This is a genomic window from Bacillus cereus group sp. BfR-BA-01441 (assembly GCF_022663075.1).
GTDB classification, from domain to species: Bacteria; Bacillota; Bacilli; order Bacillales; family Bacillaceae_G; genus Bacillus_A; species Bacillus_A cereus.
In genome coordinates this window covers 1-56520 of the sequence record NZ_JAKUEU010000011.1, presented here as the reverse complement: position 1 = coordinate 56520, position 56520 = coordinate 1, and the positions used below count along the sequence as shown (strand labels likewise).

The following is a 56520-nucleotide window of genomic DNA, read 5'->3' as shown; positions in this document are numbered from 1 at the left end:
TTCCTTATAAAAAAGATTATATTGTTCAAATGATTCATATGTTACTAATTATTTTAGGAGCGATTGGTTTCCCTGTGCTAATGGAAGTGAAACAATTCCTTAGTAAAAGGAGACAACAATTATTCCGTTTTTCATTATTTACAAAACTGACGACAACAACATTTTTTGCACTCGTTGTTGTTGGTACAATTATGATTTTTTTACTGGAGAGAAATCATTTTTTAGTAGGAAAGTCATGGCATGAAACTGTATTTTATACATTATTCCAATCTGTGACGACGAGAAGTGGTGGACTTGCTACGATGGATATACGTGAATTGTCACAACCGACGCTTTTATTTATGAGTATATTAATGTTTATAGGGGCATCTCCAAGTTCGGTTGGGGGCGGAATACGTACAACAACATTTGCTGTTAGTATATTGTCACTATATACCTTTGCAAGGGGTGGTAGAACAGTTAGAGTCTTCAAACGTCAGCTACATGAAGAGGATGTACTGAAAGCATCTGTCGTTATGACGATGGGGATTTTGTTATGTGCTACTGCGCTATTCATTTTATCTATTACGGAAAATGTACCGCTTATGAGCTTAATTGTTGAAGTTTGTTCTGCTTTCGGAACGACGGGACTATCAACAGGTGTTACGCCTGATTTAACAACTGTTGGGAAACTTGTACTTATTGTGCTTATGTTTATCGGACGCGTTGGTATTTTAACATTTATTTTAGCTAGTGGTGGAAGGGAACAACCACCTCGCTATAAATACCCGAAAGAGCGGATTATTATTGGATAGTATGAAACCATTCTACCTACGTTAGGTAGAATGGTTTTTTAGTCGTTAATTCCAAATTGTGGATGCATAAAAGCTTCATTTTTATTATCCGCTTCGTTTTTTAGCAACTCTTGATTTTCTTCTGAAATCCACCCAATATCATTTGTAGGATGGATCCACTCATCGCCAGCCATAATGGCAGGATCTATTTTATCACTCCAATTGTTAAGTGGACTGTTCTCGGAATTATATTTACTGTCTCCAATTACAACATCATATTGATTCACAAAAGGTTGTTGCATCGTTTTTCCTGTTCCTTTAAAAGATGGGAAATTCATTTGATGCGGGAGCGTTTCGTCTAAAATTGGTGATTGAATCTTTTCTTTTTTCTTCAAAATTATCGCTCCTTTTTATAATGATTTCTTCATACGTAGTATTTCCATCTAACGCCTCTTATGTACTTGTTAACACTTGCCAGTAATAATTATTTTAAGTTGTTTCAAACTAGAGTAGAAAGTGATTTCTTGAGAGCAGGTGAATGTATTGGTAAAAAGAAAAGTGAAACAAAATGCGGCAATCAATAATAATAAAACTCCGAAAGAAAGCTTACCAGATGCAGAATTTGCATTAGAGTATGAAGGAGAAAATAGCGCAAAGTATGCTAATCGTAATTCAAAAAAAGGGAAATAAAAATGAGGCGTTTTTTACAAACGCCTCATTTTTTTGTGGGATTATAAAGGTTTTTTTAATTATTTGTAAATTTAGTGTTTTCTATTAGCAGAAAAATGCGAAAAAACATAGAAGTAGCAACGTATTACACAAAAACAAACAACAAACAAAAGATTAATGTTGGTTTAATACTGCTTTTACACTAGTTGTTTATATTTGAGTTGTACATAAGATTTGTAAAAGGAGAGAGAAACAGTGAAAAAAACAATCTTTAAAGCTGTAGCGACTGGAATGGTATTTTCGTTATTAATGGGGTGTGGTGCAAAGAAGGAAGAAAGTGCTGGAGCGAAAGTGAAAGATGACAAATTATCTGGATCATTAACTGTTTACACAGCAATTGAAGAAGAGCTTGTACCAATTTATCTTGATTCCTTTAAAAAGAAATATCCTGATGTGAAATTGAACATTGTACGTGATTCAACAGGAGTTATTACTGCGAAATTGCTAGCTGAAGGGAAAAATACACAAGCAGATGTTGTATGGGGAACTGCGGCATCAAGTCTATTAGCTTTAGATAAAAAAGATATGTTAAAAGGATACTCTCCAAAAGGAGCAGATCGTGTTCTTCCACAATTTAAAGATGATAAGCAACCTGAAAAATGGGTAGGAAATACTGCATTTATGACGGGGATTGCTGTAAATAAAGAAGAGTTAAAGAAGAAAAATTTACCGATGCCAGAATCATATGAAGATTTAACGAAACCAGAGTATAAAGGAACACTTGTTATGCCACATCCAGCATCATCTGGAACAGGATTTTTAACAGTTTCTGCATGGCTACAAATCATGGGTGAAGATAAAGGCTGGGATTACATGAAGAAACTTCATGATAATATGGCAAGTTATACGCATTCAGGATCAAAACCAGCGAAATTAGCAGGAGCAGGTGAATATCCAGTCGGTGTATCAATGGTTTATAGTGCTTTAAAAGAGAAACAAAAAGGTGCACCAGTTGAAGTTGTACTGCCGAAAGAAGGATTAGGGTGGGAAGTAGAAGCGAACGCACTTATTAAGAAAGATAATGCGAAAAATGATAAATTAGCACAAGCATTTTTAGATTGGGCAATTACTGATGATGTAATGAAGTTATACTTTGAGAAAAATGGATTTGCGACAATTAAAAATGATTATAAACTTCCAGAGGGATTCCCGAAAGATGTTACTGAAAAATTATATAAAAAGAATGACTTTAAATGGGCAGCAGAAAATCGTGACAAAATTTTAGAAAAATGGGAAAAAGAGTTTGGCCAAAAAGCAGAACCGAAAAAGTAAGTGAGTGGGAGAGAGAAAAATGAGCGAATATTTATCAATTCAACACATTCAAAAACAGTTTGATGCATTTACAGCATTAAAAGATATTTCTTTTACTGTGAACAAAAATGAGTTTGTTTGTTTATTAGGCCCGAGTGGCTGTGGGAAAACGACGTTGCTTCGCATTTTAGCGGGACTAGAGGAACCAACGACTGGCAGTATAGCTGTGAATGGAAAAGATATTACAGCATTGCCTCCTGGAAAGAGAAACTTCGGAATGGTTTTCCAATCGTATGCTTTATTTCCGAATTTAACAGCACTTGAAAATATTGAATACGGCTTAAAGACAAAAAAATATGGGAAAGCAGAAGTGAAAGAGAAAGCGCTAGATGCGTTAAAACTTGTAGATTTGCTGAATGTAAAAGATAAATATCCTGCTCAAATGTCTGGTGGACAACAGCAGCGAGTAGCACTTGCACGTGCGCTCGCTCTGTCTCCAGATATTTTGTTACTCGATGAGCCGTTATCAGCTTTAGATGCAAAAGTGCGTGAAAAATTACGTAGGGAAATGCGTGATTTGCAAGAGAAAATAGGAGTAACGACGATTATGGTAACGCATGATCAAGAAGAGGCATTAACGATGGCTGATAAAATTGTTGTAATGAATCATGCGGAAATTATGCAGATTGGAACACCAGAGGAGATTTATCAAAGACCAGCCAATCCGTTTGTGGCAGATTTTATTGGTTCTATTAATTTCTTTTCGAAAAATAACGAAGAACATGCAATTCGTCCTGAACATGTAACAATTGTACAAAAGGACGGTATTAAAACAGTTGTGGAAAGTATGGAATTTCGCGGATCTGTATATCGGACGGAAGTGCGAGTCTTAGAAGAAAACACACACCTTTATAATGAGAAAATTGTAGTGGATATATTAGCATCAGAAGTAGAAGCAACGGCTATTAGAAAAGGAAAGCCGATTCAAATCTCTTTCTCAGAAAATCATATGTTGTCATATGGAAAGAAGGTCATTGTATAGATGGAGATGTTAGAAAACTATAAGGTAGAAAGTACGAAAAAAAAGATTAAGAGAAGTATAGGGAAAGAGGAATGGATCCAAAGGCTCGTAATTATCGTTATGATTTTTTCTTTCCTTATCATACTTGTATTACCGCTATTACAACTATTTACACAAGCTTTTTATAATAAAGATGGAGTTTTCGTTGGTTTAGCGAATTTCAGTAAATATTTCACAACACCAACTTTAGTTCAGTCTTTACAAAATACAGTATGGATTTCTGGCGCAACAACAATTATTTCAGTTGCAATCGCATTCGTTTACGCATATGCAATTGCCCGTACGAATGTTTTTGGAAAGCGTGTATTTCAGTATGTAGCGTTATTACCATTGTTCGCACCAACGATGATGCACGGTATAGCACTTACATATTTATTTGGTAATCAAGGGCTAGTAACGAAAGGAATGTTTGGTTTATTTGAAGGTATACAAATCCCTTTATATGGACCAGTAGGAATTGTAATAGCTGAAGTTATGTATACATTTCCACAAGCCTTTCTTATATTGCTAATTGCCTTCCAAGGATCTGATTATCGTTTATATGAAGCTTCTAATATGTTAGGGGCGAGTAAAACAAAGCAATTTTTCACGGTTACTTTACCTAGTGTAAAGTACGGATTAATTAGTGCAATGTTTGTTGTGTTTACACTTAGTTTTACTGATTTTGGGGCACCGAAAATTGTTGGTGGTCAATATAATGTGCTTGCTACTGACGTATACAAACAAGTAATTGGACAGCAAAATATGCCGATGGGTGCAACTGTCGGAATGATTTTATTAATCCCAGCTATATTCGCATTTGTAGTTGATCGTATTACGCAAAGAAAGCAGGCGAATTTCTTATCTTCAAAAGCAGTACCATACAGAATAATAGCTAATAAGAAAAGAGATGTAATCTCATTCATATATTGTAGTGTGATTACACTTATGATCATTCTATTATTTGTTGCAGTTGGTATTGCTGCAAGTGTGAAAGTATGGCCATATAATATGAGTTTTACATTTGAGCATTTTAATTTTTCAAGTTTAACAGGAGATGGACTTGAAGCATTTAAAAATAGCGTAATTGTTTCAGCAGTTACAGCAGTTATTGGGGCGATTTTAACATTTGTATTCGCATATGCAATTGAGAAAATAGACCAGCTACAATTTTTCAGAAAAACAGGTTACTTTTTCTCTATAGTGCCGTTAGCGATACCAGGTTTAGTACTCGGATTAGGATATGTCTTTTTCTTTAGTCAACCAACGATTCAAATTCTTGGACTATCAGTAACGAATCCGTTTCATTCTTTATACGGAACAATCGCTGTATTAGTACTAGTAAATATCATTCATTTTTATTCTGTAACATTTGTCACGGCAACGACTGCCTTAAAGAAATTAGACCGAGAGTTTGAGCTTGTTTCGCAGTCGATGGGTATTCCGTTTTATAAAACATTCTTCCGAGTAACAGTACCAATGTGTTTACCAGCAATTTTAGAAATGGTAATGTACTACTTCGTAAATTCAATGGTAACTGTATCGGCAGTTGTATTCCTATATGCAGCTGATTTTAAACTAGCTGCCGTATCAATCGTAAATATGGATGATGCAGGAAATGTAGCACCAGCAGCTGCAATGAGTGTACTTATTGTTGTTACAAATATTGTAGTGAGAGTTGTATATGAATGGGGAACGAAAGCACTTCGTAACCGAACTTCACAATGGCAAAAAAGATAAGTAAGAAGGGTGATGGACAGAATGAAAATTGAAGCAGTTATTTTTGATTGGGCAGGTACGACGGTTGATTACGGATGTTTTGCACCGCTAGAAGTATTCATGAAGATTTTTCAAAAACGTGGCGTTGAAATTACAGCAGAAGAAGCACGTAAGCCAATGGGATTATTAAAAATAGATCATGTAAGGGCACTAACAGAAATGCCTCGTATTGCGGATGAGTGGAAGCGTGTCTTCGGTCAATTACCAACAGAAGCAGACATTCATGAGATGTATGAAGAGTTTGAAGAAATTCTCTTTTCTATTTTACCAAGTTATGCTACGCCGATTGATGAGGTAAAAGAAGTAATCGCTTCTTTACGTGAGAGAGGCATTAAAATCGGTTCAACAACGGGCTATACGAGAGAAATGATGGAAATTGTAGCAAAGGAAGCAGCGTTACAAGGATATAAACCTGATTTTCTTGTTACGCCAGATGATGTTCCAGCAGGCCGCCCATACCCATGGATGTGCTATAAAAATGCAATGGAACTTGGTGTGTATCCGATGAACCATATGATAAAAGTAGGGGACACAGTATCAGATATGAAAGAAGGTAGAAATGCTGGAATGTGGACAGTTGGTGTAATTCTTGGAAGTAGTGAGCTCGGTTTAACGGAAGAGGAAGTGGAGAGTATGGATTCGGTAGAGCTTCGTGAAAAAATAGAAATAGTTCGTAATCGGTTTGTTGAAAATGGGGCTCATTTTACGATTGAAACGATGCAGGAGCTTGAAAACGTAATGGAACATATCGAGAAACAAGAACTTATTATTTCATAAAAGGGGTACGGGATCATGAATGAAAATCACTACTTATTATTAACACCAGGACCATTAACGACAACAAAATCAGTAAAAGAAGTTATGCTATACGATTGGTGTACGTGGGATGTTGAATATAATACGATGGTGCAAGAAGTAAGAGCTAAACTTGTATCGTTAGCGACGAAGGAAGAAGAGAAATATACAACAGTGTTAATGCAAGGAAGCGGTACGTTTTCAGTTGAAGCAGTAATTGGCTCTGTTATTCCGGGAAATGGGAAGCTTCTCGTTTGTACAAATGGTGCGTACGGTAAGCGCATTGTACAAATGGCAGAGATGTTACAGATTGATGTAGTGGTCAGCCAAACAGAAGAGTGGGAACCTACTAATATTGTAGAAGTAGAAAAGTTATTGGAAGAAGATAAAGAGATTACGCATATTGCAGTTGTTCATTGTGAAACAACGACAGGCATTATAAATCCAATTGTAGATGTATGTAAATTAGGAAAGCAGTATGGAAAGGTTACAATTGTTGATGCGATGAGTAGTTTCGGCGGGATTGAAATAGACATTGCTGATTTACAAATTGATTTTTTAATTAGTAGTGCAAATAAGTGTATTCAAGGGGTTCCTGGATTCGGATTTGTAATCGCAAAACGTGATGAATTATTGAAGTGTAAAGGGCAAGGACGCTCTTTATCTCTTGATTTATATGATCAGTGGGAAACGATGGAAAAACAAAATGGGAAATGGCGTTTTACTTCACCTACACATGTTGTACATGCTTTTTATCAAGCGCTACTTGAGCTAGAAAAAGAAGGTGGAGTAAGAGCACGTTACAATCGATATTACAACAATCAAAAACTACTAGTGAATAGAATGGGAGAAATCGGATTTAAGCCACTAGTAGATAAGAAATATCAATCTCCTATTATTACATCTTTCATTTATCCAAAAGAGGGGTTTGAGTTTCAACAGTTATATAACGAATTAAAGCGTTATGGATTTGTTATTTACCCTGGGAAAATTTCGAAAGTAGATACGTTCCGCATTGGAAATATCGGTGATGTACATGAAGAAGATATTAATCGCTTAGTTGATAGTATTGCTAAAGGAGTTGTTATTGGGTGAAAGTATTTTGCTTAGGTGGAGCAGGTAAAATTTGTCGTGAAGCTATTTTGGATTTAGTTCAATTTTCATCTTTTGAGACGATTACTGTAGCCGATTTTAACGAGGAAGAGGGCCGTAAAGTAGTAGAATGGCTCAACGATCCTCGTGTTGATTTTGTAAAAGTAGATGTAACAAATCACGAGGATACGGTTGCAAAAATGAAAGGTTATGACATTGTAATGGACGGTACGACGATAAAGCTAAATGGATTGTCGACTCGCTGTATTGCAGAAGCAGGCTGTCATGGTGTGAACTTAAATGGATTTGGTGAAGAAAATGAATCGCATGCTATATTTGTTCAAAATGAAAAAACATGTTTGCCTGGGTTTGGTATGACGCCAGGTGTAACGCAAATGATGGCAATGCATGCAGCAAATCAACTGGATACTGTAGAGTCTGTCCGCGTAAGTCACGGTTCGTATCGTCCGATTGCTTTTTCTGCTTCAATTACAGAGACAACGACATATGAATATGATCCACATTTACCATCGCGTACAGTGTATGAAGATGGTGAATTTAAACAAGTACTTCCGTTTGCGCGTCCGAGAGAAATAGAATTGCCAGCGCCTTATGGTAAGGAAACGCAGTATATCATTCCGCATTCTGAAACGATTACGTTAGCAAAGGCACTAGAAAATAAAGGTGTCAAACTGATAGAGACGAGAGGAACTTGGCCGAAGCAAAATATGCAACTTGTACGTGCTTTATATGATTACGGCATATTGCGTAATGATCAGATTGAAATAAACGGGAAAGAAATAGGCATTATGGATTGTATTTCGCAGTATTTATTGCAATCGAAAGAAGGACAAGAAACAGAGCTTTATGGTTATGCACTTCATGTAGAAGTAATAGGTATGAAAAATAATGAGAAGCAAAGACATGTGTTATATCATACACATCCGTTATCTGATGGTTCTGTTGTAGGATGGGAAAAATTAAGGGCGTATACGAGAAACGTCGGTATTCCATTTGGGATTGCTGCAGAGTTAATTGCAACTGGAAATGTAAGTAGGGTGGGTGTTGTTACGCCTGAAGAAGCTTTTGAAAATCCACAATTAATTTTTGATGAACTAGCAAAGCGCGGTATTCATATTCATGAAGAAGTTTCTACTTACAAAGAAAATTATAACTTTGTATAAGTAAGGAAGCTTATGAGGGAGATATAAATGAGGTGAATCTATGTCTGTAGTAGGAGAAGAAAGAAAGCGAACCATTCTTGAAAAGGTAGAATTTAAAGGAAAAGTAAAGGTTTCAGAATTAGCGAGAGAATTTGCTGTATCAACAGAAACGATTCGTCGATATTTAGAAGAATTAGATCGTGAAAAGAAGCTGAAAAAAGTGTATGGTGGAGCTGTTCAACTTCCAGGCGCTGGGGTAGAGGCGCCAATGTTAGAAAGAGAAATGCTACATATAGAAGAGAAGAAAAGAATTGGTTATAAAGCAGCGACATTTGTAGAAGATGGTGATGTCATTGCAATTGATGATGGAAGTACACCGCTTCAAATGGTTCCATACCTTGTTCATCGTAAAAACTTAACGATTGTAACAAGTTCATTTCCAGTCGCAACACAATTAATTTCTTCTATTAATAAAAAGATGTTTCACGGTGAAGTTTTATTTATAGGTGGAAAAGTATCTCCAAAGCATTCGCGTGTATCAGGGTCTATTTCTCAGCAAGTAATACAGCAATTCCATTTTCATAAAGCGTTCGTTTCGATTGATGGGTTATTACCTAGTTTTGGAGTTTCCAGCTTTGAATTAGAGAAAGCGAAATTGTCAGAGGCGATGATGAAATTAGCTGAGAAGACATATATTTTATGTGATCATACGAAGGTAGGCGTGAAAGGGAATTATCGTATAGCAGCATTTTCACGTATTCAACATGTAATTTGTGATAAAAAAATGCCATATAGTTTTGAAGAAGAACTTATGAAGCATAATATTCAGTGGACAGTTTGTTAAATAAAGTGAAAGTACCTAAACTCCCGCCTAATTTTTAGGAGGGAGTTTTATTGTCTGCAAATCGTAAAATAAAAGATTTGCATTTATGCAAAAAGTGGACACATTTTCTCATCTCTTTCATATAATTTACCAATACAAAAAAAGTTGGTCGAAGGAAAGAAGGGAGAACATGTCAGAACGAATATATAATAAACTTGTATTGTACGCGAATATTTTGCAAAAAATTGGTGTCATCAATGAGAAGGAAAAAAGTGAAATTCTTCATACGATAGGTAAAAAAGCCCTTTGAATAAAGGGCTTTTTATTTTTTATCTTTAAAAATATAAATTTAATGTAATATTCTCATTGACAATGATAATGATATTCATTATCATTTATTTGTGGGTAATTGATAATGGTTATCAATTATAAAAATTGTATATGATAGGGGATATTATTTTGAAAAAAAATTATATGAAGGCGCTAGTAGTAGCGACAACATTAGCAATTCCATTTGCTACGTATTCTACTCCAGCATTAGCGGCATTAAAAGTTGAAGCAAATCAATCGGTAGCAGCAGCGAGTGATCGCACGTATGATACTGAGATTAAAATATATAAGGACCAAAAAGATGAGCCATCTATGGTTTCTCAATATATAAAAGATCCTAAAGTAACGATTGCAGCTGGCAAAAAAATTGTCACTGTAACAATGCAAGATAGCGATTATTTTCAATATCTTAGAATAGAAGATAAAAACCAGCCTGGTGTATTTCATGATGTGAAGGTTTTGTCAGAAGATAAGAGGAAGAATGGAACGAAGGTAGTTCAATTTGAAATTGGCGAGTTTGAGAAGAAGCACAATATGCAAATGCATATACTTATTCCAGCTATTGGATATGATCACAAATATCAAGTTCAATTTGAAATTAAAGATCCAACTGTAGGTAACAAAGAAACAGAGAAACCAGATGATAACTCTAATTCAGGAAATACGGAAACGGATAATCCAGTTGATAATCAAAATATGATAACAGATAACAAATTAAGAGAACTTGTGAATAAAAAAGTATTTAATAGAAAAGATTTAAATACACCAATTACGAAAGAAGAGTTATTACAAGTAAAGGATTTATTTTTAAATACAAATGAGATACTTGATTATAGTGCATTAAAATATATGCCAAATTTAAAATCTTTAACAGTTGCGAATGCGAAGATAAAAGACCCGTCGTTCTTTGCGAACTTAAAGCAATTAAATCATTTAGCTTTGCGTGGTAATGAATTTGCAGATGTAACGCCACTTGTTAAGATGGATAATTTAGAATCTCTTGATTTAAGTAATAATAAAATTACAAACGTTGCACCACTAACTGAAATGAAAAATGTAAAAAGTTTATATCTATCAGGCAACCAAATAGAAGATGTAACAGCATTAGCGAAAATGGAACAACTAGATTACTTGAATTTAGCAAATAATAAAATTACGAACGTTGCTCCATTAAGCGCTTTGAAAAATGTAACATACTTAACTTTAGCAGGTAATCAAATTGAAGATATTAAAGCGTTATATTCATTACCTTTAACAGACTTAGTATTAACACGTAATAAAGTTAAAGATTTATCCGGCATTGAGCAAATGAAGCAATTAGAAGAATTGTGGATCGGGAAAAATGAAATAAAAGATGTTACTCCTCTAAGTAAGATGACACAGTTAAAACAATTACACTTACCTAACAATGAGTTAAAGGATATTACTCCATTATCAAGTTTAGTAAACTTACAAAAGCTTGATTTAGAAGCGAATTATATTTCAGACTTATCACCAGTTAGTAATTTAAAAAAATTAGTATTTCTAAGTTTTGTTGCAAATGAAATCCGTGATGTCCGACCAGTTATAGAACTAAGTAAGACGGCTTATATTAATGTCCAAAATCAAAAAGTATTTTTAGAGGAAACAGAAGTAAATAAAGAAGTAAAAGTACCTATATATGAAAAAGATGGTGAGATTTCTACGAAAATCCGTCTGAAGAGCGATAATGGTACGTATAGTAATGGTGTAGTGAAATGGAGTACACCAGGTGAGAAAGTATATGAATTTGGTGTGAAAGATCCATTCGCGGATACAGGAATCTTCTTTACAGGATCTGTTATTCAAAATGTAGTAGAAAGTAAAGACGGTAATACATCTAAAGAAGATGAGAAAACAGAAGTGGTAGAATTTAAAGATGTACCAAAGGGACATTGGTCAGAAGAAGCAATTAATTACTTAGCGAAAGAAAAATTATTTATAGGCTATGGAAATGGTGAATTTGGATTTGGTGATAACATTACTCGTGGACAAGTAGCACTTCTAATACAAAGGTATTTAAAATTAGAAAATAATCTAGAACAAAAAACGGCATTTATAGATACGAAAGGAAATATGTATGAAACGGCTATTGATGCAGTGGTTCAAGCTGGAATTATGACAGGCTATGGAAATGGTATGTTCCGTCCGGATGGAGTATTAACTCGATATGAAATGTCAGTAGTACTACAAAGAGTATTTCAGTTAAAAGAAAATGAAAATAGTGCAGAGAATTTTAAAGATGTACCAAATGGCCATTGGGCGAAAGGATATGTGAAAGCTTTAGTGGATAATAAAATATCAAAAGGCGACGGGGAAGGGAATTTTTTAGGAGATAATTTCGTAACACGTGAACAATACGCGCAGTTTTTGTATAATGCAATAAAGAAATAAAGTGAAACTTTATTCAGTGGGGGTTTTGTTCATTCCCCACTGATTAGTAGCCCTCACCAATCGGGCTGCCCGTTAATGCGGAATAAAAAATGAGGAAAATACGCTATTCTTTAATTAAAGAATAGCGTATTTTTTATGTGCAAAATGAAATAGATAGGAGTATAGACATATGAATAGCCTATTTTAAAGAAGAACCACGAAACTATATTGACAAAAAAGCGTTCTCATGTGATAATTCAATTAAATTTTTAGAATAATCAAAAAATATTCCTTTTACATAGAAAGGATTCGAACCTTATATGAATATTATGCCGGGGGTGACGAAATGTTATTTTTTCTGAAGAAATGGAATGAATTAAAAGATGTGAAATCTGAATTGGCACTTCGTGATTGGTTTTATGGTACCAAAATTAGCTTATCGCTATGTACGTCAAAAGAGCCGTTAACATTTTTAGTAAATGTTGAGGGAAGAGATAAAGGGCTATTTTCGGAAGAAGATTTTATTGTCGTAAATTGCATGTGCGAGTCAGTATTTGAAAATGAAGAAAAACCAGCTGCAGAGTCATTTATGCATGCGGATATTTATAAAAAAAGTAGTGCAGGATGTATTTTACAAGTGCAGACTGTAGATAGTCATTTAATATCAGAGTTATATGGGGAAGAAGGAGAAGTAACGTTCGATAAACGCAGTGTGGAGCGTGTTTTCGGAAAAGAAGGTATAACAGAAATGACAATTCCAATTGTAGAAGATGAAAAAAAATTCGCTGATTTATTAGAAAGCAATGTTCCGAATTTCATTGAAGGTGGAGGAGTAGTTCTTGTTCATAATTACGGCATGATTGTGTGGGGAAAAACGCCAGAAGAAGCGAAAAAATGGCTAGAGGGTATAGAATATTTAATGAACTATCATGTAAAGTTATTAATGATTAAGGGTGCAAGGAGCTCTGTTATATAAAAATGGATGTGATATGGATACAAGTTAATAAACAAATGAAAGCGTTTTAAAAATAATTTCACTCATAAAATATAGGTCTCCTTATTATATATAGATTACATGTTGACATGTAAGGAGGAACATATTTTGCGAGTTAAATATCATTTTCTGCCAAAGCAGCAAGTAACATTTTGCAAGATAAATGATTCTGGTGAAGAGGCACTGCAAATGATGAACGAAACGGGATTTCGAGCCATCCCGGTATTAGCAGAAGATGAGAAGAAATTCACGGGGATTATTTATAAAGTAGATTTATTAGAAAAAAAATGCAATAGCGGATTAGAGCATGTAAGTGCAGGGGATATGCTTGATGATTCCAATGCATTTATTTTTGAAAAGGATTCATTCTTCAGAGCTTTTTATGTAATTCGTCGGCTTCCGTTTTTAGCCGTGCTAAATGATTATAATGAATTTGTCGGTATGTTAACGCATTCGAATATATTTGATGTTATTGAAGATTCATTTGGTATGCGAACAGGTGGTTATATATTAACAATTGCAACACAAGATTGTAAGGGAACGATTAAAGAGCTTGGGACATTGTTAAAAGCATATAATATCGGTGGCCTATTTACGTTAGATAACGGTGATCAATATATCCGCCGCGTTATTGTAAATATATCAGATGAGTTAGATGAAACAAGATTAAAGCAATTAATCGGAAAAATAGAGAAAAAAGGATTCAGAGTGAGTCATGTAGATTATATTTAAGTTAAAAAAAGTACCTATCTGTTATATATAGATAGGTACTTTTTTGTCCCGCCATTTGTGGGCAGTAAAATCCGAGCCTCAAAATTCAGCGCAAGTAAAGAAGTTAAGTGGGGGGACGGATTGCCCATAAAAGCCCAATTGGTGAGGGCTGATTAAAGTTTCACTTTATGTGAGTAATGAACTTTATTTTGAAACAGGAGGCGGGGATAATGCTAGATCAGATAAGAAAATAAAGTCTGCATGCTCACGAATTTTAGGGATAGAAGTTTCAATAACGCGTGATGTAATTTCACCTGGAGGGCCCACATGCCCGATAGCTACCATAATAGGTTTTTCTTGAATTTTTTTGATGAGTAATTGGGCTTGTTTTGAAATATGTCCTGCTGTATACACATCATCAAAAAATAGTTGGTTTTCAATAATAGGAACTCCTAATTCTTTTCCGATTTTTGGGACGACACTATTAGGATTCGTTTTACTATCTAAGTAAAATAAACCGTGTTTTTTACAAGCAGCAAGTATAAGGCGAACAATTCTTTCATCCGCTGTTACTTTTGACCCCATATGATTGTTCATTCCAATTGCATGCGGTACTTCTTGAATCGCTTGTTCAAGTCGGTTGTTTATTTCTTCATCGCTTAAATCAGTTGTAATTGCTTTCGGCCCAAGCCATTCTTTTTTACCTTTTATAGGTTCCATTGGCATATGTATAATAACTTCATGGCCTTTCTTATGGGCAGCTATTGCATCTTCTTTTGTGGAAGGAAGAAAAGGCATAACAGCAACAGTGAGTGGAATGGGAAGTGATAACATTTGATTAGTCCCCTTCATATTATTTCCGAAATCATCAATGACAATAGCAACTTTATTCGTATGAGCATTTGCTTGAATAGGAAATAAGAAGGACGGTAAAAACAAAACAATGATGAATAATGCAATCGTATATTTTCGCATATAAATATTTCCTTTCTATTGTTATCCCGCTATTTGTGGGGAGTAAGACTCCCACCTCAACATTGGGCTGGATAGGTGGGAGATTCACTGCCTACCCGATTGGTGAATGCTAATAATCAGTGGGGGCTGAACAAAAAACACTGATTAAAGTTTCACTTTATCAATCATCATTATGTTTTGCTTTTTTATATAAATTAAACAAAAAATGTCGAAGAAAAGTAGGTGGAAAATTAAGAATCCCCGGTTTACGTAGCATTTATAAAAAAACAAGATGAAAAAAATGTCTATTATTGCGAATGTATTTACAAAGATAGAATAATTTGTAATAATTCTCAAAGTGAGGGTAAAGATTTGTAAATTACAGGGAGAAAATGTTAAAATTTCTGATTCTTCAAATTTGCATATGATTAAGTAGTTAAAAAAGTCAATGGAGAAGTGAAGTTAAGAGCATGGAAGTATAATAAGGGGGATATGGATGTTTACTGTAAAAAGGAAGTACACATTAGAAAAGCTTTCACGTGATATTCATATGAAACGTGAAGAAATGATTCAACTAGGATTAACAAGTGGGCTAAATAGTAGGGAGACAATTCAAGTTAGTCAAGAATTGGACAAGCTTATTTTACAATATCAATGTTATAAAGAAAAACAAACACCGAAATGGTTTTCAATTATAAAAATACCTATTTTCCAAATCGGGTATGAAGGAAAATCAAATAATTTTTGGCGAATGCTTGTGGCTGGTTTTATGAAATAAGTATAATTACCCTTATAGGATAAGGATAATTATACTATGTGTAACGGAATTTCGATATGAACTGTTGTTCCTTCGTTTTCTGTACTGTCAATAAAAATATGCCCATTATACATCTCTACAATTCGTTTACATATGACAAGTCCAAGACCTGTTCCAGTATCTTTATTAGTAAAGAACGGATGAAAGAGGTGTTTTTGAATATGTTGCGGAATCCCTTTTCCAGTATCTATAATCTGCAATTGTGCGTGTGTTTCATTGTTTTTTACTACAATGGTTAGTGTATCACTAGAAGTCATGGCCTCAATTGCATTTTTTGTAATGTTTAAAACCACTTGTTTCATATGGTCTTTCGAACAACGGATATGAACAGGATGGTCTGGCAAATGTAAATGGAATACAATGTTATGTAAATTCGCCTCAGATTGAATAATTAATGCTACCTCATTTAGAATTTTTCTTACATCATACGTTTGTTCGATGATGGCGGTTGGCTTTCCGAGAATAAGAAATTCACTTACAATTTCATTGATTCGCTCTATTTCTTGTTCAATTACGGAAAAGTAGAACTGATCTTGCTCATCTTTATATTTCTCTTTTAATAGAGCGACGAGTCCTTTAATTCCAGTAAGAGGATTACGGATTTCGTGTGCTGTACTCGCTGCAAAAGTTCCAACTAATTCAATTTTTTGTAGTTCATTTTGTTGCCTTTCAATTTTTGTTTGACGTTTTAACAACATATATTGAGCAAGTAAAAATAAAATAGACATTAAAAATAAAGTAGCTATACACTCTATTGCAACCCACTGGTATAAGGTTTTTTGATGAATAGGTAATGGAGAAACAGAGACCTTCCAATTTAATCTTTGGAGTGGGGTAGTAAGCATATTAGAATGCGTATCACTTGTGTCGTTATTATCATCGGTTAGAAAAACTACATCATGTTTATCAGTTACCTCAAAATGGTATTGTGGTTTAATGGCATTTAAAGAAGATGAAATGTAATCAAAGCGTAAACTAGCTAATAATAATCCTGAGAGCTCCTTCTGTTTATTAAATATGGGGGCAGCAATCATAATAGCTTTATGTCCAAGAACGCGATCAGTAATGACTGATGATACAGTGGTTTTTTTAGTTTGGAGCGCGTCTTGAATATATTTACGGTCTGAAACATCTATAGGCTTTGATTCATCTTCAGATGCGATTGTAATGACTCCTTCTGGTGTAGCGTAATATAGACCAGAAAAGCGTGCATCGTTTCCATCTGTATCATGTACAATTTGTTTAATACCATTTATATTACCAGTCTCGGTGCCTACAACTTTTGCAAGCATGTCTAAAGCAGAAATTGCTTCACCAAGATGATGATCCAAATAATCTCTATATAAAAAGAGAACTGTATGAGCAGATAATTTGTTTTCCTGTTTCATTTTATATGTATGATACGAATAAAATGTAGCACCAATCCCTATTGTCGGTAGGATAACAAGCAATATATATACAATTATGCTTTGGAATTTGACTTTCAAATTTGGTACTCCTTCTTTTTTTATTATCATTATATATAAACTATGTTAAAATTGTCATGTTTTTATTCAAGAATGATCCTTAATATATTAGGGGAGAGGAAATGGATGAGTGAATGCTCATTCGGAATTCACAGGAAGTATGAACTGGCATTTTCTTTTTATTGCTGAGAATTTAAGTGAAGGGTTGAAAGTTGTATGACATCAAATAATGAACGAGAAGATATTTCTCAATCTTTAAAAGTATTTATTGCATTATCTCGTGTACATCGTTCTGTTATGGATACTACAAATAAATCTATACAAAGTAACGGGTTAAATCCAACTGAATTTGCTGTATTAGAACTGCTATATCATAAAGGCGGTCAACCACTTCAGCAAATTGGTGAGCGTATTTTAATAGCTAGTGGCAGCATTACATATGTTGTAGATAAGCTGGAGAAAAAGGGATTAGTAAAGAGAATTCCATGTCCGAATGACAGACGTGTTATTTACGCGCAATTAACTGAGTCTGGCGAGAACTTTATTGCTTCTATTTTTCCGGGGCATGAGAAAGTTATACATCAGTCTTTTGAAATGTTAACGAAAGATGAAAAAGATGAATTACTTGATTTATTAAAAAAAATTGGGAAGTATGAAAAATAATATGTTCCAAAGGAGCTTTGGATAAATAAATCCAAGGCTTTTTTATTTGTAATGAGCTCAGGGCAATCACTGCCGAAATTTGTTGAAAATTAAGAGGGAATTCAAGAATACGTATTGAATTATAATAAAGGTATGTAATGGAGAGGAGGCTCGTTCATGTCATTTAAAGACTATGAATATAAACGCCCAAATATTGAAGAGTTAAAAAAGAAATTTACTGTTGCTTTAGAGAAGTTTGATAACGCAAAAACTGTAGAAGAACAAAAACAAGTCATTCATTCAATTAATGAGATTCGCAACGATTTTGGTACAATGGGAAACCTTTGTTACATTCGCCATTCTGTTGATACGACGGATACTTTTTATAAGGAGGAGCAGGATTTCTTTGATGAATTCTCTCCAGTTGTACAAGGATATGGTACAAAATATTATAAGGCACTCATTAATTCTCCATTTCGTGAAGAATTAGAGGCGTATTATGGAAAACAATTATTTGCTCTAGCAGAATGTGATTTAAAAACATATTCAGATGAAGTCGTGAAAGATTTACAATTAGAAAATAAATTATCATCGCAATATACACAGTTATTAGCATCTGCAAAAATTGACTTTGCTGGAGAAGAAAGAACGTTATCGCAACTGATTCCGTTTATGCAAGGAAAAGAAAGAAGCGAACGTAAAGCAGCAAGTGAAGCATACTACGGATTTTTAGCTGGAAATGAGGAAGAACTAGATCGTATTTATGATGAGCTTGTTAAAGTGAGAACGAAAATCGCAAAATCTTTAGGTTTCAAAAACTTTGTTGAACTTGGATATGCAAGAATGTACCGTACAGATTATAATGCGGAGATGGTGGCTAATTACCGTCAGCAAGTGCTAGATTATATCGTTCCCGTTACAAAGGAATTAAGAAAGCGACAACAAGCACGTATCGGTGTAGAGAAGTTAGCTTATTACGACGAAAACTTTGAGTTTGCTACAGGTAACCCAACTCCAAAAGGAGATGCGGATTGGATTGTTGATCATGGAAAGACAATGTATAAAGAGTTATCGGCTGAAACAGATGAATTTTTCAATTTCATGCTAGATAATGATTTATTAGATTTAGTTGCGAAAAAAGGAAAAGCTGGTGGCGGATATTGTACATATATTGAGAATTATAAAGCGCCATTTATTTTCTCAAACTTCAATGGAACATCTGGTGACATTGATGTATTAACACATGAAGCAGGTCATGCTTTCCAAGTATATGAAAGTCGTAAATTTGAAATTCCAGAATATAATTGGCCAACATATGAGGCGTGTGAAATCCACTCTATGAGTATGGAATTCTTTACATGGCCATGGATGAAGCTATTCTTTGAAGAAGATGCAGATAAATATTACTTCTCTCACTTAAGTTCAGCACTTCTGTTTTTACCTTATGGTGTATCTGTTGATGAATATCAACATTATGTATATGAAAATCCTGAAGCATCACCTGAAGAGCGTAAGACAGCATGGCGTAACATAGAGAAGAAATATTTACCACATCGTGATTATGAGGAGAATGATTATTTAGAGCGCGGTGGTTTTTGGCAACGTCAAGGGCATATTTATAGCTCACCGTTCTATTATATTGATTACACGCTTGCTCAAATTTGTGCGCTACAATTTTGGAAACGTGCAAGAGATAATAGACAAGAGGCGTGGGAAGATTATGTGAATCTGTGTCAACAAGGTGGAAGTAAATCGTTCTTAGAATTAGTAGAGGTTGCAAATTTAACATCACCATTTGCTGAAGGCTGTGTGAAAAGTGTTATTACAGAAATTGAAGCATGGTTACATGCGATTGACGACACAAAATTGTAAAAAACATGCGCTTTTTTTCACATGTTTAACATCGACATAATGGGAAAATGATGAGATAATAAAAGAAAATTCAGAATACTAAAGGGGTGTTTCTAATAAGGAGCACCTCTTTTCACCAACAAAAGGGGGGAACAAGTATGCTTCAATCTAATATGGATGTAAGTTTAGAAAGTTTAGTAAACTCATTACAGGCTACTCGAAGCACGCTATTATCAGAAATTGAAATGTTAAATGACACAGAAGTGAATGTAAAGCCACGCCGTGATAAATGGAGTATTATTCAAATTTTACACCACTTGCATTTAGTTGAACAATCTGTCACGTCTGCCCTTGTATATGCTTTACAAAAAAATGAAAGAAACATGACTCCATTTAAAGACCTCCAACTTACGCTTGATCGCACACATAAACGAGAAGCTCCTCAGCAAATGCAACCAACAGAAACTTTAATGAAAAAACAGCAAGGAATTCAATTGCTAGAACATTCACGCCAAGAACTATTACACGCGCTTCATAGTGTTATAGATGAAAAAGATCTATTTGAAAATGGATTAAAGCATCCTGTTTTTAATGATCTGAATTTGTATCAATGGGTTCAATTTCTTGATTTGCATGAACAAAGACATCTTACGCAGTTAAAAGAGGCGAAACATGCAATTTTGCAACGCTAAAGTGGAAGAAGTGGGAAACCACTTCTTTTTTGATACGTGCATAGTTTTCTTTCTTATTTTGGAATACTACATGGAGAAATAAGAAAGAAAAGAAGGAGTTGAAAAAACATGTCTAAGAAGAAGCGAGAAGAAGAGCGCGCCTGGAAAGCACGTAAAGAAAATCAACAACCGCACGGAAAAGTGAAAGCTTTTGCTGAATTAGTTGAAGGAACAGAAAAAACGTGATGAGTATTTCATCACGTTTTTTGTATGAGTGGAAAAGTTAATAAAAAGGTTGTACCGATTCCTTTTTCACTTATAATATCAATTTTTCCATTCATAGCTTGAACAACACTGAATACGACCATCATTCCAAGTCCAGTACCTTTTTCTTTCGTTGAATAAAAGGGCGAACCAAGACGTTTTACTTGTTCTGAATCCATACCGACTCCTGTATCTTTTATATATAACTGAATATGCTTATGATCAGGAACTAATGTGAAATAAAGATCACCGCCTTTTGGCATAGCCTCAATGCAATTTTTTAAAATATTTAATAAACATTGATTTAGTTTTTGCTTTTCTCCAGCGATAAAAAAAGAAGTGCTTTGCTTTATATAATGAGTACGTACATTTGTTAAATTAGCAAGCGGTGTAATTAGCGACAATGCATGTAGTAATTCTTCTTCTAGCTGTAATGTTTGTTCTTTTTCAATGCTTGGTTTAGCAAAGGTTAAATAATCTGTAAGAACATGATTTGCTTGTTCGATGCCATTAATGGCAATGTCGATATATAATTTTCGTTCCTGCTCAGTGCATGTATCTGATTGTAACAGTTGTAAAAAACCTTTCGTTGAAGTTAATGGATTGCGAATTTCATGAGAGATAGACGCTGCCATTTCACCAATTAAATGAAACTTTTCAGCATTTATAAGTTCATTTTGGAGACGAACTTGAGTTTGTAATATGTGTAGTAAATATAAAATTAGAATCGTACCAAGCATTGAACATAATTCATACACAATAATATGCGGTATATAATCAGTCTTATTTGTAACCTTTGAAAGGAAGAAGGGTATCCAACTAAATCCGTATGTGAGACTGTAGATAATAGCAAGTGTTATTTTTATACGATTAGAAGTTCGATTGAAAAATTTATATGTTAATAATAGAACAATAAATAGAAGAACAGAACCGATAAGAGATGGGAAAACACCTACCCCACCTAATAATAAGCGATATATGTTTAATACAACTAAGATAGAACCACCAGCAATAGGCCCTCCCGTTAATGTACCGACAATTAATACAATATGGCGCATATCAAATTGAAAACCATTATTTGTTTTTGCTGCAAATGTAATACAGAGTACGGTAGCGAGGCAACAGAGTACAATGAATATAGCTGAATTTAATTTAGGAGAGCGTTTCCCTTTTTGATTCCAAAATAAATGATATACGAGCATCGTAATCAGGATGAATAATATATTTAAAAAGAGATAAATAATAAAGGATTTCAGTGGGATGCCTCCTCTCTTCTTATATTAAATTAATCATACTATAAAATGAAAGAAATGAAATAATAAATAGCGGAAAAATCAGAATTTTTTACGCTAGTATACAATATGTTACAATAAGCTATGTCAATGAAAGAAGAAATTCCGTGCACCGCGCGGGAGAGGTTCGCGAACTCCCTCTATAAAAAACTATGGAAACAACAATATCCTTAGGTATTGTTTTGTTTTTTTATTGTGACAGTTCAAGAACGTTCTTTCTTCTTATTTATAGTAGAGAAGGAGAATGAGTGAAATGAAAAAAGAAAAAGCAGTTGTTGTTTTTAGTGGAGGACAAGATAGTACGACATGTTTATTTTGGGCAATAGAGCAGTTTGCAGAGGTAGAAGCTGTAACGTTTAATTACAATCAACGTCATAAGCTAGAAATTGATTGTGCAGCGGAAATTGCAAAAGAACTAGGAATAAAGCATACGGTACTAGATATGAGTCTATTAAATCAACTTGCTCCAAATGCGTTAACGAGAACGGATATGGAGATTACACATGAAGAAGGTGAATTGCCATCGACATTTGTAGATGGACGAAATTTACTCTTCTTATCATTTGCTGCTGTATTAGCAAAACAAGTTGGAGCACGTCATATTGTAACGGGTGTATGTGAAACTGATTTCAGTGGTTATCCAGACTGCCGTGACGTGTTTGTGAAATCGTTAAATGTTACTTTAAATTTATCTATGGATTACCCGTTTGTCATTCACACGCCACTTATGTGGATTGATAAGGCTGAAACATGGAAATTATCAGATGAACTTGGAGCATTTGAGTTTGTTCGAGAAAAAACATTAACATGTTATAACGGAATCATTGGTGATGGTTGCGGTGAATGTCCAGCATGTCAACTTCGTAAAGCAGGATTAGATACGTACCTACAAGAACGCGAAGGAGCGAACAACTAATGGATAACTTTTTTGGATTTCGCATCGTAGAGAATTTGCAAAAAATGGACAAGGATATTCAGCGTAAACAACTCAAATACCATAATAAAAGAGTAATGGTCAGCAAGGAATTTACATTTGATGCAGCACACCATTTACACTGTTATGAAGGGAAATGTAAAAACTTACATGGTCACACATATAAAGTTGTATTTGGAATTAGTGGATATGTAAATGAAATAGGTCTTGCAATTGACTTTGGAGATATAAAAGAAATTTGGAAGAATGAAATAGAAATTTATCTAGATCATCGTTATTTAAACGAAACGTTACCTGCAATGAATACGACTGCTGAAAATATGGTCGTTTGGATTTATGAAAAGATGGCAGAAGCACTAACAAAAGAGAATCGAGTGAACGAATATAAAGGAGCTCGCGTTGAATTTGTTCGTTTATTTGAGACGCCGACTAGTTATGCGGAAGTAAGACGGGAGTGGATGCTTGATGAGTAAAATCCCTGTCTTAGAAATATTCGGTCCGACTATTCAAGGTGAAGGAATGGTTGTAGGGCAAAAGACAATGTTTATCCGTACAGCTGGTTGTGATTATAGCTGTGCTTGGTGTGATTCTGCTTTTACGTGGGATGGATCAGCTAAAGATCAAATTAGACAGATGACACCAGAAGATATTTGGGATGAGCTTGTTGCAATTGGAGGAGAAAATTTTTCTCATGTTACGATTTCAGGTGGAAATCCGGCATTATTGAAAAATATTGAGTTTCTTCTTTCTATATTAAAAGAAAATGGAATGCGAACGGCAATTGAAACGCAAGGGAGTAAATGGCAAGATTGGTTACTTCAAATTGATGAGATAACAATTTCTCCAAAACCACCAAGTTCAACGATGAAAACAGATTTTCAGAGGTTAGATGCTATTATTCAGAAACTAGCAGGAAAAGATATTAGTTTAAAAGTAGTAGTATTCGATGATCATGATTTTGAATATGCAGTTAAGATGCACGAACGTTATCCAAAGGTACCATTTTTCTTACAAGTAGGAAACGATGATACAAAAACAGTGGATGATGCGATGCTTATAAAAAAATTATTAGATAAGTATGAATGGCTGATTGATAAAGCTGTAAATTGTAAAGAGATGAATGATGCAAAAGTATTGCCTCAGCTTCATGCGTTAGTATGGGGAAATAAGCGCGGCGTATAACGAGAAGGGATGTTTAAAATGACAGGAAGATTAGATGAAGATTTAAAAGATGTAACATTACTAGGGAATCAAAATACAAAATATTTATTTGAATATAGCCCAGAAATATTAGAGGTATTTGATAATAATCATCCAAACCGTGATTATTTTGTAAAATTCAATTGTCCTGAATTTACAAGTTTATGCCCGAAAACAGGACAACCAGATTTTGCAACAATTTATATTAGCTATATTCCAGAGCAAAAAATGGTAGAGAGTAAATCTTTAAAGTTGTATTTATTTAGTTTCCGCAATCATGGTGATTTCCATGAAGATTGCATGAACGTTATTATGAACGATTTAATTAAATTAATGGATCCACGTTATATTGAGGTATGGGGGAAATTCACACCACGTGGTGGCATTTCAATTGATCCATACTGCAACTACGGGCGCCCAGGGACGAAGTATGAACAAATGGCTGATTACCGCATGATGAACCACGATCTATATCCGGAAACAATTGATAATCGTTAATAGAAAGAAAGGGCCTGTATACTATACAGGCCCTTTCTTTCTATTATATTATGCATTTTGATTAATGACAGTATAGTTTTTATGACTTACAACTGTAAGAGGTTCCATATCTAGTTCTCTAAAATTCTTCATAATTGTTATATCAACAATAACAGAGTTTTGATTTACTTTTTGAACACGGCCTTGCATTCCACCTTTAAATTCGATGATATCTCCAGTTTCTGCGATCTGCATAAGCAACTCTCCTTGTTACAGTTTTCCCAAAAAAAGAATAAATTTGGGTTTTTTTATTTCCTCCTATTTTGAACCATATTTCCTACTTTGTAAATGTTTCCAAAGTAAAAATTCGAAAAATATTCACTTTTTGTAAGAAAATATGTAGAAAATCCATGTTTTTTGAAAAAAATAGCAAAAATGCGAGAATCTTTATATCGAGGTATAATGAAAAAGTAGAATACCCTGCTGAAGTGGGAGAAATTAGAGGCGGTAAAATGATGTTTGAATTTGTGGGGAGTGTTATAGCTTTAATTTTATTTTTATTTTCTTATATGCATTTAAAAAAGATTCGTCAATATGATACGAGTACATATTTTGATGGGATGGATGGTATCCATGCTTCGATAACACATGATAGTGGTGGGGAGATGTAAAGGTATATAACTTTATTTTCTTGCGTGGTATGATGTTTAGAACTAGTGCATAATAGAGTTCATAAGTGATGAATGGAGAGTGAAAAGAATGAAGATTTCTTTTATTCGTCATGGTCGCTTAGATTGTACTATAGAACCAATGACGGTTACATCCTTTCATGAATGGATAAAAGGATATGACTTACATACTATAACAGAAAAACAACCTATACCATTGGAAACAAGAGAAGCGGTTGAAGTAGCGAAATTGATTGTAACGAGTGATCAAAAGTGTGCTGTACAGTCAGCAGCTGAATTAATGGATTCTTTATCTTTTATACAAAATTCTCTTTTTAGGGAAGCGGCAGTTCCGGCGAGCTTTTATGCGCCAAAATGGTTGAAGTGTAAACTTAACGTATGGATGTGTATTGGACGAGCATTATGGATACTTGGTTACCATAAAAATGTTGAATCTTATAAGGAAGTAAGAGAGAGGGCAAGGCAAGCAGCTTACGTATTACATCGTTATGCTCTCGTACATGGAAGTATTGCTCTTGTAGGTCATAATTATTTTAATTCGATGATTGGAACGGAGCTGAGGGCAATGGGATGGTCTGGTTCGCCTATTTTGCATAGAAAGCCATGGGGATGTACAACATATACGTTTCACGAGGCGATGGATGGAAATATATTAAATACGAATTTAACATAAAAGCACACGATTTATATAAATCATGTGCTTTCTTTTTAAGATACAGAAATTTTGACGTTTAATGGTTTTACGAGATGAGCATAAGGTTCGCCTACTAGCATAACAATTTCATCTTTTTTATAACCTAACTTTTCGTATAGTGAATAGGCGCGTGTGTTTTCTAAATTAACAAGTAAAGCGATTTTTTCATGCCCTTTTTCAGTTGCATAGATTTCGGCAGCTTCAATTAATTTAGAACCGATACCTTTTCCGCCGTGTGCACTTGAAACTGATAGTGTATCAATGTAATACTCATCAAGCTCAGCTTCTTTTTCTAACGTAATTGATTCATCTTTATGTAATTCTCTTAAGTGATGTACAATTGGTGCGTCAAGCTGTGTTGCTTCACTACCGTGATAAGCGACAATAACTCCAACTGCACTCTCGTCTTGTTCATAGACAAAACAGTTTTCGTAGCTCAGACGGTTATTTTCTTTTGAGAACCATGTCTCAAGTCCTAGTAATACTTCTGCTTCATCTGTGCTACCTGTGATTTTTTCAGCAATTTCATGCAGAGCATTATACAATAAAGGAGCTATTGCCATTGCATCTGTCTTTTTTGCTTTCCGAATCATAGTATCCCTCCTAGTTCTATTTGTATATTGTAGCATAGTGGTATGGAACTTTGCATAATTGAATGCCGAAATGTTTGATATAGAGAAGTAGCTATGTTAGTATATGATATTTAGTGGACATATAGTAAAACGATATTGTTTGCGAAATAACGAAAATAAAATCATGGCATAACAACGAGATAAAGTGAAACGTTAATCAGTAAGATTTTTTGTTCATTCCACGACTGATTAGTAGTCAACACCAATCGCACTACCTGCAAATAGCGGGATAAATTTACAGTTGTTGACCTATAGAATATACGATAAAATAAAATATTGCAGAGAGGTGAAATACATGGATAAAGAATTAGCAAATACAATTTTAGATCAGCTAAAAAATGGTGAAATAAAGGAGTATGTTGTTACGAAAGATGTATTTTATACGTTCAGAGAAGTTGTTGTAAATAGAGAAGACTTTAAGCATTTCATTGGTAACGCACAGCGAGGCGGGCAAGTGATTTATACATATTCAGAAACGCCACGTTCATAAAGAGGAATTTTGATCAGCAGGGCATCTCTCACTGATTAGTAGCCTTTCACCAATCGGACGTTTAATGCGGGATAAATAAAAGATAAAGGAGAGGGGAATTATGGGCGATTTTAAACAAGGCATTTTACCACATTGGGATTATATGTGGAAAGATAGAGCCGGCAATCGATTTATGGGAATGGTTATGTATCCAGAGAAACGAAAATGTTCAGCAAAAATGCTTCAGAAAATAAAAAGAGCATATGAAGAAGCAGTAGAAATTAAAGTAACTGTACAAGTTCGACATACATATCAGTACGTAGAAGGAATGATTGTATACTTTGATGAAGAGGCTCCGGTATGTACAATGATTGATAAAGATGAAAATCCGCATCATATATTTGTAAAAGATATTTTGCGCATTGAGCACTCTGAATAAACTTTTCATAAATAAATTGAAGTTCCATAATAATAATCTTTTTCTATAATAGTTATCTTTTAGTATGTAACGAGAAACGAAAGTATATGTATAATATATTTAATAAGGTAAATTTGATAAATGTAATCGTTTTTTAGAGCAGATTATAGTTTCATATCTGTTCTTTTTTGCGTGATGCTGGAGAAATATATTTCTTCAGCATCTACCGTTTTATGACAAAATATATTGTTAACTTTTTTAAAAATAAGGTTAAATTCGTTGACAACTTTTTTGAAAAGCACTTTATTGACATGAGTTTTAGAATGTTGTTTCATAGTCATTGTATTGAAAAAAAACGGCTATCATGTCGAAAAGTAAAAGTTAAAAAAAGAAAGAATTTATACATATATCTTGTGTCTTATTTTGAAACGTAATACAATATATAGAGAAATCAAGAACAACATATAGAGAATATAGATTTGAGAGGGAGGGTCGGAAATGTTAGTTGCATATGATTCTATGACAGGAAACGTGAAGCGTTTCATTCACAAATTAAATATGCCGGCCGTTCAAATTGATGAAGATCTAGTAATAGATGAAGACTTTATTCTTATTACGTATACAACAGGTTTTGGCAATGTACCAGAACGTGTTTTAGACTTTTTAGAGCGCAATAATGAAAAATTAAAAGGCGTATCTGCAAGCGGCAATCGTAACTGGGGAGACATGTTCGGTGCAAGTGCTGACAAGATTTCTACTAAATATGAAGTGCCTATTGTATCAAAATTTGAGTTATCTGGAACAAATAACGATGTAGAATATTTTAAGGAAAGGGTGCGGGAGATTGCGACACATTGAACTGAATAATGAAATCACGCAAATGCAGGACGGTTTTTATCAGCTTCATAAAGATAAAGAGGCATTAGAAGTCTTTATGGAAGAAGCTAGAGAGAATACCGTTCCTTTTAATAGCGTGGCAGAGCGAATGGAGTATATGAAAGAACATGATTACTATTACAACGTTCTGGACGAGTATAGCTTGGAGGAAGTAGAGGAAGTATATAACATCGCTTATGGTGAAAACTTCGAGTTCCAATCTTATATGGCAGCATCTAAGTTCTACAAAGATTATGCGTTAAAAACGAATGATCAAAAACAATACTTAGAAAGCTATGAAGATCGTGTAGCAATTGTTTCATTATACTTAGGACGCGGTGATGTTTCGAAGGCAAGACAATTCGCAAGCATGATTGTAAAACAAAACTACCAACCAGCGACACCAACCTTTTTAAATGCGGGAAGAAGCAGAAGAGGAGAAATGGTGTCTTGTTTCTTGTTAGAGATGGACGATAGCTTAAATTCGATCGGCTTTAACATTAATACTGCGATGCAATTATCGAAAATCGGCGGGGGAGTAGCTTTAAACTTATCTAAGCTACGCGCACGCGGTGAGCAAATTAAAGGTATCGACAACGCTGCAAGTGGCGTAGTACCTGTTATGAAATTGCTTGAAGATTCGTTTTCATATGCGAATCAGCTTGGCCAACGAAAAGGTGCCGGTGCAGTATATTTAAACATTTTCCATTGGGATATTATTGAATTCCTTGATACAAAAAAAATAAATGCCGATGAGAAGAGCCGTATTCAGTCTCTATCAATCGGAATTATCGTTCCAAGTAAGTTCTTTGAGCTTGCTGAGAAAAACGAACCTTTCCATGTTTTCGCGCCTTATACGGTTTATAAAGAATATGGCAAGCATTTAGATGATATTGACATTGATGAAATGTACGATGAATTAATGAGCAATCCGAAAGTGAAGAAGAAGCCACTAGATATTAGTGCACGTGATATGCTTATTAAAATCGCTATGATTCAGCTTGAGTCTGGTTACCCATACTTAATGTTTAAATCAAATGCAAATAATCAACATCCATTGAAGGATATTGGAACTGTGAAGATGTCGAACTTATGTACAGAAATCTTCCAGCTTCAAGAAACTTCAGAAATAAATGATTACGGTACAGATGACATTATCCGTCGTGATATTAACTGTAACTTAGGATCGTTAAATATCGTAAACGTAATGGAAAATAAAGAAATTCGTGAAGCAGTTCATGCGGGAATGGAAGCTTTAACAGCTGTTTCTGATATGACGATTATTCCGAATGCACCAACTGTGAAAAAAGCAAATGACGAGCTTCATTCAGTTGGACTTGGAGCAATGAACTTACACGGATATTTAGCAAAAAATAAAATCGCTTATGAAAGTGCAGAAGCGAAAGAATTCGCTCGTACATTCTTTATGATGTTAAATTACTACTCTATTGAGAAAAGTATGGAAATCGCTACAGAAAAAGGCGAGACATTTAAGGACTTCGATAAATCTGATTATGCGAATGGCACATACTTCGAAAAGTATGAAACGACAGATTACAGCCCAGTAACTGAAAAAGTTCAGCAACTATTTGAAGGAATTCATATTCCAACAAAAGAAGATTGGACAAGTTTAAAAGAGCAAGTGCAGAAGAATGGTTTATACAACTCATATCGTCTTGCCATTGCTCCAACACAATCAATCAGTTACGTTCAAAATGCAACTTCAAGCGTAATGCCGATCGTAAGTCAAATCGAATCAAGAACATATGCGAATGCGACAACATATTATCCAATGCCGTATTTATCAAAAGATACGTTCTGGTACTATAAATCTTCTTACGATATGAATCAGTTTAAATTAATTGATTTAATCGCAGAAATTCAAGAACATATTGACCAAGGAATTAGTACAATTCTTTACGTTAATAGTGATATTTCAACACGTGAATTAGCACGTTACTACATCTATGCACATAAAAAAGGCTTAAAGAGTCTGTATTATACGAGAACACGTAAATTAAGCGTGGAAGAGTGTGTGGCTTGTACCGTTTAATATAAAAAGTGAGACATGATGAGCAGGGTTTTCTGAACCCTGCTCATGCTTAGTTATCATATTTAGAGAAGGGGCGATTTAATGCGTGCGGTAAACTGGAACAAAAAAGAAGATGATTTTAGTTTAATGTTTTGGAAGCAAAACATCGCTCAGTTTTGGACAGAAGAAGAAATTGCGGTTTCGTCTGACAAAAATACTTGGGTGCAATTATCGAAAGAAGAGCAAATTGCTTATAAGCGTGTATTAGGTGGTTTAACACTTTTAGATACGAAACAAGGTGGCGAAGGAATGCCACTTGTACTGGTTCATCTTGAAAATTTACAAGCGAAAAGTGTATTAGCTTTCATGGGAGCTATGGAAGAAGTACATGCGAAAAGTTATAGTCACATTTTCACAACATTAGCTACAGAAGAAGAGATTGATGATATTTTTGACTGGGTAGACAATCATCCGTTACTTGAGAAAAAAGCTGGTATTATTACTAGTTACTATCGTCGTTTATTAAAGCCTGAAGTAACAAAAAAAGAGTTATACATGGCAATGGTAGCAAGTGTGTTCTTAGAAAGTTACTTATTCTATAGCGGATTCTTCTATCCACTTTACTTAGCTGGTCAAGGAAAACTAACAGCAAGTGGTGAGATTATCAACTTGATAATTCGTGATGAGTCAATTCACGGCGTATTCGTCGGTATTTTAGCACAACAAATCTTCGCAGAACTTTCTACAGAAGAGCAACAAGAAGTGCAAAAAGAAACACAAGAGTTATTAATGGAACTATATGAAATTGAAATGGCCTATACAGAAGAAATTTACACTTCTATCGGTCTTGTAGAAGATGTAAATCGTTTCGTTCGTTACAATGCTAATAAAGGGCTTATGAACTTAGGACTTGAGCCGAAGTTTGAAGAAGAAGAAATTAACCCAATCGTTTTAAATGGTTTACGTACAGATACGAAAAACCATGATTTCTTCTCTGTAAAAGGAAATGGTTACGTAAAAGCAACGAACGTTGAAAAGTTAGCTGACGATGACTTCGTGTTTAACTTTTAATATAGGATTATAAAGAAAAACTGTCTTATTCATTGATAAGACAGTTTTTCTTTATAATTTTGTTTACATAACACTATTATTTTTGTATAGCGATTTATATTTGGGAAGTTCTATTCGTTTAACGGATAGAACTTTTTTGTAATTAAATGGGTATTTACAAACTTTTTGTATCGGTGTATTATTTAACTAGTACACTGATACAAAAGGAGGGAAGAAATGAAAATAGAGTTTTCTCCAAATACACCAATTTACATTCAGGTAATGGAATACATAAAAAAAGAGATCGTAACAGGACATTTATTACCTGGTGATAAAATTCCCTCTGTCCGTGAATTAGCGAGTGAATTACAAGTGAATCCAAATACGATTCAGCGTACATTTCAAGAGCTAGAACGGGATGGAGTTGTTGTCACACGTAGAGGAATGGGACGGTATGTAACGAATGAAGGGGAGAAAATTATGGAGCTGCGAAAAGAGATGGCGAAAGAATTACTTCATTCTTTTATAGATGGAATGGACAATTTAGGTTTTTCAGAAGAAGAAATTCTTACAATTCTTCGTTCTTCATTACATGATAAGAGGGAGGAGAGCCAATGACAGAGCTATTGAAAATAGAAAACTTATGGAAGAGATACGGATTAAAAGCAGTGATCCGTGAATTAAACATAGAGATTACGGAAGGGAAAATCGTTGGGCTTGTTGGAGATAACGGGAGCGGGAAAACGACGTTATTGAAAATGATTGCAGGCTTGCAACACCCTTCTGAAGGTAGTATTACAATAGACGGTAAAAAGGTAGGGTTACAGACGAAAGAAATTGTTTCATTTATGTCCGATAAGCCAATCTTTGATGATTGGATGACTGTAAAAAACGCTTTATTTTTCTATCGAGATTTTTATAAAGACTTCGATATTCAAAAAGCGGTAGATACGATTGCAGAATTTAAAATACCGTTAGAAGAAAAAATTACAGCATTGTCAAAAGGTATGGTTGAGAAGCTGCAGATTATTTTAACGTTTTCTCGAAAAGCGAAGCTATATGTACTGGATGAGCCATTGGGCGGGATTGATCCTCTTTCTAGAGAACATGTATTGGATTTAATTCTACAGTTCTATAGGGAAGATTGTACGATATTAATTTCCACTCACTTAATAAATGAAATTGAAAATATTTTTGATGAAGTGATCTTTTTAAAAGATGGAGAAATGGTTCTATATGAAAATGTAGAAGAAATTCGTTTTCAGAGAGGAAAAGCAGTTCATGAATTGTTTAAGGAGGTGTTTAGTAAGTGAATTCAGTACTTTCCTATTTATGGAATGTAAATAAGAAAAGATATATTGTTACTTTTTTATTCTTTGTGCTAATTGAAGCTGTGTTATTTTCACAAATGATTGTAAGAAAAAGTGATGCGGCTATCAGTAGACAAGAGGGTATATTTGGAATCATTATGATTATATTTTTCTTTTATATTGTTTATATGTTTATACAAACAATGAAATCATATTCACGCTTACTAACTAATCCAATGTTACGACTTACAGCAATATCTGGGAAACAATATGTAATTTCTATGCTTATTTTCTCATTTATCGCAATGGCTATATGGTATGGGATATGTGGAATTCTTTTCTACGTAAGTTATGTATTAGCTTTTCCTACGACTTCTGTATATGTAGAAGCAAAAGAGATTATGCAAGTAGGCATAATTAATAATTTAATATATACGATAAGCGATTTATTTGAGTTTTTGTTTAGTGTTTTACAAATCATATTAGTAATTACTCTAGTAAAGTTACTTACGAAAAAGAAAAAGGCGCAAAATATACTAATCGTTATTATTTTCCTAGTAATAAATATAGCGATTACTTTAGCGACAACCTTGCTAGGAAAATTAGCTCCAGCTTTCCAAGTATTGCGAAGAGTAGAATATCATGGTGAAAGCAAGAGTCTGTTTATTAATATGTTTCAAGAAAATGGATTTAACATTTTTAATATAAGTTTCATGGTAATGGTTAGTGCTCTAATAATATATGTAATTGCTTATATTATAGATAAAAAACTAGAAGTCTAAAGGAGGAATCACCATTGGGAAACGTAGTAGTAAAGTTAGAGAATGTTCGAAAAAAGATTGGTGGAACGGAAATTATTCGTGGTTTATCATTTGAGGTTCGTGAAGGAGAAGTATACGGATTCCTTGGACCGAACGGTAGCGGTAAGACGACGACGATCCGTATGATGACAGGTCTTATTTCAATGACAGAGGGCGATATTACAATTTGTGGACATAGTATTCGCTCGGAGCGTGAAAAGGCACTAGAGCAAATTGGAGCAATTGTAGAAAATCCTGAACTATATGATTATATGACAGGAATGCAAAACTTAAAGCATTTTGCGAACATGGCCATTACACCAATTAGTAAAGAGCGCATTGCTGAGATTGTAAAGCTTGTTGAATTAGAGCATGCGATTCATAAAAAGGTGAAAACATATTCACTTGGTATGAAACAACGTTTAGGAATTGCACAGGCATTACTTCATCAGCCGAAAATCTTAATTTTAGATGAACCGACAAATGGATTAGATCCAGCTGGTATTCGCCAAATTCGTGATTATTTACAACGTTTAGCGAAAGAAGAGAATATTGCTGTAATCGTATCAAGTCACTTATTGAGTGAAATTGAATTAATGTGTGATCGCGTCGTTATTATTAAACAAGGTGAGTTTGTACAAGAGTACAACTTACATGAAAAAGTGAAACATGATGAGGCAGTCGTTGTAGCGTTTGAAGTAGATAAAGTTCAGAAAGCAAATGAAATCATTAAAGGTAAAGCAAAAGGGAATGTAATTGTAGCATCTGTAACAAAAGACAACATTCCGCAACTTGTAAAAAAACTTGTTCATGCTGATGTGCTTGTATACGGAGTTACTGTTCAAAATAAAACGTTAGAGGATGAGTTCTTAGCGATTACTGGGGGAGTGAAAGCGTAATGTTTAAATTAATTCAAAATGAATTTTTAAAGTTGCATGCGAAAAAAGGTATGTATATTTTAATTGGTGTCATTGCGGCACTCGAAATTTTAGGTACTTTAGCAATGTTGAAGTGGGGAAAAGGTGATGAGTTTAAGGGATCATATTTAGATTATGCAAACTCAGAGATTGGCTTAATTGTTTTATTTACAACGATTTTTGGGATTACACTTGCTGCCCGTACTCTTACTGATGAGTTCCAAAAAGGTACAATTAAACAATTGTTAATCCGTCCAAGAAAAAGACTTGCAGTTTTATTTTCTAAATATATTACAGTGTTATTAGCAATGTTATTTATCGTATTAGCTGGTATGCTAATTGCAATGATTATTGGCGGTATTGTAATGGATGGTAGTAAAACAGAATTAACATTAGGAATCGTTATGAAGTCCACTTTATATCAACTACTTTCACCGTTCTTTTTTGCAACACTTGCATTTTTCCTAGCAAATGTCTTTAGAAAATCTGTATTACCATTAATTATTACGATGTTCCTATTCTTCTTACAAGGTGCAATTAATATGGTATTAATAATGTTTGCAAAAGGTGTAGCGAAGTTTGTAGTATTCAACCATTTGGATTTAAGAGCTTACGATAGTAATAAATTAATCAATGGTGGAATGGAACCAACATTTACAGAATTTACGTTTACAACTTCATTATTACTTGTAGCTGCATACTTTGTTGTGTTACTTGTAGCATCAAGTGCATTATTCCAAAAACGTGACGTATTATAATAAAAGAAATCCCCGCTTGTAAAAACGGGGATTTTTATTACATAAATTTCACTTGGATTGCAACTTGAAGAACAGCGATATGGTATTTTAAGAGCTATGTTGTTTGAAAGTAATTGAGAAAAATAGGAAGAGTTTCAACTATATTCATATTATAATGTAGTTATCCGACCATTTACTTTTACTATCTTTGGAGGTGTTCTATATGCACTATGCATTTTCACGTATAAGGCTACGTAGCTTTTTTGGATGGATGATTATAGGGGTGTTCCTTATAATGATACCATTAGGTCTAGCAAATGTTTCTGAGAATACGATGGAGGTTATTTCACAAATAACTGTATTTTTTGTATTTCCATTACTTTGGCTATACGTAAAAACAAATAAAAATAATATTGTATTTAACAGTTTTTTTGATAAGCCAGGACGTTTATCTTGGGGATTAATTGTATTAGCAACGATAATGGGGATGATTTTTTCAGTTGGCATATCTCATATTCAATTTTACATATTAGCACATACGTTACCGAATTTCTTAGTTACTATGCTAGAAGACGGAAATGTTATTAATACGAGTAACGTATATATGACGATATTTACTTTCATTTCAGCATGTGTGTTAGCACCTATTATGGAAGAAGTTATTTTTAGGGGATTTTTCTTACAGCGAATGGCTCATAAATGGGGAATTAAAAAAGCTGTAATTATATCTTCAATTATTTTTGGCCTAGGACATTTTGATGTTATTGGTGCGTTCATGTTTGGTGTCGTTATGTGTCTTTTATACATAAAGACAAAAAATATATGGACGAATATAGCTGTGCACGCTCTAAATAATTTGATTGCAACAAGTATGCAATTTTTCGGTGGAGAAGAAAGTGGTACAATCTCAATTACTGAATTACAAGCGCAAAGTAATTTATGGATTGGTATCGGTCTTACAGTTGTTGGATTACTATGGTTAATTCCATATGTTTGGAAACAATGGCGTACAGTAAAAGAAGTTGGCGTGCCACCAGTACGTTTTATAAATGAGCAAAAAGTAGTGAATTCATCACAAGAAAATGAAGTGTATAGTCAAGTGATCGTAACCGATAGATTGATGGCCATAGAGTTACCAGATGAGGCTGTAAATAAGCTTCGGTTAGAAGAAAATGATTATGTAACAGTAGCTGTAGAAGAAGATAAAATCGTTATAAAGAAAGCACATAATAGATAATTAAAAAGTAGCTCTTAGGAGCTACTTTTTAATTTGTAATAATTTCTACACGAAAATTATTACCGTTCTTGACATATTTAATATCTGTAACAGTGCGGACTGTCTTTAAAATCTCCACTTTTTCACCAATTCGCGGGATGGTCGGAACATTGTCCCAAATACCAAGCAAGTCATCTAATTGTGCCGTTTTTTCATAAAACCAGATTTTCAATGTAAAGCCCCTTTCTCGAATTTTATGTATTTTAATACATAATATATTATTTTTATTCTTATTGTAAGGGGTTTTTTTATAATTTATGAATAAAAATAAATTAATCTTCTGGGAAGATATGTTCAATATCAGGAGTAAGAGATACTTCTGATAATACGATATGAGAAACTGTCGTTGCATATGAAGAAACATCATTGATAAATTCTTCAAGTTCAACGAGTGAAGGAACAGAAATTTTTACAATGTAGCATAAGCTTCCTGTTACTCGGTAACAAAAACTTGCAGATGGATAAGACTGAATAAACTGTTGCATACGTGTTGTATCACCATTTTTTAAAGTGATTTCTAAAATACAATCTAAAACTAGTCCTGCTTTTTTATAGTCGATATCGATTGTATATTTTTGAATAACGCCTTCACTTTCAAGTTTACGAACACGTTCTGCAGTAGACGGAGCAGATAAGTTTACTCGTTTCGCCAATTCACGCATAGAAAGGCGACTATCATTATATAATTCATTTAAAATTTTTCGATCAACACGGTCTAGTTGCATTTGTAAATATACCTCCAGTAAAATAATGATTTTTGTAAAGGAAAAATATAAATTAAGATTCATATGAAATGTAAAGTGAACGTTATTTATTTTACAATAAAACAGAAGGAAATAGGAGGGGAAATGATGGAGAGAATTTCATTATCAAATGTAGGAGATACAAAGTTTCAAAAGTTATTAGGGCATAATTCGGATATATTACACTCGTGGAGTACGTTAGAAGATACACTGTACAATAAAGGAACTCTTTCAGCAGAGTTGAAGGAGCAAGTGAGAAGAACATTAGCGTATGGGAATGAATGTCCGTACTGTATGGCAAAGGGAAGACCTGATGATGTGCAAAAGGCAGAGGAGATTGGTGTAGCCGTTACTTTTGCGCATACATTTGTTCATGACCGAAAAGCAATAGATGATACTATGTTTCACGCTTTAAAACAATATTGGACAGAAAAAGAAATTGTAGAGCTTTGCGCCTATGTTTGCTTTATTACTGCGTCACAACAACTTGGTTTTCTATTTCAATTACAGCCAAATTAAGGGGGAAATGATGACAAATCAAATAGCACTTATCATAATCGATGTACAAAAGGCATTTCAATTACCAGATTGGGGCGAGAGAAATAATATTTTTGCTGAAGAAAACATGAGAATTTTGTTAGAAGAATGGAGAAAAAGGAAACGACCAGTTTTTCATATTCAACATGTAAATAAAGAAAATGCTCAGTCAATGTTTTATGAGAGAGCGGAAACGGTAAACTTTAAAGAAGAAGTGCAACCACTACTTGGTGAAGTGGTTATTCAGAAATTCGTTAACAGCGCGTTCATTGGGACAAATTTAGAAGAGCAATTAAGAAAGAACAAATGTAATGCAGTAGTGGTTGTAGGATTAACGACAAATCATTGCGTGGAAACTACGACACGAATGGCAGGGAATTTAGGATTTACAACATATTTAGTGAGTGATGCAACGGCTACTTTTAACCGTATAGGTTTAGATGGTAAAGAGTATAGTGCAGAAGATATTCACAATATGACACTTGTAAATTTACATGAAGAGTTTGCTACGATTGTGACGACAAAAGAAGTATTAAAATTATTTTAAGAAAATAATTGCGAATTATGTAGAAAAAAATAAGAATATTTCGTATAATCTAAGTACAATCATTTTGAAAATAGGGGTGGCATCATATGGAGCAAATTTCAGTAAAGAAATTAGAAGAGGTACTTGTTGTAGCAGGGGATGATAAACAGAAGCAAAAGGAATTTTATGAATTGCTCTTATCTACTGAGTTTTATGTTGCTGGTTCACTAGAAGCAGAGGACGGGGCAACAGAAGGAATACTTCGTTTGCGTCATTTCCAAGGAGAAGGTAGATGGATCGTTCCGTTCTTTACACAAATGGAATTTGTAAAAGATGTGTTGCCAGAAGGAACGCCCCTTATTACGATACGTGGGAAAGAGTTATTTGGTAGCATTGAGAAAGATGCTACAGCTGTATTAAATGTTGGCACTGATATAAGTAAAACATTTATTCCAGAAGAAATTGCAGATATCGCATCTGGACGAATTTTTAATTATTATAAGTAAAAGGAAAAGCGTAATCGCTTTTCCTTTTTAATTTGAATATGGAGTGGCTATACCAGAAGAAATAGAGACTGTTTTATTATTCGTGTTTATTGTTGCTGTAGCTCCAAGTGGAATACCGATGTTTGGACTTATATGTCCAATTGGTAAATCGAATAGGACAGGTATATGATATGGCGCGAAATATTCATATAATATTGTTTGCAATGATTGAGAGGGCTTTGAAGGAGTGCAGTCGTGACAACTTGTGAAAATAACGCCCCTGCATTCATTAAACTTTCCAGATAAAAGTAGCTGATTTAACATACGGTCAATGCGGTACGGTTCTTCACCAATGTCTTCAAGTAATAAAAGTGTATTGTTCGTAATTATCTCGTAGGGCGAGCCAATTATACTTGTTAAAACAGCTAAATTTCCTCCAACTAACGTACCTGTAACTGTACTGTGAGAGCTAGGTACGATACATTCTGATGCAGATAAAATGGTTGAATACGGATGGAATAGCTGATTAAAAGAGGATAAAGATAGGGAATCAATGCCTTTTCCTAGTTCTTCAATCATCGGACCATGAAATGTTATAAGCTTTGCATAACGTGAAACAGCAGTATGTAAAGCTGTAATATCGCTATATCCCCAAAAGATTTTTGGATTCTGCCTAATAACTTCATATTGAATGTGAGGAAGAAGACGAGCACTTCCATAACCACCTCGTGCACAAAAAATTGCCTTCACTTCATTATTTATAAATGCTTCATGTATATCGTCAAGCCGAACTTGATCACTTCCGGCTAAAAATCCATATTTCTCGTAAACACTCTTCCCGATTATTACGGATAACCCCATCTCTTGTAATACATTCACACCTTTTAATACATTTTCGATTGTAGGTGGACCAGATGGTGCAATAATCATTACTGTATCACCTTGTTTTAATGCATTTGGAAAAATCATTAAGCTCAGCCTCCTTCTCTTTCAATATATTCGCTTCATATGAAGTGCAACCCTTGCAAAAGCAGGGGAAAGCTTATCAAATAAAGAAGATATAAAGGAAATAGGAGGGAAAATGATGTTTACAAGTCGAGTAACAGACATATTAAAAATTGAGTACCCCGTTGTTCAAGCCGGTATGGCAGGCGCGATTACGACGCCAGAACTTGTTGCAGCAGTAAGTAATAGTGGAGGATTAGGGACGCTTGGAGCCGGCTATATGAGCCCAGAACAAATTCGTGAAGCGATTTATAGAATAAGAGAACTAACAGATAAGCCTTTCGGTGTTAATTTACTTGTAACGAAAGAGATAGAAATAGAAGAAGAGAAGGTAAATGAGGCGAAAGTATTACTAAGCGGAGTGAATAGAGAATTAGGTATAGAAGTAGAAGGAACGTTAAAGCTTCCAAAAAGCTATAAGGAACAATTACAAGTGCTATTAGATGAAAAAGTACCGGTCGTTAGCTTTGCATTTCAAACGTTAGAAAAAGAAGAAATAAATGATTTAAAAAGAAGTGGAATAAAAGTTATCGGAACAGCTACCCATGTGAAGGAAGCGAAAGTACTTGCTGAGCTAGGAGTAGATATTATTATTGGGCAAGGTAGCGAAGCAGGAGGGCATAGAGGAACGTTTATTGGGAAAGAACGAGATGCTATGATTGGTACGTTTGCGTTAATACCTCAGTTAGTAGGGGTTATTCCGCATATCCCAATTGTCGCAGCAGGTGGTGTAATGAACGGACAAGGGCTTGTTGCGGCATTGGCACTAGGAGCAGAAGGTGTTCAAATGGGATCAGCCTTTTTAACAAGTGAAGAGAGTATTACGCACGATGTGTATAAAGAAGCGGTTTTACATAGTACAGATACGAGCACAACTGTAACTCGTGCGTTTTCCGGGAAATATGCACGCGGTATTCGGAATGAATTTATAGAGAGACATGAAGGAAAAGAAGAAGGGCTTCCGGTATATCCAGTGCAAAACGTATTAACTTCTAAAATACGCCAAGAGGCAGCGAAGCAAAATAAGGAAGAATATATGTCACTTTGGGCAGGACAGGCAGCATCATTGGCACGAATCGAATCAGCTCAGCATGTAGTGGAGCGAGTTATGAAAGAAGCGGCGAATGCAATCGAGCAATTACAAAATATATACAAAAAGACCACTTGAGTAATTCAAGCGGTCTTTTCGTTAGTTTGCTTTATAAAATTGTTGGATGGCTTCGTCGATGTAAACCCAGCCTTTCCAACCTAAGTGCATATGATCTTTTAAGAAGTATTTATCGTATTCATGATTTGAGAAGTCGGCAATTGGATAACCAGCTTTTTCAATTTGCTCATGAACTTTCTTATAGTATGCTTCGCGGCGTTCTTTCGGGAAGCCAGCGTAGTCGTACCAAGGACCTTTGACAGGAACAGAAATGAAGAGTGGTTTTGCACCAGATTGTTTTAATAAATCAAGTACAATTTGTAAATCTTCATATTCTGGCGATTGGTCATAAGCATCATTTTTTAAGTAACCTTCACGTTGCTTTAATTTTTTCTTAATTTTGCTATTGAAGTAACCATCTTCGATACCATATTCATTAGATCCAGATTCTGCTGCACCTGTTTGATCCGCATGTTTACGAGCATCTTCCCAGTTCATTTGTTTTAATGAAGGATCGAGCTTCTCTTTGTGCGGTTTAATATTAAACATAGCTGTAAATAAATCTTTACGATCTAAAATGTTACGGTAAATATAAGCGAAAGGTTTAGCAGCAAGTGCTTTTACTTTATACTTCGTATCATCATAAGCGATACCTTCAAGCGAAATTTTTAATAAAGTTTCTTTTTTTACAATCTCAAAGTTTAATAAACGCTTTGCAATTTGTTTTTTCATTTCAGGTTTTAAATCATTGTTGAAAATGAAGTGGTAACCTTGTTGTTTTGAAAAGTTAGGTGCAAAGTGCGTTTCGTCAATACCTTGTGGTACAAACCATTGCGGAGAAAGAACGAATACCATTTTCTTATCTTTCAATTGATCCATTGTAGATGCGAAGTTTAATACATGTACAAGGTCTTGTGTTCCGCCGCGTCCAAGAAGGAATGGCGTAAATCCTTCAGGCTTTACTTTAAAATAATTAGATGGATGGAAAGCATCCATACGTGCGAATTCCGATGAACCGTACATCGGAAGATATTTTGGATCTGCTAACATCTTTTGCTGTAAAATCATACTTTGAATTTTTTCTTCTTTTAAAGAAGTAGCAGCTTGTTCTACTTTTTCATCACTTAAAAGTGGAAGTAGGAAGCGCGTTGGAATAAGTAAGAATACAGCAAAAAGGGCCAATGCTAAAAGCATCGGACCAAATTTTGCTTTGTTCATCGGATTTCTTCCAACTTTTTAATAACCATGTTTGGTGTAGCCCACTCGTCACGGTCAAAATCAGAAATAGAAACTTCAATATCTAAACGCTCTTGGAATTCAACTAATAAAGATACTACAGCGAAAGAATCAAGGATACCTTCTTCAAATAATTGAACATCTAAGTTTTCTTTCACAATATCGTTTTCACATACTTCTTCTAAAATATCTAATACTTGCTCTTTGAATTCTGCCATTTTTAAAATCTCCTTTATATCCGAAATTATTATATGTGCAACTTCTTAATGGAATAAGAAGGGTGCATTAAAAGTATCTGTTAAGGTGTCCAGAGAAGATTAGGAAACCGAAACATACAACGTGGAACGTAATTACAATCGCAAGGATGTGTGTAAATTTATTGTTTGGCCAAAACTTATGCTTCTTGTTTTTTCGTTCAAAAATATCGAATAAAATAAACAGTGCGGCATGGTATAGACCATAAATAACATACTGCGCAACAGCGCTTCCTTGGATGTGCCAAATTCCCATAATGAAGAAGTTTAAAAATGCCCCGATATACGAAATAGTGTAACGGTTCTTAATTAACTTTTTCTTCGTTGCAAAAAAGACGAAACGCATGTAAATAAAATCACGGAACCAGAATGATAAACTCATGTGCCAGCGGTTCCAGAAGTCTTTAATATTACGACTAAGGAATGGCTTATTGAAGTTTTCTGGCGTTTTAATTCCCATCATATAACTTACACCAATTACAAAAGAGCTATAACCAGCAAAATCAAAGAATAGATATAAGCTATAGCTATACATGTAAATCATATTTGAAAATATTGTATCGTGTTGAGCGAATGCTGGATCCATACAATATTGCTTTATTAAGTAAGCAATAATAAATTTATACAAGAAACCTTGGAAAATACGATTTAGTCCTGTATATAGTAAATTTTGATATTCTTCAGCGCTAGGTGGCTTTTGAATATCTTTTTGGAATCTTCGGTAACGATCGATAGGTCCTGTTGAAATCGCAGGGAAGAATAAAACGAATTCCCAGAAGTTAAAGAAAGAAAGCTCTTTAATTAAACCATCACGAACTTCAAATACCATTTGAACTGCTCTGAATGTTACGTAAGATATACCTAGGAAAACAACAAGTTTTAACTCAGGTAAAAACGATGCAAACGGCGCGATTTTTGCCAAAATAAGAGGCAAAATCGATAAAATAACAGCTATGCAAAATGTGAATGTACTATTATTTTGTTTTCTTAAAATTAAATAGCCTTTAATAAGGACATATTGCCAAATAATAAATGCAGCTAGCATCATTGCTTGCTTTGGTTTATCTGAGAAGATAATAGCAATCATGACTAATGTTAAAACGGCATTATATTTGCGCAACATTTTACCTTTTAATCCAGCTATGATAGTAGGTATTAATAAAATGCCCACTATAGCGAAAAAATAAAATGATCCATATGCGGTCATGCTGTAACCTCACTCAATAATTTTTTGCGATCTACCTTTCCATTTGGTGTCATTGGAATAGAAGATTGATACATGAATTTACGTGGAATCATGTAGTTTGGTAATCGCTCATTGAGTTCTTTTTTGATTGCAGATGTTAATTTGAATTCTTTTTCAAATGAATGTTCTCCAGGAACAACAACCGCTAATAAATAATCGTATTTCTCACCTTTTTTAATTGGAACGATAACTGCTCCTTCTACGTAAGAACACGCACGAAGGTGATGCTCAATTTCTTCTAATTCCATTCGATAACCATGCAGCTTAATTTGGAAATCAAGACGACCATTATAGAATAGAAGACCATTTTCAACATAGCCAGCATCGCCTGTTTTATAGGCGCGCTCACCGTCAATCATAGTAAATGCTTTTTCTGTTAATTCAGGGCTTCCTAAATATCCAACGCTTACGCTTGGACCGACAATTACGATTTCACCTTTTTCACCATCAGGTGCGATCGTGCCATCTTCTTTCATAATAAGAAGGCGACAGTCTGATTTACAATAGCCAACTGGAAGTGATTTGTATTGATCAAGCACTTCTTCTGTAACGTGAATACCTGTTACAGCGACAGTAGCTTCTGTTGGACCATACGTATTCATAATTGTTGCTTTAGGGAAACGCTCAATTAATTTTCTAGCCACTTCATTTGGTAACACTTCGCCGCAGAATAAGAATGTTTTCATGTTCGGTAGCATACTCTCAGAGAAAGATGCTTCCATTAAACACATTTCAGCGAAAGAAGGTGTGGAAGTCCATACTTGAATATCCGATTGCTCTAAAGAAGCAAACAAGTCTTTTGGACGCGCAATCATATCTTTATCGATTGCCCAAAGTGTACCACCTGTTACTAATGATGGGTAAATATCCATTACAGATAAATCGAATGAGAAAGGTGCTTGGTTTAAGAATACTTGCCCTGTTTGTAAGTTGAAATCTTCTACAGCCCATTTTGTAAAGCTAACAAGGCAGTTATAAGTAATCTGAACCCCTTTCGGATTACCTGTGCTTCCTGATGTGTAAATAATGTAGAAATTCTCATCACCTTTTACCGCATGTTCAGGATTTGGAGTGTTCCCTTTATGAGTAAAGAAAATATCTTTTAAGTTGTCTTCACTTACGATGCGAACTGGTAAATCAGTTACAGTTACTGCTGTTGCCGATAAAAGTAATTTCGCACCAGAATTTTCAGCAATACGTTGTACACGATCAGCTGGGATAGATAAATCTACAGGAATGTAAGCATGTCCAGCTTTTACACATCCTAAAAAGTTAATAATCATTTCAGGTTGCATATGGCCATACACCATAATTGGTGAACGATCGTCTGGATACTCAGAAGAAATCCAATGTGCTAACGCATCAGAATCTTCCTTTAATTGTTTGTACGTAATTTTCGCATCTCGCCAAACAAAAGCGGTTTGATCAGGCGTTTCTGCAGCCCACTTTTCAATTTGTTCTAATAACTTCATAACGTTCCCACCCTAGAATTCATTGTAAATAAATGTACTTGTGTTTGTATCATGGAATCCATACAACCAAAGTAATGCAAATAAAATTGCAAGATAATAAACCGTCTTTGCAACCCATTGTGTGAGTGGTCGAGACCATATCTCTTTTAATCTTTCCATGTCTTTCCCTCTCTTAATGAAATAATAGCTCTTTGTAGGTATCATGTCCTACATTATTGTGAAAAAAACAAAATCCCACATTTTAGGTAAAAATAAGTCAAAAGGCTCTTTTCTGATATTAGCACTAAATACTAAAAAAGAAAATCCCTAACTTAGCAATTATATTACATTCAGCATGAATTTGTAATGGGTTTGACATGTAAATAGAAAGTGGATTGTGTGAATACATAAAAGTGGACTATAAGAATACGTAAAAATACAGTGTTTGTTTTTATTAATCATTTAAGACGGAGTAAGCTTTTAAATTTCTAGTTCTTTTGAAAAGGAGGAAATTATCATGAATAGAGTGTGGAAGAATCTAATTTCGGAAGAAAATATCGTGAAATGGAGAAGGCATTTCCATAAGTATCCGGAATTATCATTTCATGAAAAAGAAACTTCGCAATTTATATATGATACATTATGCTCATTTTCTTCTTTTGAAGTAACGAGACCGACGAAATATAGTGTACTAGCAATTAAAAGAGGTGTGAAGCAAGGGAAAGTAATTGCGATTCGAGCTGATATAGACGCTTTGCCAATTCAAGAGGAGACAAGTAAATCTTATACATCTGTGAATAAAGGAATGATGCATGCATGTGGGCACGATGCTCACGCAGCTATTTTATTAAGCACAGCAGAGGTGTTATCAAATATAAAGGAAGATTTTGCAGGTGAGATTCGTCTATTCTTTCAGCACGCAGAAGAGGTGTATCCAGGCGGGGGACAAGAAATGGTTGAGGCAGGTGTAATGGACGGTGTTGATTATGTAATAGGTTTACATGTTATGTCAGGACTTGAGAGTGGAAAGATAGGAATTGCATATGGACCGATGATGGCAGCTCCAGACGTATTTACAGTTGAGATTCAAGGCAAAGGAGGACATGCGGCGCGACCAGAAGAAACGATAGATCCTATTGCTATCGGAGCACAGATTATTACAAATCTACAACATATCGTATCAAGAAATACAAGTGCTTTTATGCAAAGGGTTGTTTCAGTTACACAATTTCATGGGGGAACGGCTGACAATATTATTCCTAGTACAGCAACTTTAATGGGAACTGTTCGTTCATTTAATCAAGCATTGAGGGTGGAAGCAGAAGGGAAAATCGAGAAAATTGTGAAAGGAATTACAGAAGCACATGGAGGATCGTATACATATACGTATCGATATGGATATGATCCGGTTATTAATGATGAATATATTACGAAAATAGTAGAAGAAAGTGCACTACATTTGTTTGGGAATGAGCGTGTTGTGAAGCTTGAACCTTCTATGGGTGGAGAAGATTTTTCAGCATATTTAAGAAAAGCACCTGGTTGTTTCATTAAATTAGGAACAGGTAATGAAAATATATATACTTGTTATCCACATCATCATCCGAAATTTGACTTGGATGAATCAGCATTAATTTGTGGAGTGGAGCTATTTTTAGAGACGACTATAAGATTACTAAAATCATAGAAAAACAAAAAAAGGCAACTGCACTCTATTGCAGTTGCTTTTATTTCTTTCCGTCAGAGAGGGCTGAGAAAGAACTATGCTCATTCATAGTATATGAATAGCTAACGGACAAGCTTGTACATTTTAATCATTTTTTTAAAAATAGTTATTGACATTGATTATCAATGTCAATTAATCTAAATATAGTTGAAATTGATAATTATTATCAATAGGATGGATGCGACATGTTAATGAGAAAGAATTTTCACCTTCTGCGGAGGGGATTAAAAGATAAAAATAAAGATGTTGATCAGCATATGGAATGGCAAAGAAATGTAATTCGGTCTGAATATGTAGATGAGAAGAAGAGCATTCAAACAGAAAAAGAGATACAAAGTAAAGGGAGAGGTTCAGTTGAGTAAGTTAGTAATGATTTTTGCAAGTATGAGTGGAAATACAGAGGAAATGGCTGACCATATTGCCGGCGTAATTCGTGAAACAGAAAATGAAATTGAAGTTATTGATATTATGGATTCACCAGAAGCTTCTATATTAGAACAGTATGATGGAATTATTTTAGGTGCATACACTTGGGGAGATGGCGATCTTCCTGATGATTTCTTAGATTTTTATGATGCAATGGATTCTATTGATTTAACTGGGAAAAAAGCGGCAGTATTCGGATCATGTGATTCGGCTTATCCGAAATACGGAGTGGCAGTTGACATTTTAATAGAAAAGCTACAAGAGTGCGGGGCAGCAGTTGTGTTAGAAGGACTAAAAGTAGAATTAACGCCAGAAGATGAAGATGTAGAAAAATGTTTACAGTTTGGAGCTGAATTTGTAAAACACCTTTCTTAATGGCAGAAGGGAGATGAAGAGCAAGTGCATGAGAAAATCTCAATCAAAATGATGACAGATTATCATTTGTATGATTTTATGCGTTGTCCGCATAAATTTTATTTTCGTCACATAAAAAGAAGAGAACCTTCTTCATTTGAATGGCAACAAATAGCACAAATGATTGTCAATCAAATTATTAACGAGTATTACACGCTACCTGCGGGTCAACAAACGAAAATTGTACTTTTAATATTAATAGAAAAGTATTGGAAAAAAGTAAGGATTAATATGTTTGCTTCGAAGACGGAGTACTATATTGTATTAGCGAAGCTAACGGATCACTTATTACAGTTCGTTGAAAAGGATGATAGTCAGACACCACCATTGTTTTTATACGAGAAGTTTCAAACATATATGGAAGAGTTAGGTGTCCACATGTCATTGACATTTGAAGTTGGTGAGTGGAGTGCTGAGTCGTTTGTAATTAAAAAGTATGTTGTCGATGCAGATGAGGAAATGCTTGCTCTTTGTCAGAAGCTAATGACAGTATTCAGTTATAAAGCTTTCGGAGTTCTTCCAGGAAAAATTGAAGTTATTAATTTAATAGAAGGAACTAAGTATGAGTACATTCCGAAACAGGAAGATATTATAACTGGAATGGCTGATTTATCTAGAATGAAAGAAATGTTAGAGCAACCTGAGCATTATACAGAGCGTCATTTTCGTTCTGAGTGTATAAGTTGTGCGTTTCGTAGTGAATGCCAAGGGGAAGAAGTAAAGACAGAAGCGAAACAGAAGAAAAATATAGTTCATTAAAGGATGCAACTTTGCATCCTTTTTTGTTATTGACATGAAAAGCTTTTCATCATTTACGGTATATTTGTAGCAGATTTTAATAAAGTGAAACTTTAATCAGTGGGGGTTTTGTCAATCACCCACTGATTATCAGCCCTCATTAATCGGGCTACCCACAAATAGCAGAATAAAGGGAGGAATAATCAATGAAAGATGAAACAAAAGTATTTCAATGGTTAAAAGAACAAAATGCTCCTTTTGAAATTCAACTGCAAATTTTACAGGCGTTTCAATTGTATAAAGTTATTGTTGAAATGGATAAAAAGTTAATGATGTATGAGGAGAGAGTATATAGGGAGAGAATGTAATCTCATCCCTGTAATATCGTTTTTAGCTGTTCTGTGCCTGTAATGAATTCGAGTTCATTCTCTGACTCAAAGTTATAAATAATATTATGTAGTAAAGGACTGTATTGATAAAAGGTAGTAACACGATGAATGAGTAATGGATCATGATGAGAAATAAGTGTACTGTACTGTTCATATACAGATGTAGTAAACTCATCTCCGAAATCATAATATAGTCCTGCAAAATCAAAAGCAGGATCGCCAATTTGCGCATCACCAAAATCGATAACACCTGAAATGCTTTTGTTATGCTTGTTAAATAAAATGTGATGATGAGTAAAATCAGCGTGAATGATTGTGTTTTGAAAAGTGGATGTAGCTAAACATGCAAAGAAATTTTCAAATAAGCGATTTAAGGCTAGTTTCTGTAATGAAGTAAGGCTAGTAGTGAGATATTGGTTTAATTTTGTTTGTAGCTCTTTCCAGTAGGTACATGTTTTTTCAATAGGGAAACATAGCGTTGTAACTTGGTGTAAAGGAATACTATGTAGTACCGCAAGGAAAGTAGCTAATTGTGTAATAATTGCTTTCAGCTCTGTATCCTCCAGCGTGGCAACTGTTTCTGTTTTTAATGGTTCACCATGAATGAGAGTATAGTAACTACAAAGAGGAACCTCATCAGATTCATTTTTATAAATTAGGTGATATTGTGGAACTTCGATTTCTTGTAGTGATTGAGTGAGAATTGCGCATAGTTCTTTTTCTAACGGAATTCGCATCGCATATTCCTGTTTTCGCGGGAAACGAAACAGTAGCTCATCATTTACTATAACTGCTACATTATCCCATCCTTCTTCATTTTGTTTATATGAATGTATAGAAAGATTAGGCAAAGCTTCTTTTATATAATGTTTGTAAGAGTCCATAATTGTTCCTCGTTTCTGAGTTAAGTTATTCTATTTTATGATATCAGAATTTTCTTTCTATATGTTAAAATATATCTATTATTATGAAGAAGGGCGGGAGTATTACGAAAAAAAGACTGTTAATCATTTCTCTATGTATCGCTTTTGTATTGTTTTGGTCATATAAAGAGGAGGTTTTTGCTACCTTTAAACCGATTGATCAGTACGAGTTAAATAAGGAATTAAAGAACAAAAGTATAGAAAATTTAACTCATAATGAAATGAAAAAGGTAGGAGAGCATTTTGTGACTGAACAACTATCAGTGTTTGAGTTTAATAATAAAGAAGATGTGAAACGAAAAGGTGAAGAACTATTTTTAAATAGAGGGTATGAACAATTAATGGGAAATTATTATCCAAATCGTTTTCGAGATTTAGAGTATAAATTTACAAGCGAGGAGATACGTGAAGAGACCAATGAGAGTTTTCTTTATCAAGCTGTAGCGTACGTTGCGGGTACTGAAAATGATAAGAGTAAGAGAGGCGAAATGAAATTGAATTATGAAGTGAAAATTGTAAAGGTTAATAATAGATTTATGGTGCTAGAACAAAAGCAGCGCGTACAATAAAGGAAATTCATTGCTCAATAGATCATTTGGGGGTGTACTACTTAATGCGGAATAAAAAGGCCCTCAAGGAATAAAGGGCCTTTAAAGATTTTCATTTTGTTGACCAAGTTCTTTTTGAGCAATATATAAATTCCCTTGCTCGACTTGTTTAAGAGTATGAACAGAATCTCCTGCATATCCTTTTTGTGTTTTAACAGTTCTTTTTGAACGATTGGAATCTTGTTTCTTCATATAATAGGCCACCTTTCATCAAAAATAAACGAAAATGATAAGTATGAGTAATACAGCAGCGAAAATGGTAATGCCCATTAAAAACGAAGTGTTTTTATATTTAGGTGGCTTATGTACATCTTGCCGATATCCAGGTGAAATTTCAGGGGCAAATTCTTCATCGAATGATTGCTTTTTTTCTTTGTCGTCCATATGTACCCACCTTTCTTTTTCATTATATTATACGTTACAAGAAAAAATATGCATAAAGAAAACAGCCGCTTTATTATTAGCGGCTGTTTTGTGTTGTATATTTTCGTTGTACTTGAAAGAGACGGATAAGTAGGAAGGCAGCGCCAAATGCTAGACCGATAATAAGACCGATCCAATAGCCTTTCGCGGCCCATTCTGTATACGTCGCTAATATGTAACCTAGTGGTAGACCTATTATCCAATAAGCAATTAAAGTCATAATTAGAGCAACATTTACATCTTTATAACCACGCAAAGCTCCTTGTACAGGGGTTGCAATTGCATCTGAAATTTGAAATAAAATTGCAAAGATAAGAAATTCTTTTGCTAAATGATGAACTTTTGCATCTGTCGTATAAATAGAAGCAATTTGATCATCAAAGAAGTAGAGAAGAATCGAATATAATAAAGCAAAGGCAAGGGCTAATCCAATTCCAATCAATCCGTATTGTTTTGCATTATCGTAACGTTTTGCTCCAACTTCGAATCCGACCGCAATAGTCATTGCCATTGCTAAACTTAGCGGAGTCATATATAACAAGGAAGCAAAGTTCATAGCTGCTTGGTGAGCTGCAATAGTTGTCGTACTAAAATTACTCATCATGAGCGTTACCGCAGCGAAAATACTCGTTTCAAAAAAGATAGCAAATCCGATAGGGACGCCAAGTTTTAAGAATGCTTTCCAACTCGAAAGAGAAGGTCGGTATAATTGTTTGAAAATGTTGAAAGAGGCAAAAGGCTCTTTCGTCTGAATAATAATGACTGTAATAATTAAAATGCACCAATATGTTGCAGTGGAAGCAATTGCTGCTCCGACACCACCAAGCTTTGGGAAACCGAAGTTACCAAAAATTAATAGGTAATTTAATATTACGTTAATTGGTAATGATAATAATGTAATAATCATCGTTGTTCGAGTTTTTCCTAATGCATCAATAAATCCACGTAAAACAGTGTAAGTGAATAAAGGTATAATTCCTATTGCGATAATACTTAAAAATTGCGCTGCAATACGTTCCACAGGTTCTTCTAAGCGCATGCCATTTAAAATAGGTGAAACGACGAAAAAACCGATGAGGATAACAACGAAGCTAGCACAAATTGCTAAATAAACTGCTTGTATGACAACGTGGGGAACGTCCTCTTTTTTCTTGGATCCAACGAGCTGTGCAACAATGGGAGTAGTAGCCATTAAAATTCCTGTTAACCCCGTACTAACTGGAATCCATATACTTGTTCCAATTGCAACACCTGCTAAATCAGTTGGACTTGCATGTCCTGACATCGTTGTATCAAAAAAACTCATCGCAAATAATGACATTTGTGTTACGAAAATCGGAAAAAATAGTAATACAAATTGCTTTAACTTTTGTGAGAATGAAGTAGTTTCTTTCATAAAATCCCCTTTCCGTATAAAAAAACAAACTCTTACTATCATACAATTTAATCAAAGATTAGAAAAGAAATACGCGCCTATAACATATGAAGCCAATAAAAAAAGGATGCACTTTGAAAAGGGATAAGGTATTATGATAAGGTGTGAAAAAATTACATATTATTTGTTATTAAGGAGGCACTACTTGTGGCTGATTGGTTAATTGGTTTAATCATGGGTGCTGTTGAAGGGTTAACAGAGTTTCTACCAGTATCATCAACAGGACATATGATTTTAACAGGACATTTAATTGGATTTGACGATGAGAGAGCGAAAGTTTTTGAAGTTGTTATCCAATTGGGATCGATTTTAGCAGTTGTTGTTATATTTTGGAAGCGTCTATGGTCGTTAGTTGGAATAGGTAAAGTAACAGACGGACCATCGTTAAATTTATTACATATTATTATCGGGATGATTCCTGCTGGGATACTTGGCGTGTTATTCCATAGCACTATTAAAGAGGTTTTATTTGGTCCAGGACCAGTTGTTATTAGCTTAGTAGCCGGTGGTATTTTAATGATTGTTGCTGAGAAGTTTTCGAAACCAAGTACAGCAAGAACGTTAGATGAAATCACATATAAACAGGCATTTACAATTGGAATGTTTCAATGTTTAGCTCTTTGGCCAGGATTTTCTCGTTCTGGTTCTACAATCAGTGGTGGTTTATTAGCTCGCGTGTCGCATACAGCGGCAGCTGAATATACGTTCATTTTAGCGGTACCGATGATGGTAGCTGCAAGTGGATTAGATTTAATTAAAAGCTGGGATGTATTAAGCTCAGCAGATATAACGCTATTTGTAACAGGATTTGTAACTGCATTCGTTGTTGCGATGCTTGCAATTGTTTCATTCTTGAAATTATTATCTCGTGTGAAACTAACACCGTTCGCTTATTATCGTTTCATTTTAGCTGCGGTATTCTATTTCTTCATTATGTAATAAAAAAACCTGCCGAGCTCGGCAGGTTTTTTTATTTTACTATTTTTTCCACCATATTTTCCATTACATGCTCCCAAAGAGAAGTATCATCAGCTAATGTAGCACGGAAATTAGCATACATTTCTTTTTGTTTTTCTTCGAATGTTGGATCTTCTTTTTCGGGTAATGTAGCGCGCATTGAAGTTACTAATTCTTGTACTTTTGGAGCGCGTGGTCCAAAGACGGCTTGTTCATTTCCATCTTTATCAATGAAAATAAAGATTGGAATCGCACGTGCTGTTCCATTTGTTAAATATTGATCCATTAATTCTAAGTTTTCGTCGCGAATTAATAAACTCATTTCAATATTTGCAACTTCAGAAATTCGTTTCATAACAGGTACGCATAAAAGAGCATCGCCACACCAATCAGCAGTTAATACGATAACACGCCAGCCGTCATTTTGACGTTCTTCTAATACAGGAAGTAATTCATTTGGAATTAAAAAGTTATTGTAAATGTGTAGTAGCTCGTATTGGTTTACTTGCATTTCATTCACATATGTATCAAAGGACATACCTTTATCAGCCCATTGTTGTAAGTTCATAATTAACACCTCTTTAGTAAGATTTGCTTTCATTGTACCAATTTTTATATAGAAAAGCTTGTATTCTTACTCTTTCTCGTCACTTAATAACTTATTTAAGAGGAAAAAGAATAGTACGACACATAATTCAGCTATGTTGGACATTTGTACGCTTTCTATCCAATCATCAGCAGTATGAATGACGAACCAATCTAGTGTAATTTCAATGAATGAGAAAAGAGTAATAGAAATCCAATTTGGCATGTTTTGTGTCAGTGGATATAGCAGCGCTTTGAAGAAACTGAAGATGAAAAATGTAATATTGTCTAAGAAAGTGATTAATAAAAAAAAGAGAAGTAACGCAATACGTGAACTATACTCTATACCTGTAATTTGAAAGATTCCTACATATACAAAAAATATAAATGCAAAAATTATAATGAGAAAAAGAGCAATAATACTAATGATAATCGTTTTATCTTTTAGGCTGAGATTTGGGAATTTCTCCTTCTCATGCATTAAGATACCCCCTTTTTCTGGAAGTTAACTTCATTTTATCATGAAATACATATTAAAAAACTACGAATTATGGGAAAATAAGGTGACAAAAAGTAAGATTTCATGTAAAATTATTAATAAGGTTTTTATTTAACTAAATGAAATAAAAGGAGCTGTCAAAGTTGTCTCAAAATCGAGAGCAATTAATGGAAGAACTATCGACAAATGTGTTTGCTATGTTTCGCACATTGCGTAATGATATCGGAAAAATATTTGGTGGTTACATACCGTGGAATGAATTCATCGTCCTGAGAATATTAAATCGTACGAATAAAGAAATGGTATCGCGTGTAGCAAATGAATTAAATGTGTCGAATAGTCATATTACAGCTGTTACAGAAAAATTAATTAATAAAGGTTTTGTAACTCGTTCACGTTCTACATCAGATCGCCGAGTTGTGTATTTAGAGATTACAGAACAAGGGAAAGATTTAGTTGCGAAAATGGAAGATGCGAAAAAACAATATTTACAAGAAAGATTCTCTGCACTTTCAGAAGATGAAATGAATGTAATGATTTCAATTTCCAAAAAACTTATTTAAGTGATTATAAACAAGAAAACGCTTACGTGATGAAATAGAAGATCTTCCTTATATATGGGAGGTCTTCTTTCATGTGTAATAGATGTTAAAAAATAAAATGTGTATGAAAAAAGATAGAGCGCCATACTACTAATACAAGGAAGGGAGGGAGAAATATGACGAATCGTAACGGTAGTAAAGGGAGCGGTAATCAAGGATCACCAAAGTCCGGCCAGTTTAATCAGGAATTTAGCACTGAATTTGAAACTGGTAATGATAATAAAGGGAAAGAATATCGTTCTAAAAAAGGGAGTAAATCAAAAAAGGAGTGAAATTCATCACTCCTTTTTTGATTTAAGATGCTGCCGATTGATCCGTATTATATTTTTCTTCTGATTTTGCGACAATCATTGCGCAAATTGCATCACCAGAAATGTTTACAGCTGTTCTAGACATATCTAAAATACGGTCAATACCGATAATTAAAGCGATACCTTCTACTGGTAGATTTACTTGATTTAAAACCATTGTAAGCATTACAAGTCCAACACCAGGTACACCAGCAGTACCGATACTAGCTAGTACAGCAGTTAATACGACCATAGCTAATTGCGGTAATGTAAGTTCAACTCCGTATACTTGAGCGATAAATACAGTGGCTACCCCTTGCATAATGGCAGTACCATCCATATTAATAGTTGCCCCTAGTGGTTGTACAAATGAGCTTATCGCTTTTGGAACGCCAAGCTTATCTTGTGCTGTTTTCATTGCAAATGGAAGCGATGCATTAGAGCTAGATGTACTAAATCCAATTGCCATTACTGGTCCGAAATGTTTAAAGAAACGAACAATACTTTCTTTTGCTAATACCTTTAATAAGCCGCCATATACAAAGACCCCGTGAATAATGAGTACTAACATAACGACAATCATATACTTGAACATCGCAGCGACGCCTGCAAGCCCCATTTTACCAACGGATGAAGCGAGCAAACCGAATGTTCCAATTGGGGCTAATTTCATAACGAGATTAACAAGATACATCATTAATTCGTTGCCCTGTTCAAGTAATGAATGGATACCTTGAACTCGTTTTCCTAAAATAGCTATACCGAGTCCAATCAATACGGCAAAGGCAATGATTTGTAACATGTTTCCGTCAGCCATCGCTTTTGCTGGGTTATCTGGTACGATATTTAGCAATGTGTCGACGAAAGATGTTTCAGTTTTTGCACCTTCATACTTAAGACCTTCTGTTTTAAAATTACCGCCAGCTCCTGGTTTTATAATAAGTGCAAATGTAACCGCTATAGAGATGGCAACCGCAGTTGTTACGAGAAAGAATGAAATTGATTTTAAACCGATTCTTCCAAGTTGTTTCGGATCTCCAAGGCCGGCAGCACCAAGTACGATAGAAATGAACACAACAGGAACAACTAGCATTTTAATAAGTCGAATAAACAATTGACCAATTGGGTTGAACACAAATTGATTTAGTGGCTCAAAGATAGATGGAGCAGCTAAATTTAGAGTGAGTCCAACAACTAGACCTAGAAATAATGCGATTAAGATTGCTTTTGTTTGTTTCAATAAAATCCCCCCTTTTGTTTTTGCGAAATTTCTTTCTAAAGTAATTATACCGAAAAAATACCTGATTTGACAATATTTTCTGAATTTTTCGTTTTTGTTTAAGTGTAGATAGACTGATTTTGTGTTTGGAAAATATAATAGACCATCACATAGGATGGTCTAGGGAAGGGGACAATTTATGTCAATTTAATTAGGGATGGAAGTTGCTTTAAGACACTGGGGAATGTCTTATAAATTAGGGAGGAACAACTTCGATACATATACTATAAAAGGTAG

General features: G+C 34.5%; 68 protein-coding genes and 1 riboswitch (1 of these 69 only partly in view). Of the genes, 47 read left to right on the top strand and 21 right to left on the bottom strand.

Features of this window, described 5'->3' with window-relative positions:
* Positions 1-794: the 3' portion of a TrkH family potassium uptake protein gene (locus MR107_RS07460; RefSeq protein WP_001204705.1), read on the top strand. Its footprint begins 556 nt before the window's first position; 794 of the gene's 1350 nt are visible here — the last part of the coding sequence; the start codon falls outside the window, past its left edge; its stop codon occupies positions 792-794.
* Positions 795-832: 38 nt separating this feature from the next.
* Here the strand turns inward: MR107_RS07460 and MR107_RS07455 are convergent, their stop codons facing one another.
* The gene (locus MR107_RS07455) at positions 833-1168 is read right to left on the bottom strand and encodes a DUF3905 domain-containing protein (RefSeq protein ID WP_000726025.1); all 336 of its coding nucleotides are present in this window, start codon (positions 1166-1168) and stop codon (positions 833-835) included.
* Between the two features lie 148 nt (positions 1169-1316).
* Here MR107_RS07455 and MR107_RS07450 point away from each other — a divergent pair, with 148 nt between their 5' ends.
* The 11 genes from MR107_RS07450 to cbpA all read left to right on the top strand — a co-directional run bounded on the left by MR107_RS07450 (position 1317) and on the right by cbpA (position 13912).
* The gene (locus MR107_RS07450) at positions 1317-1463 is read left to right on the top strand and encodes a hypothetical protein (RefSeq protein ID WP_000240798.1); all 147 of its coding nucleotides are present in this window, start codon (positions 1317-1319) and stop codon (positions 1461-1463) included.
* A gap of 234 nt (positions 1464-1697) precedes the next feature.
* On the top strand, positions 1698-2774 hold the full coding sequence (locus tag MR107_RS07445; protein ID WP_000750893.1) for a putative 2-aminoethylphosphonate ABC transporter substrate-binding protein: 1077 nt from the start codon (positions 1698-1700) through the stop codon (positions 2772-2774).
* 19 nt (positions 2775-2793) lie between these two features.
* Positions 2794-3795: a putative 2-aminoethylphosphonate ABC transporter ATP-binding protein gene (locus tag MR107_RS07440; RefSeq protein ID WP_000006197.1), complete on the top strand. Its 1002-nt coding sequence runs from the start codon at positions 2794-2796 to the stop codon at positions 3793-3795.
* Entirely contained in the window at positions 3796-5553 is a 1758-nt protein-coding gene (locus tag MR107_RS07435) for a putative 2-aminoethylphosphonate ABC transporter permease subunit (protein WP_000425532.1), read from the top strand.
* 21 nt (positions 5554-5574) lie between these two features.
* Positions 5575-6369, top strand: a complete 795-nt coding sequence (gene phnX / locus MR107_RS07430; protein ID WP_000687399.1) for a phosphonoacetaldehyde hydrolase — start codon at positions 5575-5577, stop codon at positions 6367-6369.
* Between the two features lie 15 nt (positions 6370-6384).
* Positions 6385-7482: a 2-aminoethylphosphonate--pyruvate transaminase gene (gene phnW, locus MR107_RS07425; RefSeq protein WP_098771124.1), complete on the top strand. Its 1098-nt coding sequence runs from the start codon at positions 6385-6387 to the stop codon at positions 7480-7482.
* Positions 7479-8663 carry a saccharopine dehydrogenase family protein gene (locus MR107_RS07420; RefSeq protein WP_000862163.1) on the top strand — a complete coding sequence of 395 codons (1185 nt, stop codon included), beginning with the start codon at positions 7479-7481 and terminating at the stop codon, positions 8661-8663. The genes phnW and MR107_RS07420 overlap by 4 nt, the downstream gene beginning before the upstream one ends.
* Positions 8664-8703: 40 nt before the next feature.
* The gene (locus MR107_RS07415) at positions 8704-9486 is read left to right on the top strand and encodes a DeoR/GlpR family DNA-binding transcription regulator (protein ID WP_000117666.1); all 783 of its coding nucleotides are present in this window, start codon (positions 8704-8706) and stop codon (positions 9484-9486) included.
* Positions 9487-9906: 420 nt separating this feature from the next.
* Positions 9907-12207: an NEAT domain-containing leucine-rich repeat protein gene (locus MR107_RS07410; RefSeq protein ID WP_078386599.1), complete on the top strand. Its 2301-nt coding sequence runs from the start codon at positions 9907-9909 to the stop codon at positions 12205-12207.
* Positions 12208-12532: 325 nt separating this feature from the next.
* On the top strand, positions 12533-13162 hold the full coding sequence (locus MR107_RS07405; protein ID WP_000896006.1) for a class II aldolase/adducin family protein: 630 nt from the start codon (positions 12533-12535) through the stop codon (positions 13160-13162).
* Positions 13163-13288: 126 nt separating this feature from the next.
* Positions 13289-13912, top strand: coding sequence for a cyclic di-AMP binding protein CbpA (gene cbpA, locus MR107_RS07400; RefSeq protein ID WP_001264208.1), 624 nt, complete (start codon positions 13289-13291; stop codon positions 13910-13912).
* Between the two features lie 183 nt (positions 13913-14095).
* On the opposite strand, the gene MR107_RS07395 is transcribed toward cbpA, so the two are convergent.
* Positions 14096-14866 carry a divergent polysaccharide deacetylase family protein gene (locus MR107_RS07395; RefSeq protein WP_001234107.1) on the bottom strand — a complete coding sequence of 257 codons (771 nt, stop codon included), beginning with the start codon at positions 14864-14866 and terminating at the stop codon, positions 14096-14098.
* 475 nt (positions 14867-15341) lie between these two features.
* Here MR107_RS07395 and MR107_RS07390 point away from each other — a divergent pair, with 475 nt between their 5' ends.
* Positions 15342-15623, top strand: a complete 282-nt coding sequence (locus tag MR107_RS07390; protein ID WP_000495536.1) for an aspartyl-phosphate phosphatase Spo0E family protein — start codon at positions 15342-15344, stop codon at positions 15621-15623.
* Positions 15624-15652: 29 nt separating this feature from the next.
* On the opposite strand, the gene MR107_RS07385 is transcribed toward MR107_RS07390, so the two are convergent.
* Positions 15653-17149: a DUF3149 domain-containing protein gene (locus tag MR107_RS07385; protein ID WP_000865068.1), complete on the bottom strand. Its 1497-nt coding sequence runs from the start codon at positions 17147-17149 to the stop codon at positions 15653-15655.
* Positions 17150-17344: 195 nt separating this feature from the next.
* On the opposite strand from MR107_RS07385, the gene MR107_RS07380 reads away from it, so the two are divergent.
* From MR107_RS07380 to MR107_RS07365, 4 genes are all read left to right on the top strand, one after another.
* Entirely contained in the window at positions 17345-17791 is a 447-nt protein-coding gene (locus MR107_RS07380) for a MarR family winged helix-turn-helix transcriptional regulator (protein WP_000203336.1), read from the top strand.
* 156 nt (positions 17792-17947) lie between these two features.
* Entirely contained in the window at positions 17948-19642 is a 1695-nt protein-coding gene (locus MR107_RS07375) for a M3 family oligoendopeptidase (RefSeq protein WP_242292220.1), read from the top strand.
* A 137-nt stretch (positions 19643-19779) separates the two neighbouring features.
* Positions 19780-20313, top strand: a complete 534-nt coding sequence (locus tag MR107_RS07370; RefSeq protein WP_000941961.1) for a DinB family protein — start codon at positions 19780-19782, stop codon at positions 20311-20313.
* Between the two features lie 108 nt (positions 20314-20421).
* The gene (locus MR107_RS07365; RefSeq protein WP_000038355.1) at positions 20422-20538 is read left to right on the top strand and encodes a DUF6254 family protein; all 117 of its coding nucleotides are present in this window, start codon (positions 20422-20424) and stop codon (positions 20536-20538) included.
* An 11-nt stretch (positions 20539-20549) separates the two neighbouring features.
* Here the strand turns inward: MR107_RS07365 and kinB are convergent, their stop codons facing one another.
* Positions 20550-21758 (bottom strand): sporulation sensor histidine kinase KinB, encoded by a 1209-nt coding sequence (gene kinB / locus MR107_RS07360; protein WP_048655979.1) that lies wholly within the window; start codon positions 21756-21758, stop codon positions 20550-20552.
* 206 nt (positions 21759-21964) lie between these two features.
* Positions 21965-22008: riboswitch (PreQ1 riboswitch) on the top strand.
* A gap of 93 nt (positions 22009-22101) precedes the next feature.
* On the opposite strand from kinB, the gene queC reads away from it, so the two are divergent.
* From queC to queF, 4 genes are read left to right on the top strand one after another with little or no spacing between them, the layout of a single operon-like run.
* Positions 22102-22764: a 7-cyano-7-deazaguanine synthase QueC gene (gene queC, locus MR107_RS07355; protein WP_000711595.1), complete on the top strand. Its 663-nt coding sequence runs from the start codon at positions 22102-22104 to the stop codon at positions 22762-22764.
* Positions 22764-23255 (top strand): 6-carboxytetrahydropterin synthase QueD, encoded by a 492-nt coding sequence (gene queD / locus MR107_RS07350; protein WP_000368414.1) that lies wholly within the window; start codon positions 22764-22766, stop codon positions 23253-23255. Before queC ends, queD begins: the two co-directional genes overlap by 1 nt.
* Positions 23248-23964, top strand: coding sequence for a 7-carboxy-7-deazaguanine synthase QueE (gene queE, locus MR107_RS07345; RefSeq protein ID WP_000036294.1), 717 nt, complete (start codon positions 23248-23250; stop codon positions 23962-23964). Before queD ends, queE begins: the two co-directional genes overlap by 8 nt.
* Positions 23965-23982: 18 nt before the next feature.
* On the top strand, positions 23983-24480 hold the full coding sequence (gene queF / locus MR107_RS07340; RefSeq protein ID WP_001986050.1) for a preQ(1) synthase: 498 nt from the start codon (positions 23983-23985) through the stop codon (positions 24478-24480).
* A gap of 48 nt (positions 24481-24528) precedes the next feature.
* Here queF and MR107_RS07335 read toward each other — a convergent pair whose 3' ends face one another.
* Positions 24529-24714, bottom strand: coding sequence for a YkvS family protein (locus MR107_RS07335; protein WP_001165082.1), 186 nt, complete (start codon positions 24712-24714; stop codon positions 24529-24531).
* A 155-nt stretch (positions 24715-24869) separates the two neighbouring features.
* Between MR107_RS07335 and MR107_RS07330 the strand changes: the two genes are divergently transcribed.
* Both MR107_RS07330 and MR107_RS07325 read left to right on the top strand, forming a co-directional pair.
* Complete coding sequence (locus MR107_RS07330; RefSeq protein ID WP_000464657.1) at positions 24870-25130, top strand: hypothetical protein; 261 nt, start codon at positions 24870-24872, stop codon at positions 25128-25130.
* 88 nt (positions 25131-25218) lie between these two features.
* A complete protein-coding gene (locus MR107_RS07325; protein WP_000703104.1) occupies positions 25219-25821 on the top strand; it encodes a hypothetical protein in 603 nt (200 codons plus the stop codon).
* Positions 25822-25856: 35 nt separating this feature from the next.
* On the opposite strand, the gene MR107_RS07320 is transcribed toward MR107_RS07325, so the two are convergent.
* Positions 25857-26435 (bottom strand): GNAT family N-acetyltransferase, encoded by a 579-nt coding sequence (locus MR107_RS07320; RefSeq protein ID WP_000619542.1) that lies wholly within the window; start codon positions 26433-26435, stop codon positions 25857-25859.
* A gap of 334 nt (positions 26436-26769) precedes the next feature.
* Here MR107_RS07320 and MR107_RS07315 point away from each other — a divergent pair, with 334 nt between their 5' ends.
* The 11 genes from MR107_RS07315 to MR107_RS07265 all read left to right on the top strand — a co-directional run bounded on the left by MR107_RS07315 (position 26770) and on the right by MR107_RS07265 (position 36320).
* Positions 26770-26964 carry a hypothetical protein gene (locus MR107_RS07315; RefSeq protein WP_000356684.1) on the top strand — a complete coding sequence of 65 codons (195 nt, stop codon included), beginning with the start codon at positions 26770-26772 and terminating at the stop codon, positions 26962-26964.
* 100 nt (positions 26965-27064) lie between these two features.
* Positions 27065-27382, top strand: coding sequence for a hypothetical protein (locus MR107_RS07310; protein ID WP_000502205.1), 318 nt, complete (start codon positions 27065-27067; stop codon positions 27380-27382).
* Between the two features lie 477 nt (positions 27383-27859).
* Entirely contained in the window at positions 27860-28219 is a 360-nt protein-coding gene (nrdI, locus tag MR107_RS07305) for a class Ib ribonucleoside-diphosphate reductase assembly flavoprotein NrdI (protein WP_000959447.1), read from the top strand.
* Entirely contained in the window at positions 28206-30290 is a 2085-nt protein-coding gene (nrdE, locus tag MR107_RS07300; RefSeq protein ID WP_001215839.1) for a class 1b ribonucleoside-diphosphate reductase subunit alpha, read from the top strand. The genes nrdI and nrdE overlap by 14 nt, the downstream gene beginning before the upstream one ends.
* An 81-nt stretch (positions 30291-30371) precedes the next feature.
* Positions 30372-31340, top strand: a complete 969-nt coding sequence (gene nrdF / locus MR107_RS07295; RefSeq protein ID WP_226369064.1) for a class 1b ribonucleoside-diphosphate reductase subunit beta — start codon at positions 30372-30374, stop codon at positions 31338-31340.
* A 216-nt stretch (positions 31341-31556) separates the two neighbouring features.
* Positions 31557-31937, top strand: a complete 381-nt coding sequence (locus MR107_RS07290) for a GntR family transcriptional regulator (RefSeq protein WP_000687512.1) — start codon at positions 31557-31559, stop codon at positions 31935-31937.
* Positions 31934-32632 carry an ABC transporter ATP-binding protein gene (locus MR107_RS07285; RefSeq protein ID WP_000137745.1) on the top strand — a complete coding sequence of 233 codons (699 nt, stop codon included), beginning with the start codon at positions 31934-31936 and terminating at the stop codon, positions 32630-32632. The genes MR107_RS07290 and MR107_RS07285 overlap by 4 nt, the downstream gene beginning before the upstream one ends.
* Positions 32629-33411 carry a hypothetical protein gene (locus MR107_RS07280; RefSeq protein WP_048538168.1) on the top strand — a complete coding sequence of 261 codons (783 nt, stop codon included), beginning with the start codon at positions 32629-32631 and terminating at the stop codon, positions 33409-33411. Before MR107_RS07285 ends, MR107_RS07280 begins: the two co-directional genes overlap by 4 nt.
* A 14-nt stretch (positions 33412-33425) precedes the next feature.
* Entirely contained in the window at positions 33426-34328 is a 903-nt protein-coding gene (locus tag MR107_RS07275; RefSeq protein WP_000528791.1) for an ABC transporter ATP-binding protein, read from the top strand.
* Positions 34328-35104 (top strand): ABC transporter permease, encoded by a 777-nt coding sequence (locus MR107_RS07270; RefSeq protein ID WP_000475427.1) that lies wholly within the window; start codon positions 34328-34330, stop codon positions 35102-35104. The genes MR107_RS07275 and MR107_RS07270 overlap by 1 nt, the downstream gene beginning before the upstream one ends.
* 202 nt (positions 35105-35306) lie before the next feature.
* Complete coding sequence (locus tag MR107_RS07265; RefSeq protein ID WP_000558807.1) at positions 35307-36320, top strand: CPBP family intramembrane glutamic endopeptidase; 1014 nt, start codon at positions 35307-35309, stop codon at positions 36318-36320.
* Positions 36321-36348: 28 nt separating this feature from the next.
* On the opposite strand, the gene MR107_RS07260 is transcribed toward MR107_RS07265, so the two are convergent.
* Both MR107_RS07260 and MR107_RS07255 read right to left on the bottom strand, forming a co-directional pair.
* Positions 36349-36531 (bottom strand): DUF3913 family protein, encoded by a 183-nt coding sequence (locus MR107_RS07260; protein ID WP_000707107.1) that lies wholly within the window; start codon positions 36529-36531, stop codon positions 36349-36351.
* 100 nt (positions 36532-36631) lie between these two features.
* Positions 36632-37084 carry an Lrp/AsnC family transcriptional regulator gene (locus tag MR107_RS07255; protein WP_001175498.1) on the bottom strand — a complete coding sequence of 151 codons (453 nt, stop codon included), beginning with the start codon at positions 37082-37084 and terminating at the stop codon, positions 36632-36634.
* 126 nt (positions 37085-37210) lie between these two features.
* Between MR107_RS07255 and MR107_RS07250 the strand changes: the two genes are divergently transcribed.
* From MR107_RS07250 to MR107_RS07240, 3 genes are all read left to right on the top strand, one after another.
* Positions 37211-37621: a carboxymuconolactone decarboxylase family protein gene (locus tag MR107_RS07250; protein WP_000439756.1), complete on the top strand. Its 411-nt coding sequence runs from the start codon at positions 37211-37213 to the stop codon at positions 37619-37621.
* Positions 37622-37631: 10 nt separating this feature from the next.
* Positions 37632-38186, top strand: a complete 555-nt coding sequence (locus tag MR107_RS07245; protein WP_000184436.1) for a cysteine hydrolase family protein — start codon at positions 37632-37634, stop codon at positions 38184-38186.
* 86 nt (positions 38187-38272) lie between these two features.
* Entirely contained in the window at positions 38273-38671 is a 399-nt protein-coding gene (locus MR107_RS07240; protein WP_000435265.1) for an SseB family protein, read from the top strand.
* Positions 38672-38698: 27 nt separating this feature from the next.
* Here MR107_RS07240 and MR107_RS07235 read toward each other — a convergent pair whose 3' ends face one another.
* Positions 38699-39619: a S66 peptidase family protein gene (locus MR107_RS07235; RefSeq protein WP_242292219.1), complete on the bottom strand. Its 921-nt coding sequence runs from the start codon at positions 39617-39619 to the stop codon at positions 38699-38701.
* A gap of 115 nt (positions 39620-39734) precedes the next feature.
* Here MR107_RS07235 and MR107_RS07230 point away from each other — a divergent pair, with 115 nt between their 5' ends.
* Positions 39735-40823 (top strand): NAD(P)H-dependent flavin oxidoreductase, encoded by a 1089-nt coding sequence (locus MR107_RS07230; RefSeq protein ID WP_000495279.1) that lies wholly within the window; start codon positions 39735-39737, stop codon positions 40821-40823.
* A 21-nt stretch (positions 40824-40844) separates the two neighbouring features.
* Here MR107_RS07230 and dltD read toward each other — a convergent pair whose 3' ends face one another.
* From dltD to MR107_RS07205, 5 genes are all read right to left on the bottom strand, one after another.
* Positions 40845-42020 (bottom strand): D-alanyl-lipoteichoic acid biosynthesis protein DltD, encoded by a 1176-nt coding sequence (gene dltD, locus MR107_RS07225; RefSeq protein WP_078186385.1) that lies wholly within the window; start codon positions 42018-42020, stop codon positions 40845-40847.
* Positions 42017-42256, bottom strand: a complete 240-nt coding sequence (gene dltC / locus MR107_RS07220; protein WP_000807310.1) for a D-alanine--poly(phosphoribitol) ligase subunit DltC — start codon at positions 42254-42256, stop codon at positions 42017-42019. The genes dltD and dltC overlap by 4 nt, the downstream gene beginning before the upstream one ends.
* A gap of 67 nt (positions 42257-42323) precedes the next feature.
* Positions 42324-43499, bottom strand: a complete 1176-nt coding sequence (gene dltB / locus MR107_RS07215; RefSeq protein WP_000127933.1) for a D-alanyl-lipoteichoic acid biosynthesis protein DltB — start codon at positions 43497-43499, stop codon at positions 42324-42326.
* The gene (gene dltA / locus MR107_RS07210; RefSeq protein ID WP_000770505.1) at positions 43496-45010 is read right to left on the bottom strand and encodes a D-alanine--poly(phosphoribitol) ligase subunit DltA; all 1515 of its coding nucleotides are present in this window, start codon (positions 45008-45010) and stop codon (positions 43496-43498) included. Before dltA ends, dltB begins: the two co-directional genes overlap by 4 nt.
* Positions 45011-45022: 12 nt before the next feature.
* The gene (locus tag MR107_RS07205; RefSeq protein ID WP_000440293.1) at positions 45023-45169 is read right to left on the bottom strand and encodes a teichoic acid D-Ala incorporation-associated protein DltX; all 147 of its coding nucleotides are present in this window, start codon (positions 45167-45169) and stop codon (positions 45023-45025) included.
* A gap of 337 nt (positions 45170-45506) precedes the next feature.
* Here MR107_RS07205 and amaA point away from each other — a divergent pair, with 337 nt between their 5' ends.
* The 5 genes from amaA to MR107_RS07180 all read left to right on the top strand — a co-directional run bounded on the left by amaA (position 45507) and on the right by MR107_RS07180 (position 48661).
* Complete coding sequence (amaA, locus tag MR107_RS07200) at positions 45507-46676, top strand: N-acyl-aliphatic-L-amino acid amidohydrolase (protein ID WP_001082783.1); 1170 nt, start codon at positions 45507-45509, stop codon at positions 46674-46676.
* A gap of 224 nt (positions 46677-46900) precedes the next feature.
* Positions 46901-47077, top strand: coding sequence for a hypothetical protein (locus MR107_RS07195; RefSeq protein ID WP_000929023.1), 177 nt, complete (start codon positions 46901-46903; stop codon positions 47075-47077).
* Entirely contained in the window at positions 47070-47516 is a 447-nt protein-coding gene (locus tag MR107_RS07190; RefSeq protein ID WP_078186386.1) for a flavodoxin, read from the top strand. Before MR107_RS07195 ends, MR107_RS07190 begins: the two co-directional genes overlap by 8 nt.
* Positions 47517-47540: 24 nt before the next feature.
* Positions 47541-48314, top strand: coding sequence for a hypothetical protein (locus tag MR107_RS07185; RefSeq protein WP_242292218.1), 774 nt, complete (start codon positions 47541-47543; stop codon positions 48312-48314).
* 185 nt (positions 48315-48499) lie between these two features.
* Entirely contained in the window at positions 48500-48661 is a 162-nt protein-coding gene (locus MR107_RS07180) for a hypothetical protein (protein WP_000651086.1), read from the top strand.
* Positions 48662-48663: 2 nt separating this feature from the next.
* On the opposite strand, the gene MR107_RS07175 is transcribed toward MR107_RS07180, so the two are convergent.
* Positions 48664-49566: an aminoglycoside phosphotransferase family protein gene (locus MR107_RS07175; protein WP_242292217.1), complete on the bottom strand. Its 903-nt coding sequence runs from the start codon at positions 49564-49566 to the stop codon at positions 48664-48666.
* Between the two features lie 83 nt (positions 49567-49649).
* On the opposite strand from MR107_RS07175, the gene MR107_RS07170 reads away from it, so the two are divergent.
* Positions 49650-50174, top strand: coding sequence for a hypothetical protein (locus tag MR107_RS07170; protein WP_048538170.1), 525 nt, complete (start codon positions 49650-49652; stop codon positions 50172-50174).
* 81 nt (positions 50175-50255) lie between these two features.
* On the opposite strand, the gene MR107_RS07165 is transcribed toward MR107_RS07170, so the two are convergent.
* The 3 genes from MR107_RS07165 to MR107_RS07155 all read right to left on the bottom strand — a co-directional run bounded on the left by MR107_RS07165 (position 50256) and on the right by MR107_RS07155 (position 52032).
* Positions 50256-50405, bottom strand: coding sequence for a hypothetical protein (locus tag MR107_RS07165; RefSeq protein ID WP_000743742.1), 150 nt, complete (start codon positions 50403-50405; stop codon positions 50256-50258).
* A gap of 18 nt (positions 50406-50423) precedes the next feature.
* Positions 50424-50597 (bottom strand): hypothetical protein, encoded by a 174-nt coding sequence (locus MR107_RS07160; RefSeq protein ID WP_000341062.1) that lies wholly within the window; start codon positions 50595-50597, stop codon positions 50424-50426.
* 76 nt (positions 50598-50673) lie between these two features.
* The gene (locus MR107_RS07155) at positions 50674-52032 is read right to left on the bottom strand and encodes an MATE family efflux transporter (protein ID WP_000665548.1); all 1359 of its coding nucleotides are present in this window, start codon (positions 52030-52032) and stop codon (positions 50674-50676) included.
* A gap of 186 nt (positions 52033-52218) precedes the next feature.
* Between MR107_RS07155 and uppP the strand changes: the two genes are divergently transcribed.
* Positions 52219-53010, top strand: a complete 792-nt coding sequence (gene uppP, locus MR107_RS07150; RefSeq protein ID WP_000796253.1) for a bacitracin resistance undecaprenyl-diphosphatase — start codon at positions 52219-52221, stop codon at positions 53008-53010.
* 31 nt (positions 53011-53041) lie between these two features.
* On the opposite strand, the gene MR107_RS07145 is transcribed toward uppP, so the two are convergent.
* Together MR107_RS07145 and MR107_RS07140 are read right to left on the bottom strand one after the other, a co-directional pair.
* Complete coding sequence (locus MR107_RS07145) at positions 53042-53629, bottom strand: thioredoxin family protein (protein WP_002040836.1); 588 nt, start codon at positions 53627-53629, stop codon at positions 53042-53044.
* 33 nt (positions 53630-53662) lie between these two features.
* Complete coding sequence (locus tag MR107_RS07140; RefSeq protein ID WP_242292216.1) at positions 53663-54094, bottom strand: YrvL family regulatory protein; 432 nt, start codon at positions 54092-54094, stop codon at positions 53663-53665.
* Positions 54095-54255: 161 nt separating this feature from the next.
* Between MR107_RS07140 and MR107_RS07135 the strand changes: the two genes are divergently transcribed.
* Complete coding sequence (locus MR107_RS07135) at positions 54256-54675, top strand: MarR family winged helix-turn-helix transcriptional regulator (protein ID WP_000081432.1); 420 nt, start codon at positions 54256-54258, stop codon at positions 54673-54675.
* A gap of 155 nt (positions 54676-54830) precedes the next feature.
* Positions 54831-54986 carry a hypothetical protein gene (locus MR107_RS07130; RefSeq protein WP_000184928.1) on the top strand — a complete coding sequence of 52 codons (156 nt, stop codon included), beginning with the start codon at positions 54831-54833 and terminating at the stop codon, positions 54984-54986.
* A gap of 22 nt (positions 54987-55008) precedes the next feature.
* On the opposite strand, the gene MR107_RS07125 is transcribed toward MR107_RS07130, so the two are convergent.
* Complete coding sequence (locus MR107_RS07125) at positions 55009-56244, bottom strand: dicarboxylate/amino acid:cation symporter (RefSeq protein ID WP_000814802.1); 1236 nt, start codon at positions 56242-56244, stop codon at positions 55009-55011.
* Positions 56245-56520 lie beyond the last annotated feature (276 nt).

Bases quoted from the DNA above. Each gene is read 5' to 3' on its own strand.
- MR107_RS07250 (WP_000439756.1), top strand. From the start codon at position 37,211: ATGGAGAGAATTTCATTATCAAATGTAGGAGATACAAAGTTTCAAAAG.
- queE (WP_000036294.1), top strand. From the start codon at position 23,248: ATGAGTAAAATCCCTGTCTTAGAAATATTCGGTCCGACTATTCAAGGT.
- dltD (WP_078186385.1), bottom strand. From the start codon at position 42,020: ATGAACAAAGCAAAATTTGGTCCGATGCTTTTAGCATTGGCCCTTTTT.
- queC (WP_000711595.1), top strand. From the start codon at position 22,102: ATGAAAAAAGAAAAAGCAGTTGTTGTTTTTAGTGGAGGACAAGATAGT.
- MR107_RS07130 (WP_000184928.1), top strand. From the start codon at position 54,831: ATGACGAATCGTAACGGTAGTAAAGGGAGCGGTAATCAAGGATCACCA.
- MR107_RS07395 (WP_001234107.1), bottom strand. From the start codon at position 14,866: ATGCGAAAATATACGATTGCATTATTCATCATTGTTTTGTTTTTACCG.
- MR107_RS07375 (WP_242292220.1), top strand. From the start codon at position 17,948: ATGTCATTTAAAGACTATGAATATAAACGCCCAAATATTGAAGAGTTA.
- MR107_RS07245 (WP_000184436.1), top strand. From the start codon at position 37,632: ATGACAAATCAAATAGCACTTATCATAATCGATGTACAAAAGGCATTT.
- MR107_RS07440 (WP_000006197.1), top strand. From the start codon at position 2,794: ATGAGCGAATATTTATCAATTCAACACATTCAAAAACAGTTTGATGCA.
- MR107_RS07155 (WP_000665548.1), bottom strand. From the start codon at position 52,032: ATGAAAGAAACTACTTCATTCTCACAAAAGTTAAAGCAATTTGTATTA.
- MR107_RS07255 (WP_001175498.1), bottom strand. From the start codon at position 37,084: ATGCAACTAGACCGTGTTGATCGAAAAATTTTAAATGAATTATATAAT.
- MR107_RS07165 (WP_000743742.1), bottom strand. From the start codon at position 50,405: ATGAAGAAACAAGATTCCAATCGTTCAAAAAGAACTGTTAAAACACAA.
- MR107_RS07390 (WP_000495536.1), top strand. From the start codon at position 15,342: ATGTTTACTGTAAAAAGGAAGTACACATTAGAAAAGCTTTCACGTGAT.
- MR107_RS07325 (WP_000703104.1), top strand. From the start codon at position 25,219: ATGAAGATTTCTTTTATTCGTCATGGTCGCTTAGATTGTACTATAGAA.
- MR107_RS07310 (WP_000502205.1), top strand. From the start codon at position 27,065: ATGGGCGATTTTAAACAAGGCATTTTACCACATTGGGATTATATGTGG.
- queF (WP_001986050.1), top strand. From the start codon at position 23,983: ATGACAGGAAGATTAGATGAAGATTTAAAAGATGTAACATTACTAGGG.
- MR107_RS07240 (WP_000435265.1), top strand. From the start codon at position 38,273: ATGGAGCAAATTTCAGTAAAGAAATTAGAAGAGGTACTTGTTGTAGCA.
- kinB (WP_048655979.1), bottom strand. From the start codon at position 21,758: ATGCTCGTATATCATTTATTTTGGAATCAAAAAGGGAAACGCTCTCCT.
- nrdF (WP_226369064.1), top strand. From the start codon at position 30,372: ATGCGTGCGGTAAACTGGAACAAAAAAGAAGATGATTTTAGTTTAATG.
- MR107_RS07230 (WP_000495279.1), top strand. From the start codon at position 39,735: ATGTTTACAAGTCGAGTAACAGACATATTAAAAATTGAGTACCCCGTT.
- MR107_RS07320 (WP_000619542.1), bottom strand. From the start codon at position 26,435: ATGATTCGGAAAGCAAAAAAGACAGATGCAATGGCAATAGCTCCTTTA.
- MR107_RS07235 (WP_242292219.1), bottom strand. From the start codon at position 39,619: ATGATTTTTCCAAATGCATTAAAACAAGGTGATACAGTAATGATTATT.
- MR107_RS07195 (WP_000929023.1), top strand. From the start codon at position 46,901: ATGTTAATGAGAAAGAATTTTCACCTTCTGCGGAGGGGATTAAAAGAT.
- MR107_RS07140 (WP_242292216.1), bottom strand. From the start codon at position 54,094: ATGCATGAGAAGGAGAAATTCCCAAATCTCAGCCTAAAAGATAAAACG.
- MR107_RS07170 (WP_048538170.1), top strand. From the start codon at position 49,650: ATGAAGAAGGGCGGGAGTATTACGAAAAAAAGACTGTTAATCATTTCT.
- MR107_RS07380 (WP_000203336.1), top strand. From the start codon at position 17,345: ATGACATCAAATAATGAACGAGAAGATATTTCTCAATCTTTAAAAGTA.
- MR107_RS07290 (WP_000687512.1), top strand. From the start codon at position 31,557: ATGAAAATAGAGTTTTCTCCAAATACACCAATTTACATTCAGGTAATG.
- MR107_RS07415 (WP_000117666.1), top strand. From the start codon at position 8,704: ATGTCTGTAGTAGGAGAAGAAAGAAAGCGAACCATTCTTGAAAAGGTA.
- MR107_RS07180 (WP_000651086.1), top strand. From the start codon at position 48,500: ATGAAAGATGAAACAAAAGTATTTCAATGGTTAAAAGAACAAAATGCT.
- amaA (WP_001082783.1), top strand. From the start codon at position 45,507: ATGAATAGAGTGTGGAAGAATCTAATTTCGGAAGAAAATATCGTGAAA.
- dltC (WP_000807310.1), bottom strand. From the start codon at position 42,256: ATGGCAGAATTCAAAGAGCAAGTATTAGATATTTTAGAAGAAGTATGT.
- MR107_RS07435 (WP_000425532.1), top strand. From the start codon at position 3,796: ATGGAGATGTTAGAAAACTATAAGGTAGAAAGTACGAAAAAAAAGATT.
- MR107_RS07265 (WP_000558807.1), top strand. From the start codon at position 35,307: ATGCACTATGCATTTTCACGTATAAGGCTACGTAGCTTTTTTGGATGG.
- MR107_RS07270 (WP_000475427.1), top strand. From the start codon at position 34,328: ATGTTTAAATTAATTCAAAATGAATTTTTAAAGTTGCATGCGAAAAAA.
- MR107_RS07405 (WP_000896006.1), top strand. From the start codon at position 12,533: ATGTTATTTTTTCTGAAGAAATGGAATGAATTAAAAGATGTGAAATCT.
- MR107_RS07335 (WP_001165082.1), bottom strand. From the start codon at position 24,714: ATGCAGATCGCAGAAACTGGAGATATCATCGAATTTAAAGGTGGAATG.
- MR107_RS07410 (WP_078386599.1), top strand. From the start codon at position 9,907: ATGATAGGGGATATTATTTTGAAAAAAAATTATATGAAGGCGCTAGTA.
- MR107_RS07370 (WP_000941961.1), top strand. From the start codon at position 19,780: ATGCTTCAATCTAATATGGATGTAAGTTTAGAAAGTTTAGTAAACTCA.
- MR107_RS07175 (WP_242292217.1), bottom strand. From the start codon at position 49,566: ATGGACTCTTACAAACATTATATAAAAGAAGCTTTGCCTAATCTTTCT.
- MR107_RS07330 (WP_000464657.1), top strand. From the start codon at position 24,870: ATGTTTTTTGAAAAAAATAGCAAAAATGCGAGAATCTTTATATCGAGG.
- nrdI (WP_000959447.1), top strand. From the start codon at position 27,860: ATGTTAGTTGCATATGATTCTATGACAGGAAACGTGAAGCGTTTCATT.
- dltB (WP_000127933.1), bottom strand. From the start codon at position 43,499: ATGACCGCATATGGATCATTTTATTTTTTCGCTATAGTGGGCATTTTA.
- MR107_RS07205 (WP_000440293.1), bottom strand. From the start codon at position 45,169: ATGGAAAGATTAAAAGAGATATGGTCTCGACCACTCACACAATGGGTT.
- MR107_RS07365 (WP_000038355.1), top strand. From the start codon at position 20,422: ATGTCTAAGAAGAAGCGAGAAGAAGAGCGCGCCTGGAAAGCACGTAAA.
- phnW (WP_098771124.1), top strand. From the start codon at position 6,385: ATGAATGAAAATCACTACTTATTATTAACACCAGGACCATTAACGACA.
- MR107_RS07285 (WP_000137745.1), top strand. From the start codon at position 31,934: ATGACAGAGCTATTGAAAATAGAAAACTTATGGAAGAGATACGGATTA.
- queD (WP_000368414.1), top strand. From the start codon at position 22,764: ATGGATAACTTTTTTGGATTTCGCATCGTAGAGAATTTGCAAAAAATG.
- MR107_RS07160 (WP_000341062.1), bottom strand. From the start codon at position 50,597: ATGGACGACAAAGAAAAAAAGCAATCATTCGATGAAGAATTTGCCCCT.
- MR107_RS07145 (WP_002040836.1), bottom strand. From the start codon at position 53,629: ATGAAAGCAAATCTTACTAAAGAGGTGTTAATTATGAACTTACAACAA.
- phnX (WP_000687399.1), top strand. From the start codon at position 5,575: ATGAAAATTGAAGCAGTTATTTTTGATTGGGCAGGTACGACGGTTGAT.
- dltA (WP_000770505.1), bottom strand. From the start codon at position 45,010: ATGAAGTTATTAGAACAAATTGAAAAGTGGGCTGCAGAAACGCCTGAT.
- MR107_RS07315 (WP_000356684.1), top strand. From the start codon at position 26,770: ATGGATAAAGAATTAGCAAATACAATTTTAGATCAGCTAAAAAATGGT.